Here is a 56,966-nt window from a genome sequence, read left to right on the forward strand (position 1 = left end):
ATAGGACACGGTGGTCTCTTCGCCCAGAAACAGCGAGCCATAGCAGGTCAGCCGGTCCAGCCACCAATCCAGATCCTCGGCCTGCACCGTCAGGTGCTCGGGCGCATAAGCATCAGAGGTGGCCGCCATCTCTTCGCGGTCCGCACACAGGATCACCTCGGCATAGTCGCGCCAGGCCGCTGTCGCGTTCTCGCGGTTGACCTCCGGCAGATCGTCGATCAGCCCCGGCACCCGCGCCATCACATCCTCGGCCAGCGCCCGGTCATCCGTGACCAGCCAGACGGGCGAGTTATAGCCGTGCTCGGCCTGGCTCACCAAATCCGTGGCCACGATATGCGCATCGGCCGTGCCGTCGGCCAGCACCAGGCTGTCGGTCGGCCCCGCAATCATGTCGATGCCCACGCGGCCAAAGAGGATCCGCTTGGCCTCGGCCACGAACTGGTTGCCGGGACCCACCAGGATGTTGGCCTTGGGCAGGCCAAACAGCCCAAAGGTCATCGCCGCGACCCCCTGCACCCCGCCCATGGCCAGGATCTTGTGTGCCCCGCAAATATGGGCCGCATAGATGATCGCGGGCGCCACACCCACACCAGGCCGGGGCGGCGAACAGGCCGTGATATGCTTGCACCCCGCCACAGACGCCGTCGTCACCGTCATGATGGCGCTGGCGATATGGCTATAGCGCCCGCCCGGCACATAGCAGCCCGCCGCATCGACCGGGATCGCCTTCTGCCCCACGATCATGCCCGGCACAACCTCGTATTCCACATCCTTGACCGTGGCCTTCTGGGCCTCGGCAAAGCGGCGCACATTGTCATGGGAAAACCGGATATCAGCCTTCAGCTTCTCCGGCACAAGCGCACAAGCCGCCTCAATCTCGGCATCCGTCAGTACAACATTGCCCTCATAACGATCAAACTTCGCCGCATACTCCAAAGCCGCAGAATCACCACCCAACTCAATCGAAGACAATATCTCTCGAACCGTCGCACTCACATCAGACGCACCAGACAGGGATGTCAGGTCTGCCTTCTTCAGATACTCAATCGTCATAGTCATTCAGTCCTATTTATAGATGTCAGGCAGGAACGTGGTCGAGATGGCCGGGATATAGGCGATCAACAGGACGACAACGAACATGCACAAAACGAAGGGAACGGCGCGTACGGCGATCTTGAGGATACTTTCCCCAGTGATCCCGGACACGACAAAGAGGTTGAGGCCAAGCGGCGGGGTGATAAAGCCCACCCCCAGGGCCGTGATCATCATGATGCAGAACTGAATCTCGTTCATGCCGATGTTTTCGGCCAAGGGCATGAGGATCGGTGCAAGGATCACGATGTTGGGCGTGGTTTCCATCACGCAACCCGCCGCGATCAGAATGCCGATCATCAAGAGGATCAAGATCCAAGGCTCGTTCGTCAGGCCGGTAACGGAGGTCACAAAGCCCTGCGGCACACCCATGATCGCCAAGGCTTCGGCCAGCGGGGCCGAAAAGGCGATGATGGGCAGGATCACACCGTTCACCTTGGCCGAACTGACCAGCATCGCAGGGAAGTCCGCAAAGCTGAGCGTGCGCAGGATGAACCCCATGGCAATGGTCACGACCACCGCCGTGGCGCCGGCCTCGGTTGGCGTCAGGCGGCCCGAGAATATGCCGTAAAAGATGATGCCCGGCACGATGAAGGCATACCAGCCAGATTTCAGCGCGCGGCCCAGATTGCCCAGCCATTCGCCCAGGGTCATTTGGCCGCCGCCCTCATAGGCATAGATGCGGTTCACGATCAGGTTAGTGATCAGGATTGCCAGCAGGATGGTCACGCCAGGGATTAGCGCGGCCAGAAACAGGGTCGAGGCGGATATGCCCAACACGAGGCCGATGATGATATAGGCAATGGAGGGGGGGATAAGGATTCCGGTACAGGCCCCGGCCGCCACCAAGGCGCAGGCATAGGGGCGGGGGTAGCCTGACTCGACCAGCCGCGCGATGGTCATCCGGCCCACGGCGGCAGCACCGGCCGCGTCAGAGCCCGAGATGGCCGCGAACATCCCGCAGACCAGAACCGTGGCCGACCCAAAGCCACCCTTGGTAAAACAAGTCAGCGCCTCGGCCACATCCAGGAATTTGCGACTGAGCCCTGTTCGGACCAGCACGTCGCCTGTCAGGATAAAGAGCGGCACAGCCGTCAGGGCAAAGGCGTCAATGCCGGTGAACAGCTTTTCGCCGACAAGGCTAAGCGGTAGATCGCCAGACATCACAAGCATGAGGATGGCTGAGGTGCCGATGGCCGCCCAGACGGGCACGGCCAGCGCAATCAACGCAACGAAGATGATGACGGGAACATAGAAATCCCATCCAAGTTCAACGGTTTGATTAAAGGTTTGCCAAAGCATTCTAAATCATCCCTCAATCAAAAAGCGTGTCGCCCTCATAAACGGGTTTGCCCGTTCTGAGGGAGTGAATGTCGCGCATCAGGGACTGGACGAGGCGCACGATAATCAGGGCAAAGCCCAGAGGCACCGCCATCAAAAACCAGACTTTGGAGATGCGCAGGCCGTCGGTCACTGACCCGAATTTGGCGGAAATGTGCACGGATTCGTAAGACCAATAGAGCGCGATCACCGCGACCCCGAACATGACCAGATCACCAAAGATATAAAGCAGCGCCTTGGGCCGTGGCCCGAGGTAGTGCATGATCACGTCGATGCGGATATGGGCGCGCTCTTTCACGGCGGCCGCTGCCCCAATCCAGGCGAGATAAATAAAGGAATATCGCACAATCTCTTCCCCCCAGATCGAGGAGTAGGAGAATATTTCGCGGCGAAGCACTTCGATCGCCATGGTGATGACCAGCATCACATAAAAGACGAGAAGCAACCACCGTTCGGCATCACGATCTAATCGGCGCACAAAACCCATGTTGGAACCTGCTGACTTGCCACGCAGAAGGCGCGCGCGGTTGCACGATGCTCAGTCTGCGGTGGGAATGGAGTGTCGGGCGCACCATGTGGCGCGCCCGATCTGACGATTAAGCGTCGTGGACGTAGTATTTGCCCTGGGTGCTTGCGGCCTCTTCCATCTGGGCGAAGTTGTCCATGGAACCGGCCAGTTCGACCTTGAACTCGTCCCATTCGGAACGTTGGTAGCCGCCAGCGGCTTTCCATTCGTCCAGTTGTGCTTCGCTCAGCGAGTGGAACTGCACACCGGCCTTGACCAGTTCGGCCATGGCATAGGCGCGTGCGGATGGCACTTTGGCCAGGTTCTGGTGCGCGGTCATCTCGGAGCCCCACATGATGCCTTCCTGCACGTCGGCAGGCATCGAGTTGAACCATTCCAGGTTACACGAATAGACTTGGCTGTCTGGCACGGCCTGGGTGAAGGTCACGTGGCTCAGGATATCTTTGAAGCCAAAAACTTCGAGCGCGCCGACAGAGGGGTCAAGCGCATCGGCTACACCCTGTTTGATCGCAGAAGGTGTTTCGCCCCATGCTACGGGCGTCGGGTTGGCACCGACCATCCGGTAGTATTGTTGCAGCATCTTGGAACCGGGCACGCGGAACTTCACGCCTTGCAGATCGCTTGGTGTCAGAACGGCACCAGCGCCGCCTTTGCGTACAGCCACGACACGGGGGTCGATATTGACATAGAACAGGGCCTTGAAGCCGTTTTCTTCGACCTTTGGCTCGACCGTGGATTTCCAGAACTCGGAATTCACCAGGTTGGTAAAACGCTGGTTGGAGCCACAGAGGTAGGGCATGTTGATCAGGTCAACGGTCGAAGCAAAGGGGGCAAAGTTGGACAGCGAGTGTTGCGCCGCCTGGATTGTGCCACCTTGAACGGCCTGCACGAGGGCACCGCCAGCACCAAGCTGACCGCCTGGGGCCAGTTTGACATATACTTTGCCATTTGTGGCGTTCTGGATGTTCTCTTTGAGGTCCAGTTGCATGATCGGATAGCCGCGGGACGCGCCTACAGGGTATGCCGTGGCCAGAACCATGATGTGCTCGGCGGCACGCTCGCGCTCACGCTCTTCGTTCGCACTTTGGGCCGCGGCCTCGGTCGACCACAACGTACCTGCGGCACCTGCGACCATAGCGGCGGTAAAGCCACCCGTGGCTGTCAGTTTGAGAAAATTCCGGCGCGCGGCCGACGCAAGTTCCTTGCGGTCTGTGGTCATAAGGTTTCCTCCCAGAAAGTCCTTAGCTGCCGTCTTTGTTTTTTCGGTCAGCTTCTTTTTGCAAAATAGCCACGACGAACAGGATCGACGCGGCAAACAGAACCAGCATTTCGCCCACATCGCCAAGAACAGCGCTGTTCGCGAGGGCACCCAGTGCGACATTGGCAAAATAGATGACAAAGACGATGGCTGAGGCTGCAAGAAACATGCGGGGCTCCTGAATGGGCTGGTTCCATTCGTACTGTAAGCGCTTACATTGATTCCATGCAAGCCCTTACATTTTTTCGTGATTTCCAAGAGTTCACAGTATGGTATCAGTAAAGCCACAACTGTTGATACGAAGGCAGACATGAACGAAGCGCGTTCCATTCCCACGTTGGATGACGTTGCCAAATCGGCCGGTGTGTCGACGGCGACAGTGTCGCGCTGTCTCAACTTTCCCGACCGCGTGGCGAAACGGACCCGCGACCGGGTGAACGGGGCCATCGACAAGCTTGGCTATGTGCCCAATTTTGGTGCGCGCGCCATGGCCGCCAAACGTACTTTTACCATCGGGGCCATCATCCCAACGATGGAAAACGCGATATTTGCCCGTGGTTTACAGGCATTTCAAGAAGAGTTGCACGAACGCGGCTACACGCTTCTCGTTTCCAGTTCCGCCTATCAGCCCCAGATCGAACAGGAACAAATCCGCGCCCTGGTGGCCCGCGGTGCCGACGGTCTTTTGCTGATCGGTTATGACCGCGACCCATCGGTTTACGCTTATCTTGAACGGCAGAATATTCCCGTTCTGGTGGCTTGGGCGTTTTCCAAACAAGACCCGCAAACGGCCATCGGTTTTGACAACTGTGCCTCCATGACACGGCTCGCCCAAAAGGTTCTGGATCTCGGACACCGCCGTATTGGCGTGATATCGGGGATGAACAAAGGTAATGACCGCGCCCAACAGCGTTTGCAGGGGATCAAGGACGCGATTGCCTCGAATGGGCTCCCCGCAGAATCGCTCAACATCATTGAGACCACTTACGAGATCGAAAGTGGCGCTGTCGCCTTTGACCAGGTGATGGACGTGGACGCAGTCCCAACGGCCGTGATGTGCGGAAACGACGTGTTGGCGGTGGGGGCGTTGCAACGTGCCCGCGAGCGTGGATTACGCGTGCCGGATGACGTATCAATCACCGGTTTCGACGACATCGAACTGGCCCGGATCGTGACGCCAACGCTGACGACGGTCCACGTACCGCATCGCGAAATGGGGCGCAAAGCGGCCGTCGCGCTGGTCGAAATGGTCGAGAATGGCGGGGCAGGGGCATCGCTGGAATTGCAAAGCTCTCTGCGCATCCGCGAGTCGCTGGGACCAGCAAAATAGCGGCCAATTGCTGCGATACGGGGCGGTCATAACTGACAAAGGCGTCTCAAACGACGACGGGTCGCCAGAATGGCGACCCTATCGAAAACCACCGGGGTAAGGTGGAAAGTTGGAGCGGGCGAGGCGATTCGAACGCCCGACCCTAACCTTGGCAAGGTTATGCTCTACCCCTGAGCTACGCCCGCTTCCTTGGGTGAGGCGGAGATACTTATCCCGGGCCTGAGCTGCAAGAGGAAAATCCGGGCTGGCGCAAAAAATATTGCCCGGATCGACGGAAAGGGGGCGCCTATGCGTATGATTGGCATGTCTGAACGCATCCTTATCGCGGCCAAGGCCTTTGTCGTTGTGGCTGCCGGTGTCATTGCGGGCCCCGGACAAGCCCATGATGGTCCGCATGGACCTCATATGCTGGCCGAGGTGCAATCAGCCATCGCGCAGGGCGCCGAGGTGGCTGTGGAGCTTACATTGACCAATCTGGGCGGTCCCCTTGTTCTGACCGGCCTGTCGGCCAATGGAGCAGGGGCCGTCGCTTTTGTGCCGATCTACCTCGACTTTGCGCAAGACGTTGTTGTGTCTAAGGTCCTGACCTTCGGCAAAACCCCGCCGGATCACTTCGTTTTGAACTTGCGCTTTGGTGTGGTGGGCGATGCTTCGATACCTGTTGTGACAACACGAGGGCAGGACAAATGACTGACCCATCAAAAAGGAATAGGCGCATGCGTGTCTGTCAACTTGAGTTGAAAACGGTAATCCTGGGCCTTGCGATCCTACTGGGTTGCGTTGCCAGTGGTGATGCCGGGCCGTCGGCTGGGAAGGCTGTTGCGCCACCAGCCCTCGACCGACCCTTCTGAAAGGGATTCAGGCCCGCTGGATCAAATCCCAGCGGTTGCCGAAAGGATCGCGAAACACGGCGACAGTGCCATAAGGCTCATGTCGCGGCGTTTCCTCAAAGGTGATGCCCTCGGATACGAGGCGCGCATGGTCGCGCTTGAAATCATCGGTTTCGAGAAACAGCCACACGCGTCCCGCGCCTTGCTTGCCGATCATGGCGTCCTGGTCCGGCCCATCAGCGCGCGCAATCACGATCCTTGTCTCGCCGCCCGGAGCACGCACCTCGACCCAGCGCTTGCGCCCCTGATCGATGTCGCAAAGCAGTTCAAAGCCAAGCGTGTCGCGGAAAAACCGGATGCCGCTCTCATAGTCAGGCACGATAAAGCTGAAAGCGGAAAAATTCATATCTGTCCCATGCCACGGAACAGCGAGAACAGGCAATCAAGTTGGGCGTCGCACGGCCCTGGCCAACACGATGATTAGGGTCGCAAGTACCGCGAGGACCGCAAACCCTGTGCGCAGATCGGTGGCGTCAGCGATGAACCCGATGACAGGGGGGCCCAAAAGCAATCCGCCATAGCCCAGCGTCGAAACGCTTGCGATGGCCGTGCCGGGGGGCAGGTCGGGGTCGTTGGCCGCGCGCGAAAAAGCCAGTGGCATGATCACGGCATAGCCCACACCCATTAATGCGAACCCCGCCAAGGTCCACGCATAAGTGCCCAGAAATACAGCACAGCATGTGCCAGCAGTGGCGATGATCCCGGCCAGGCGCGCCGTGATTGTGGGACCAAGACGGCGGGTGACCTGATCGCCCGTCAAGCGAGTGATCACCATCGCAATGGAAAACACGGTATAACCCAAGGCTGCGTCCGCCGGGCTGACCTGCGCCATCTCTACCAGAAACAATGCGCTCCAATCCACCATCGCCCCTTCGCCCATGGACGAACAAAAGGCGATGAACCCCACAGCAATCAAAGGCCCTTTGGGAATGGGGAAAAGTGGCGTGCTGTCGATCCCGCTTTGTCGCTGCGAGGTCCACGGGATGCGGGCAAAGGCAAGGGCGATGATGGCTGTGGCGATGCTTGCCAGCACGAAATGCGGCGTGATGCCGATGTCCCAGCGCTCTGACACATAGCCGGTGGCCGCACCCAAACCCGCGCCCAGGCTGAACATCGCGTGAAACGAGGACATCACAGGCCGCCCGATATGGCGCTCGGCCTCGCCCGCCCAGGTGTTCATGGCGACATCCATGGCCCCATGCGTGGCCCCAAAGGCAAAGAGGGCCAGTGCTAGCGTAGGCACGCCTGGGGCAAGGGCCGTCAGGATCAATGCCAGAGTATAGACCACCGCAATTGCCAGAGTGACCGGGGCCGCGCCCAGTTTGTCGGCGAAGCGACCCGCCAGCGGAAACGCGGCGATCGCCCCACCGGCAAGCAACAACAGCAACCAGCCCAAGTCACCCGCATCCAATCCGTGCCGGGCGGCCATGGCCGGAATGCGCGAAGCCCAGATGCCGTAAAGCGCGCCGTTCAAGATGAACATGGCTGCAACAGCGATCCAGGTGGCGCGGTTGGTGGGGGTTTGCATCGGCACAGTCCTTTGACGGGCAGGGCGTGGTGCCCTTTGACGTGCACCCTTTCGCAAGTATCGTGGCGCTGGCAAGCACTCACCAAACCGCTTTGGGCGCTTTGTTTCAGAATGAAAGCAGTTGTGCTTGTGGCTATTGGAAAAGGCCGCGCCACTTGCGTCCAAGGGTCGGGCTGACCCCTGCAAAACGGCCTTTAGCCCGCCATCTTATGGGCCAGCGCACGCGCGCGTTCGGGCTCGATCTCCCAACAGCAGGCGATTTCCCAGGCCAGGCGCGCGCGGGCTGTCGCGGTATCGGGCTCGATTGCGTCAAAGCCTTTGTGGTCGCGCCGCGCTTCGTCCCAATCCAGGACGGTGATCGTGCCGTCTGGCGCGGTCAGGATGTTTGCGGGGTTCAGATCCGCATGTACGATGCAGGCGGGCATAGACGGCATGGCCGCCCAAGCTTTGCGCATCTGCGCCACCAGGGGCTCTGGGATGCGCGTCAGGTCAATGTCACCGCCACGGGGGGCGGTCAGCAGGGTGTGCGCGTCGGCAAAACCGGGACGCTGTGGGATGTTACGGGTGGCCGCGTGAAAGGCGGCGATCTTTGCGCCGATCTGACCCGGCGGGGTCGGAACACCTGGGCAAAACGGCTCGCAAGTCCACCCGTCGCAGACCAGCCAGCCTCGATTATTGGGAACAAGACCCGGTGCGTTCAGGCCAACCGCCCGCGCGACATCGTGTACCGGCCCCAACCAGCGCAAGGCCGTCTCGGACCGCCGCGTTGTCTTCAATACATAGTCGCCAACACGCAACACGACATTGCGATGACCGCCAGGCAGGGGAACGGGCGTGCCCGTCAAACCCCATGCGCCCAGCGGTGGGGTCATTCCAGTTCGACCAGCAGATCCTTGGCGTCGATCTGGCCGCCCGGACCCACATGGACCGCTTTGACAACCGCGTCCCGTTCGGCGTGGATACCGGTTTCCATCTTCATCGCCTCAATGGTCAACAGCAGGTCGCCTTCGCAAACCTCCTGACCGACCTGTACCCCGACCGACGCAACAACACCCGGCATCGGCGCGCCCACGTGATTGGCATTGCCTTGCTCGGCCTTGGGCCGTTGGACCGTGGTGGACTTGACCAAACGGTTCGGCACTCGGATGACGCGGGGCTGACCGTTAAGCTCAAAGAATACTTTGGCCTCACCGTCTTCGTTGGTCTCGCCCACAGCCTGGAGCCGGATTTCAAGCGTTTTGCCGGGATCAATCTCGGCTGTAATCTCTTCGCCCGGCTCCATGCCATAGAAAAACGTCTTGGTGGGCAAGGTGCGGACGGGGCCGTAGGTCCGGTGGCGGCCCATGTAATCCAGGAACACTTTTGGATACATCAGGTAGCCGCTTAGGTCCTCGTCATCGACGAAACGACCCTCCAACTGGGCAGACAGATCGGCGCGCGTCGCCTCAAGATCGACGGCCGGAACATCCGCGCCGGGACGGTTCAGGTTCGGCGCTTCACCCTTGAGGGCCTTGATCTGAATGCCCGCTGGGAACCCGCCGGGAGGCTGGCCCAAATTGCCGCGCATCATGTCCACGACACTGTCGGGGAAGGCGACGTCCTTGTCGGGGTCTTCGACCTCGGTGCGGGTCAGGTTCTGGCTGACCATCATCAGGGCCATGTCACCGACGACCTTGGAACTTGGCGTCACCTTCACAATATCGCCAAACATCTGGTTCACGTCCGCATAGGTGCGGGCCACTTCGTGCCAGCGCTCTTCCAGACCCATGGAGCGGGCCTGCGCCTTGAGGTTGGTGAATTGACCGCCCGGCATTTCGTGCAGGTAAACCTCCGATGACGGGGCCTGCATCCCGCTCTCAAATGCGGCGTAGTGGCTGCGGACGGCTTCCCAATAATCCGAGATGTCGCTGATCGCATCAATGCTCAGTCCGGTGTCGCGATCGGTGTTCTGCAACGCCTCGACCACCGTCCCCAGGGTCGCCTGGCTGGTATTGCCCGACAGGGCATCCATCGCGCAATCGACCGCATCCACACCCGCCTCGGAGGCGGCCAGGATTGTCGCACTTGCGATACCGGCCGTGTCGTGGGTGTGGAAATGGATAGGCAGGCCCACCTCTTGCTTCAGCGCCTTGACCAGCACCCGCGCGGCGGCGGGTTTCAGCAACCCGGCCATATCCTTGAGGCCCAGTATGTGCGCACCCGCATCCTTCAGCTGGTTGCCCATATCCACATAGTATTTCAGGTCATATTTAGAGCGGTCGGGGTCCAGGATATCGCCAGTGTAGCAGACGGTCCCTTCGCAGATCTTGCCCTGTTCCTGCACCGCATCCATGGCCACGCGCATGTTTTCAACCCAGTTCAGGCTGTCAAACACGCGGAAGACGTCGACGCCGCTGGTGGCGGCCACACGTACAAACTCCTGCACAACGTTGTCAGGGTAATTGGTGTAACCCACCCCGTTTGCCCCGCGCAGGAGCATTTGCGTCATCAGGTTCGGCATCCGCTCGCGCAGGTCGCGCAGACGCTGCCAGGGGCATTCCTGCAAGAAACGGTAAGCGACGTCAAAGGTGGCGCCGCCCCAGCACTCCATCGAAAACAGCTGTGGCAGGTTGGCGGCATAGGCAGGGGCCACCTTGATCATGTCATGGCTGCGCATCCGGGTGGCAAGTAGGGACTGATGCCCGTCGCGCATGGTGGTGTCGGTGATCAGCAACTGTTGCTGCGCCTTCATCCAGTCGGCGACCGCCTGCGGGCCCTTCTGCTCCAACAGGTTACGGGTGCCCATCTGATGCGACGGGTCGGCCTGCAAGGCGGGGGGCTTGGGTTGTTTCAGGTCGGCGCGTGGGCGCGGGCGATCCTTGACCTCCGGGTGCCCGTTCACGGTGATATCTGCGATATAGGTCAGCACCTTCGTGCCCCGGTCGCGACGCCGCTTGAAGGCAAAGAGGTCGGGCGTCTCGTCAATGAACTTGGTGTGGTAAGTGTTGTCGAGGAAGGTCGGGTGCTTGAGCAGATTTTCCACAAAGGCGATGTTGGTGCTTACCCCCCGGATGCGGAACTCGCGCAGCGCGCGGTCCATCCGGGCGATGGCCATTTCAGGCGTGGGGGCCTTGGCAGTCACTTTGGTCAGAAGCGAGTCGTAATAGCGGGTGATCACGCCGCCTGCATAGGCAGTGCCGCCGTCCAGACGGATACCCATGCCGGTCGCCTCGCGATATGCGGTGATGCGACCGTAGTCGGGAATAAAGTTGTTCTGCGGATCCTCGGTCGTGATCCGGGTCTGGAGCGCGTGGCCGGTCAGTACCACATCGTCCTGAGTGGCTTTGCCCGTGGCCTCCTGAATCGTTTTGCCCTCGGCAATCAGGATCTGCGCCTGAACGATGTCGATGCCGGTGACTTCTTCGGTGACAGTGTGTTCAACCTGGACCCGCGGGTTCACTTCGATGAAGTAGAACTTGTTGGTGTCCATATCCATCAGGAACTCGACGGTGCCCGCGCACTCATAATTCACGTGTTTGCAGATTTTGTAGCCCAGGTCGCAAATCTCCGCCCGTTGGGCCTCGGTCAGGTAGGGGGCAGGGGCCCGCTCCACGACTTTTTGATTGCGGCGCTGGACGGAACAGTCCCGCTCGAAGAGGTGGTACATCCCGCCGTGCTTGTCGCCCAGGATTTGCACTTCGACGTGGCGGGCCTTCAGGATCATCTTTTCCAGATAACCTTCGCCATTGCCAAAAGCGGCCTCGGCCTCGCGGCGGCCTTCCAGCACTTTTTCCTCCACCTCGTCCTCGGACATGATGGGGCGCATCCCGCGCCCACCACCGCCCCAGGAGGCTTTGAGCATGAGGGGGTAGCCGACCTCTTTGGCCTCGGCCTTGATGGCCTTCATGTCGTCGCCCAGGACTTCGGTTGCCGGGATCACCGGCACGCCCGCCTCAACGGCCACACGTCGGGCCGAAGCCTTGTCACCCAAGGCACGCATCGTCTCGGATTTGGGGCCAATGAAGGTGATGCCGTTTTTTTCGCAAGCATCCACAAAATCGGGATTTTCCGACAGCAGGCCATAGCCGGGATGGATCGCGTCGGCCCCGCTGATGCGGGCTACGCGGATCATTTCGTCGATAGACAGGTATGCGGCCACGGGGCCCAGGTCTTCGCCGATGCGGTAAGCCTCGTCGGCCTTGAACCGGTGCAGGCCCAGTTTGTCCTCTTCGGCAAAGACGGCGACGGTCTTTTTGCCCATCTCGTTGGCGGCCCGCATGATGCGGATGGCAATCTCGCCCCGATTGGCGATCAGGATTTTCTTGAAGTCGGGCATGAATGCTCCCCCCGGGACAGGACTTGGCTGCCCCCTTGTGGAGCAGTATTGTGCAGTTGCAGCATTCTTTATGACGTTTACGTGACGCAAACAACACGTAGTTCTGGGTAGGTCGGCGCGCAGGCGCAGCAACAGATACGCCTTATCAGGAGATTTTGGGGAGGCGTTTGTAATCGAGTGTCGAGGGGGAGTGGGGCGCTGCCCCCGGCCTTTGGCCTCCCCCGGCAGTATTTATGGAACAATGAAGCGGGGCTCTAACGCGGAGGTGTCCGCCGCCCCGAGGGTTCAGTCCAGCGTAAATGGCTTGGGCAGTTCGGCGAAGGTGCGCGCACCCAATTGTCCCATATTCGCCTCGAGATCCGCCTTGAGAATATGGGCAAGGTGTTCCGGCCCTTTGGGACCCAAGGCCGCCAGCGCATAGTGCCACGCCCGTCCCAGCATCACGAAATCAGCCCCAGATGCCATGGCGCGCAGGATATCAAGCCCGCCTTGAACACCGCTGTCAAAGATGATCGGCAAGTTCGTGGCACGCCGTACAGCAGGCAGCACCTCAATTGTGCCGGGCCCTGCATCGAATTGGCGGCCTGCATGGTTGGAAATCCATATGGCATCGACCCCCATGCCTTCCAGCCTCTCGGCATCGGTTCCCCGCATCACGCCCTTGACGATGAATGGCCCGTCCCAGGCGTCGCGCAACCATTGCACATAGTCCCAGGTGGGCGAGGTGCGCAGCAGGTATCCGACATGGGCGTTGACGGGCAGGTTTTCCGACGCCTTGGGAATATAGGCGTCCAGCATCCGCATGTTTGGCATGCCCTTGCGCGCCATGCCCATGGCCCAAGCGGGTCGCATCGCCACCTGCGCCAGCAGGCGCGGCGTCAGACGGGGCGGATTGGTCAGGCCAGAGCGGGTCTGGCGCTCGCGCCGCGAGGCCACGGGCACATCGACGGTGAGGATCAAAGTCTTGAACCCGGCCGCCTTGGCGCGGCGCAGCATATCGCGGCGGATTTCCTCGTCGCGGGGCGGGTACATCTGAAACCAGGCATTTGGGCCAAGCTCGGCCTGCACATCCTCGGGCGAGGCGGCCGCCACCGTCGACAGAGTATAGGGGATGTTGAGTAACTTGGCCGCCCGCGCCAGATGCCGTTCCGCATCGGGCCACATCAGCCCGGACATGCCCACCGGTGCGATGCCGAATGGCAGGGGCAGGTCCGCACCCAGAAATGACGTGCTCAGATCAGGCGTGAACTCTCCATGCAGGATCGAGGGCATCATGCCGATCCGGTCCAGCGCCGACCGATTGCGTGCCTTTGTCGCCTCGTTGCCGGTGCCGCTGTCGAGGTATTCCCAAACGAATTTCGGAATGCGCCGCTCGGCGCGTGCAGCAAGGTCGGACAGGGCGGGGAAACGGGCTTCTAATGTCATGACAGCCTTATGGCGCGCCGAATTGAAAGCCGCAAGTAAGCGCTTACATTCCGTACCGCGCGAAACCCCGTCTTGTGGGTAAGACAGGTCTCAGACCCATTCCCGCAAGGCGTACCTGAGCTGCGCCATTGGCCCGATAGCAAGGCCCAAAATGACACTTGGAACATCTGGCGAACATGGCTTTTCCTTTGGGACGCGCCGCGTTAGATTACCCGCATGAGCAGCTTTGACGATATGGACGCCTTTGAGGGTGCCGCTTCCCTGTCCGCCCGTGCCATGGCCGCGCGGCCACAACCCTATCTGGATGGGTTGAACCCCGCCCAACGCGCCGCGGTGGAACAGATGGATGGACCGGTTCTGATGCTGGCGGGGGCCGGGACGGGCAAGACCCGGGCACTGACCGCCCGTGTGGTGCATTTGCTGAACACGGGCCGGGCGCGGCCAAATGAAATCCTTGCGGTGACCTTCACCAACAAAGCCGCCCGCGAGATGAAGAACCGTGTGGGTCAGATGCTGGGTCAGAGCATCGAGGGGATGCCGTGGCTGGGCACGTTCCACGCGATTTGCGTCAAACTGCTGCGCCGCCACGCCGAGCTTGCGGGCCTCAAGTCCAACTTCACCATTCTGGACACGGACGACCAGTTGCGCCTGCTCAAGCAGTTGATCCGGGCGGCAAATATCGACGACAAACGCTGGCCCGCGCGGCAGCTGAGCAGCATCATCGACGGTTGGAAAAACCGGGCGCTGACACCCGACAAGGTGCCTGCCGCCGATGGTGGAGCCTATAACCACAAGGGCGTCGAACTTTACACCCAATATCAGGCGCGCCTGAAAGAACTGAATGCCTGCGACTTTGGCGACCTGCTCTTGCACGTGGTCACTATCTTTCAGACCCACAATGACATTCTGGAACAGTACCAACGCTGGTTCCGCTATATTCTGGTGGACGAATACCAGGATACCAATGTCGCCCAATACCTCTGGCTGCGCCTGTTGGCGCAAGGACACAAGAACATCTGCTGTGTGGGCGACGATGATCAGTCGATCTATGGCTGGCGCGGGGCCGAGGTGGGCAACATTCTGCGATTCGAAACCGATTTTCCGGGCGCGCACGTGGTCCGGCTGGAACAAAACTACCGCTCCACCCCCCACATCCTTGCGGCCGCCTCTGGCGTGATCGAAGGCAATCAGGGGCGGCTGGACAAAACACTCTGGACGGATAAGGACGAGGGCGAAAAGGTCCGCCTGATCGGTCACTGGGATGGCGAGGAAGAGGCGCGTTGGATCGGCGAAGAAGTTGAGGCGGCACAATCTGGCACCCGTGGCATGGCGCCTGTGTCTCTGAACAACATGGCGATCCTCGTGCGCGCCTCGCACCAGATGCGCGCCTTTGAGGATCGTTTTCTGACCATCGGTCTGCCCTACCGCGTCATCGGCGGGCCGCGGTTCTACGAACGGATGGAGATTCGCGATGCCATGGCCTATTTCCGTGTCGTTGTGTCGCCAGACGATGATCTTGCGTTCGAGCGGATCGTAAACACGCCCAAGCGTGGGCTTGGCGACAAGGCTCAGCAAACCATCCAGATTGCCGCGCGTGCCAATGGTGTGTCACTGGTCGAGGGCGCGCGCATGGCTGTCGAACAGGGCCTGATCAAGGGCAAGGGCGGCAGCGAGTTGCGCGCGCTTGTCGAAGGGATTGACCGCTGGAACGCCGAGTTGCGCGGCCCCCGGATCGAGGTCACGCTGGACGACGATGCCGTGCTGGATGAGGGCGGCCCAACCACACGAATAGATTATGGCCCACCGCGCCTTAGCCATATGGAACTGGCAGAGATCATCCTGGACGAGTCCGGCTACACCACCCATTGGCAAAACGACAAAACGCCCGAGGCACCGGGGCGGCTGGAGAACCTCAAGGAACTGGTCAAAGCGCTCGAAGGGTTCGAAAACCTGCAAGGCTTCCTCGAACACGTGTCGCTGATCATGGATAATGCCAGCGAGGATGCAGAGGCGAAAGTGTCGATCATGACGCTCCATGCGGCCAAGGGGCTGGAATTCCCCATGGTCTTCCTACCGGGCTGGGAAGACGGGCTTTTCCCCTCGCAACGTTCCATGGACGAAAGCGGCGTGAAGGGCCTCGAAGAGGAGCGGCGGCTTGCCTATGTCGGCATCACGCGCGCCGAAGAGGTCTGCACGATTTCCTTTGCCGCCAACCGGCGGGTCTTTGGTCAGTGGCAATCGTCCATGCCCTCGCGGTTCATCGACGAGTTGCCGGATGACCATGTCGAAGTTTTAACGCCTCCGGGTCTTTATGGCGGAGGCTTTGGCGCGGCAGCCCCGGGCATGGGCGTGCAATCCAACCTGCATCAGGCGGCGGCCGAGGCCAACGTCTACAATTCACCCGGCTGGAAACGCTTGCAGGCCCGGTCCGGCAATCGGCCCATCAGCCAGCCCAAGGAAACACGCAATACCGTCATCGACATGAATGCTGTGTCCAGCTTCACCATGGGCGAGCGGGTGTTTCACCAGAAATTCGGCTATGGCGCGATTGTCGGGATCGAGGGCGACAAGCTCGAAATTGACTTCGAAAAGGCGGGCCAAAAGAAGGTCGTGGCCAAGTTCATCACAGGTGCGGACGACATCCCGTTCTGAGAGGGTGCCCAAAGGCGGCAATGTTGACTTGGCGCAAGGGCCGGTGCCAGTGTCGATGAACACGCGCAACAAAAGGCCCCTGCCATGCTCGACGACGCCTATGGAAATCCGGTTGGCACGCTTTCGGCGACCGCACGCGATGCGTATGATCTGGGCGTCCACCGCTTTCTGGGGGGCGAGGCGGGCGTGGCCGATGCGTTCGAGGCGGCCATCGCTGCGGATGATGGTTTTGCCTTGGCCCATATCGGGCTGGCGCGCCAAATGCAGCTGCGCAGCGATCCCGACAAGGTCAGGGCATGCTTGAGCCGCGCCCGTGCCTTAACCTCGGGGCTGAGCGATCGCGAGCAGGCGCACATAAATGCCTGCGCTCTCCTGCTGGAAGGCAAAGCGGCCCAAGCCCGTGCGGCGGTCTATGAACATGTCAAAGTTTGGCCCAAGGACGTCATGATTGCCCAGATGTGCACCAGCGTCTTTGGCCTGATCGGGTTTTCGGGCCTGCCCGGCCGCGAGGCGGAGCAATTGGCCTTCATCTCGGGCCTTGCCCCACATTACGGCGACAACTGGTGGTGGCGCGCACAACTGGCCTTTGCCCAGCTTGAGGTGGGGCAACTCGACGCTGCTGCCACCAATATCGAGGCAGCCCTGGCCATCAACCCGACCAGCGCCCATTCCGCCCATATCCGCGCGCACCTGTACTACGAGAACCTGCAAGACGCCGAGGGGCTGACCTATCTGGCACAATGGCGAAAGGGCTATGCGCCCACCGCCGTCCTTTACAACCATGTGTCTTGGCATGTGGGGCTGTGGTCGCTGGAAGTCGGTGATCTGGACCAGATGTGGCAGGTGCTGGACAGTGACATCGCCCCCGACATCAGCCAGGGGCCGCCGCTCAACGTGCTGACGGACAATGCAGCACTTCTCTTCCGGGCAGAACTGGCCGGTGTGGAGGTGCCTGTGGCGCGCTGGACCGAGCTTAGCGCCTATGCCAGCGCGCGCTTTCCCAAGCCGGGACTGGGCTTTGCCGACATCCACGCCGCCCTTGCCCACGCGCGGGGCGGGGACCGCGACGCACTTGACGTGATCATCGAGGGCGCAGCGGGGCCGGTGGCCGACCTGACCCGCACCCTCGCCATGGCTTATCGCGAGATGGAGGATCGGCAGTGGGCCAAGGCCGCCACGCAATTCGGGGCCGCAATGCGCGATCACGCCCGCATTGGCGGCTCAAAGGCGCAGCGGGACCTGATTGATTTTTCGCTGGCGGCCTGCCTGGTGCAGGACGGACGGCGGCAAGAGGCGCGGACCGTGCTGTCGATCACCCGGCCTGGTGCGTTGGGCAAGGATCTGATTACAGGCCTTTAGCATCGCGCCCCGGGCATGACGACACTTTTCCCAAAAAGAAAACGGCGACCCCAGGGAGGAGGGGCCGCCGCTCTTTCGACATCGTTTCCGGGTCAGGGAGGAGGAGGACCCGTTGGCGATGTATCTCGTGCACCTGATCAGATGCGGAATAAAAGGTGCGGCGACGCCTGGGAGGAGGTAGGCGCCGCCGCCAATTTCAGGTGCCCCAGGGAGGAGGAGAGGGACACCTGATCTCTTGCGCGCACGCGCGCGGTTGTTTGGTTACCGCGCGGATGCGCGGAGAGTTCCTATCAGCGCCTTAGCGCGCTTGTGTGCCGTAAGCCGCTTCCCACGCCAGACGCTTGATCTCGGAGGGGTGAATGCCCAGATCGGCAAGTTCACGGCCCGAAAGCTCGCTCAGTTCGTTGACGGTTGTGCGGTACACGCGGCGCATGGCGTGGCGCTCTTTCGCGGTGTTCAGCATCTCGGCGGTTGTGCCCAGGATACGTTCAACCAGGTCACTGTGTTTCGCTATGTCGTTGTAATAGGCCATTTTTCCGTGCCTCATATTGCGTTTCGTTGAGACAAAGATAGTCGAATGCTGCGCATGCACAATACCTCGACGGATCAATGCCGCTATGCAGCAATTGCATAGGCCTACGGTTGAAAAACCGGGCAGTCCGCCCAAGATGTTAGCGTTATCGCCCTATAATCTCCGCGCCTCTTGCTCTAGGCGAAAAGTGTGCCAGTTAATGCAGCACGCAGCGGAGAAAACCACCATGTCCATAACCAAAGACCACGTCCTTGACGCACTGCGTCGGATTGCAATGCCGGACGGTGGCGACCTTGTCAGTCGCGATTTGATTCGTGCGGTGCAGGTTCAGGGGGATGCGGTGCAATTCGTGATTGAGGCGCCCACGCCCGACCTTGCCGCACGGATGGAACCTGTGCGCGCAGCGGCCGAGGCCGCCGTTCAGGCGCTGGATGGCGTAAGCACGGCGCGCGTGGCTCTCACGGCCCACGGCCCTGCGGCAAAACCGGCCGCCCCGCCCAGCCTCAAGATCGGTGGCCATCCCAAGCCTCAGGAGGGGCCGACGAAACCGACTGGCGTGCAACGCATTCTTGCCATCGGTTCGGGCAAAGGTGGCGTTGGCAAATCGACAGTATCCTCGAACCTCGCCGTGGCGCTGGCCAAAGAGGGCCGCAAGGTGGGCCTGTTGGACGCCGATATTTATGGTCCCAGCCAACCGCGCATGATGGGCATCAACAAACGCCCCGCCTCGCCGGATGGAAAAACGATCATCCCGCTCAAGGCCCATGGCGTGACCCTCATGTCCATCGGTTTCATGATGGAAGAGGGCAAGGCCGTAGTCTGGCGTGGCCCCATGCTGATGGGCGCGCTGCAACAGATGCTGGGGCAGGTTGAATGGGGCGAACTGGACGTTCTGCTTGTTGATCTGCCGCCGGGCACGGGCGATGTGCAGCTTACCCTGTGTACGAAATCCGAACTGACCGGGGCCATCGTCGTCTCGACCCCGCAGGATGTAGCCCTGATTGATGCGCGCAAGGCGCTTGATATGTTTGCCACGCTGAAAACGCCCGTGTTGGGCCTGATCGAGAATATGTCGATGTTCGTCTGCCCCGATTGCGGGTCCGAGCATCAGATATTCGGCCAGGGCGGCGTGGCGGCGGAGGCCGAAAAGATGGGCGTGCCGCTTCTGGGCGCATTGCCCATTGACCTGGAAACGCGGCTCGCTGGAGACGGCGGTACGCCGATTGCGGCAGGCACCGGCCCCATGGCCGACGCCTACGCGCGCATTGCCCAAGGGTTGATCAAAGGCGGGATGGCCTGATCAGATCTCGCGACCTTCGACGGCGACACCGTACATCGTTGTCAGGATACTCGCACTGACCAGGGCATAAAGTACGGACACCACAACGCTGATCAGCCCGCCAATGATCGAGGTCAGGGGCAGGGCGCCCGTGACCAGCTCAAATCCGAAGTTGATCAGGACCAGCAGCACCACAATCCCAAGGATCGTGCGGGCATAGGGGGCGGTGGCCTGCCAACTTTCCTTGAGCGTCATCTTGTGCCCAATGGTGCACGCCGGCAGGATGAGGCTTAGCCGGAACAACACCCAGCCCAACAGGGCAAACAGCGGGACAGCCACAATGCTGCCTGCCAGAACGCTCCCCGTCGCCGTGCCGACAATACCCACCGGGATCAGCACAGGAATGGCGAGGATCCCGATCAGCAAACCCAGCAGGATGCTGCGCCCCAGATAGCCGATCACGATACCGGCGCTGGGGGTAAATCCGCCCTCACGCTGATCTGCGGCCAGCAGGACATAGCGGTGCCAGGCGGCAATCATGGTCAAATAGCCGATGGCAATCAGGAAGAAGCCCACAAACATCCCGGCAAGGTTCATATCGGCTGTGACTGTCATGTCCGCGCTTTGCGACATCAATCCGCCGAACTGATCCGGCAGAATGACCAAAAGCGCGACAACGCCCACGACGATCATCACGACACCGACATAAGTTGCACGCAAGGTCGCGCCGAGGTCACGAAACACCATTCCAAAGGAATGCATAAAGATACGGATGGCGTCAGACATCTACTTCTCCTCTTGGTTGCGGCGCTTGTGCCGCGACAGGCGGTCAGGCGCAAGAGTGCAGGGCGAGCGAAGGGTCGGCATGGGTCGATTTGGGAATGGGCATGGGAAACCATGGTCCAAATCAACAAGTAGACGCGTGATTCGAATCATTAATGCCCATTTCTCCGTGAGTTTAATGAGAACAAAAGAAAAACATTGCCTGTGGGTAATTCTGTGGGGGGAGTTTTTTGGGAAAACATGGGTCGATTTGAAGCATCTGTCTCTGTCACTACATATGGTGTCTGTGCCTCTGCTGACCGGCATATAGGCGGGTAAATCCGCCGATTGCAGCGTGCTCGGTAACGTAATCCATCCTGTGCACAACGGTTTTAGGCCAATTTTCCCATAAAAAACTATTGCCGCCCATGAATTCCCATGCCATCCATAGTGTATCAGATGAGAACGAGCCCGGGGCACCAAACGACCCCACGCAGAAAATAAACTCTAGCAGGTTTCATACAGGCACCTCGCTTTCATCAGACCAGAGATCCGGCGCGCGAGCGAGCAGACATCCCCCCAGGTGGCGCGCGCAGCTGGACATCCCGCAAGTCGGGACGAGGGCGGCGGGTTGATCAGTGGCAGCAGATCAACCCGCCGTTTCCATTTTGTCGCCGCGGCGGGGCGCATCAGAAACAAAGCCTGGGATGGGGTGGCGCAGAGGCGCCGACAGAATTTCAAGCGTGCAGAGGCGCGCAACACAGTAGGGACGGGCCAACAGTGGCACGCAGGTTCAGAGGCGAAAGCGACCACAAAGTGGACGCAAAGGGCAGGGTGTCTATCCCGGCCTCGTTTCGCCGTGTGATCGAAGCCTGCGATCCCGACTGGACCGACGGCCTGCCCCCCCGCATCATCATTGTATACGGTGGCAACACCCGGAACTACCTCGAAGGGTTTACCATCGAGGCGATGGATGAGGTTGACGAGAAAATCTCGCTGCATCCGCGTGGCTCGGCCAAGCGTAAGGCGATGGAGCGGCTGTACTCAGCCCAATCCATCGAGACGGTCGTAGATGATACCGGCCGCATCGTTCTTCCCGCCAAACTGCGCGACAAGATCGGGCTGAACGGCATGGCCCGCTTTGTCTCCTCTGGCGACACGTTCGAGATTTGGCAGCCTGAGGCCTATGACGCGAGTATCGCGGCCCTCGATGATGACGGGTTCGATCCGGACATTGACCCATCCGTCTATCTGGACGGGGACCTGGAATAAATGTCGACACAAAGGGGCGCTTAGACACATGACCGGGGGGCCGCACATACCAGTTCTGATCGATGCGATCCTGCGTGCCTGTGCCCCGATTTCGGGCACTTGGCTGGATGGGACGTTCGGGGCAGGTGGCTATACCCGCGCACTGCTGGAAGCAGGGGCAGACAAGGTCATCGCAGTTGATCGCGATCCGCTTGCCTTTGAAATGGCCGCCCCCTGGGCTGCGGACCATGGCGACCGCCTTGTGATGCAACACGGCGTTTTTTCCAAGATGGACACGTATGCCCAAGGTCTCGACGGCGTCGTCCTCGACCTTGGCGTCAGTTCGATGCAGCTTGATCTGGCCGAGCGCGGCTTTTCGTTCATGCGGGACGGACCGCTGGATATGCGGATGAGCCAGGATGGCCCGTCTGCTGCCGATCTGGTCAACACTGCCGAAGAGGGCGATTTGGCCGACATCCTCTATCACTATGGCGAGGAACGGGCGAGCCGTCGCATCGCCCGCGCCATCGTCGCCGCGCGCCCCATAACGACCACGCTGGGACTGGTCGGTATCATCGAAAAATGCCTGCCCCGCCCGAAACCTGGTCAAAGCCACCCCGCAACGCGCAGCTTTCAAGCGCTGCGTATCGCCGTGAACAACGAATATGGTGAGCTTTACGAGGGGCTGATGGCTGCTGAACGTGCACTTGCGACCGGTGGCAAGTTGGCGGTTGTGACCTTCCATTCGGTCGAGGACCGCATGGTCAAACGCTTTCTGACAGAACGGGGTGGCAAGGCCGCGAACGCCAACCGATACGCGCCCGAAACGACCACTGCACCTGCGCAGTTCACCATGAAATCCCGCAAAGCCATCGCCGCCGATGCCGCAGAACTCGCCGCCAACCCGCGCAGCCGTTCGGCCAAACTGCGCGTGGCCACGCGGACCGACGCGCCTGCGGGTACGATTGACGCCAAATCCATTGGAATGCCGCACCTCAGAGGAGCCATCTGATGCGCACCATTTTATACATCCTCACCACATGCGCCGTGATCGGTCTGGCCTTTTGGGCCTACCGCGAAAACTACGCGACACAGGAATCGCTGGCCACCACGGACGATTTGCACCGCGACATCCGCGAGGCCCATGCGCGCCTCGCTGTCTTGCGCGCCGAATGGGCTTATCAGAACCGGCCTGATCGGTTGCGCGATCTGGTGGACATCAACTTTGACCGGTTGGGCCTCTTGCCCTTCCGCGCCGACCAGTTTGGCCGGGTGGACGAGGTTGCGTACCCTGCGCCGCCCCGCTTGCCGATCACCAACGCCATCGAGCTATCGGGCACTTTGCCGACTCAGCAGGGGGACCAGCCATGATCCGCACGCCACTGCGCCCGCTTGCCCGTATCTTGCCTGCCCGCGACGCTGGCGAAAGCCCTGATGCGATCGAGCGCGAGAACCTGCGCGCACGCCACGAGGATATGCGCGACCGCATGCGCCAACGCGCCGAGGGGCGTCTGCTGGTGCTTGGCCTATTCTTCCTTTGCGCCTTTGTCGTCATCGGTGCGCGCATGGGCACGCTGGCCACCTCCGACCCGGTCGAGCCGCGCGCCAGCGCCCAAGGGGCCGCCATTTCCGCCGCCCGCGCTGACATCGTTGACCGCAAGGGCCGCCTTTTGGCCACGAACTTTGAAACCCACGCGCTTTATGCTCAGCCCAAGCAGATGGTCGACCCGGAGGCTGCGGCCAAGGGCCTTGCTGCCATCTTCCCCGATCTCAAGGCCGAAGATCTGATCAAGGACTTCACAGGCAAGCGCAAATTCCTCTGGATCAAGCGTAAGATCAGCCCCGAGCAAATGCAGGCAGTGCATGACATTGGCGATCCGGGTCTGCTCTTTGGTCCGCGCGACATGCGGCTCTATCCCAACGGCTCGCTGGCCGCCCATGTTCTGGGGGGCGCCTCCTTTGGCAAGGAGGGCGTGAGTGCCGCCGAGGTGATCGGCGTGGCCGGGGTCGAAAAATATTTTGACGACTACCTGCGTGATCCCGCCAACGGGCAAAAGCCCCTGCAACTCTCGCTCGACCTGACCGTGCAGGCCGCTGCCGAACGGGTGCTCTATGGCGGCATGAAAATCATGAACGCCAAGGGGGCCACATCCGTCCTGATGGATGTGCACACGGGCGAGATCGTGTCGGTCGTGTCGCTGCCCCATTTCGACCCCAACAACCGGCCGCGCCCCGCCACCAAGGGCGATCAATCCGACAGCCCGCTCTTCAACCGCTCGGTGCAGGGCGTGTACGAACTTGGCTCGACCTTCAAGATATTTGCCGCTGCACAGGCTGTTGATCTGGGCCTTGTCTCCCCCTCGACGGTCATCGACACCGCAGGGCCCATGCGTGTCGGCGGCTTTCCCATCGGCGAGTTTCGCAACAAGAACTATGGCGAGTTGAGCGTCTCCGACATCATCGTGAAATCCTCGAACCGGGGCACGGGCCGTATGGCGCTTCAAATAGGGGTAAAGCGGCAGCAGGAGTTCCTCAAAAGCCTCGGATTCTTCGAACCAACCAGCTTTGAGATTGTCGAGGCGGCCACCGGCAAACCGCTGCTGCCCAAACGCTGGACCGACCTCAGCGCGGTGACGATCAGCTATGGGCACGGGTTGTCGTCTTCGCCCATGCACCTCGCCGCAGGCTATGCCGCGATTGCCAACGGGGGCCGCGTGGTCAAACCCACGATCCTCAAGCAAAACGGCCCCCGCCTTGGCGCGCGGGTGATGAGCGAGGGGGCTGCACACGCCGCCCGCGATATGCTGCGCGCAGTGGTGACCGAAGGGACAGCGTCGATGGGTGAGGTGCCCGGCTATGCGGTTGGTGGCAAGACCGGCACGGCGGACAAGCCCAAGACGCGCGGCGGCGGCTATTACGAGGACAAGGTGATTGCCACCTTTGCCACTATTTTCCCCGCCCATGACCCCAAATATGTCCTGGTGGTCACATTGGACGAACCGGTCGAGACCAGCGGCGACAAACCCCGCCGCACCGCAGGCTGGACAGCCGTGCCCGTTGCCGCCGAGATGATCGGCCGCGTGGCCCCGCTCTTGGGTCTGCGGCCAACCGTTGAACCCGCCTCGCTGGCTGATATAACGCTGACCAGCAGCAACTGAGCCAAAAGGCCCCTCGATGGACGCGCAGGCACGACCCCTTTCCGCACTGGGCCTGACCGCCCGGGGCGGGACTAATCCGCAGATCACCGGCATTGCCGTCGACAGCCGCGAGGTCAAAGAGGGCTTCCTCTTTGCCGCCATGCCGGGCGCCCGCGTGCATGGGGCGGAATTCATCCAATATGCTGTGCGGATGGGTGCAGTTGCCGTCCTCACCGATGCGCAAGGGGCCGCCCTGGCTGCGGATCATCTGAACGGCATTGCCGTGATCATCGCCGACGCACCGCGCGAGGCGCTGTCGCGAACCGCAGCGCTGTGGTTTGGCGGCCAACCGGCTTATGTGGTCGCCGTTACCGGCACCAATGGCAAAACATCCGTCTCCACCTTCGTGCGGCAAATATGGATCGAAATGGGCCTTGCTGCGGTCAATCTCGGCACAACTGGCGTCGAAGGGGCCTGGACCGCACCGCTGGCCCATACTACGCCCGAGCCGATCACGCTGCACCGGACCCTGGCCGCCGCCAAAGCAAACGGGATCACCCACGCCGCGATGGAGGCTTCAAGCCACGGCCTTGACCAACGCCGCCTTGATGGCGTGACGCTCACGGCGGCAGGGTTCACAAACTTTACCCAGGATCATCTCGACTATCACCACACGTTCGAGGCTTATTTCGATGCCAAGGCGGGGCTTTTCGCGCGCGTCCTGCCCGACGACGGTATCGCGGTGATCAACATTGACGACCCGCGTGGGGTGGACATGGCCGCAATTGCCGCCGCCCGTGGCCAAGAGGTGATCACCGTGGGGCGCGACGGCGGCGACCTGCACCTGTCTGCGCAGCGTTTTGACAGTACCGGGCAGGACGTGCGCTTTGACTACAAAGGCAAAGCCTGTACTGCGCGTTTGCCGCTTATTGGCGGATTTCAGGCCGACAATGTGATGCTGGCGTGTGGTCTGGTCATCGCCTGCGGGGCTGATCCCGCGCGGGTGTTCGAGACGTTGCCGCATCTGGGCACCGTCCGGGGCCGTATGCAGCTGGCCGCCACCCGCGACAACGGGGCCGCCGTCTTTGTCGATTACGCCCATACGCCTGACGCCGTGGCCACGGCCCTTGCGGCCATGCGCCCCCATGTGATGGGCAAGCTGGTGGCCATCGTGGGCGCAGGCGGCGACCGTGACGCGGGCAAGCGACCCTTGATGGGGCAGGCGGCAGCGGAACAAGCCGACGTGGTCTTTGTCACCGACGACAACCCCCGCAGCGAAGATCCCGCCACCATCCGTGCCGCCGTCATGGCTGGTTGCCCCGAAGCCACGGAAGTCGGCGACCGGGCCGAGGCAATCCTGCGCGCGGTTGATGCGCTGGAACCGGGCGATGCGCTCTTGATCGCAGGCAAGGGGCACGAGACCGGCCAGATCGTGGGCGATGACATCCTGCCATTTGACGATGCCGAACAGGCCAGCGTTGCCGTGGCCGCATTGGAAGGACGTTTGACATGACGCTTTGGACCGCAGCCGAGGCCGCAGCCGCGACAGGCGGCACCAGCACTGGCGACTGGAGTGCCACGGGCGTGTCCATCGACACCCGCACCCTGCAAGCCGGCGACCTCTTTGTCGCGCTGCAAGCGGTGCGGGATGGCCATGATTTTGTGGCGCAGGCGCTGGAAAACGGCGCGGCCGCTGCATTGGTCACCCACGTGCCCAAAGGCGTGGCCCAAGACGCCCCACTTTTGATTGTGCCCGACGTCTTGCAAGGGCTTGAGGCGCTGGGCACCGCCGCCCGTGCCCGCACAGAGGCCCGGGTCGTGGCGATCACCGGCTCGGTTGGCAAGACTTCGACCAAGGAAATGTTGCGCGCGATGCTGGGCGATCAGGGCCGAACACATGCCTCTGTCGCCAGCTACAACAACCACTGGGGTGTGCCGCTAACGCTGGCGCGTATGCCCGCCGACACCGAATATGCCGTGATCGAGATCGGTATGAATCACCCTGGCGAAATTGCACCATTGGCCCGCATGGTACGCCCCCATGTCGCGATGATCACCACCGTGGCCGCTGCACACCTTGAGGCCTTTGAGGACATTACCGGCATCGCCGTTGAAAAGGCGTCGATCATCGATGGGCTGGAATACGGCGGCACCGCGATCCTCAACAACGACTGCTCTACGGCGGCGATCCTTCAGGCCAAGGCGCATGACGCCAAACGCCGTGATGTGGGCTTTGGCGAACACGGCTTTGATTTTGTTCTGAAATCCGTGGATCTCGGGCGTGACAGCACCGTGGTTCAAGCCGAGGCGCACGAACAGCCCCTGCTGTTCAAGATCGGGGCGGTCGGCAAACACTATGCCATGAACGGCCTCGGGGCGCTGGCGGCGTGCGAGGCGCTTGGGGCCGATCTGGCGCTGGCCGCGCAATCGCTGGGCCGCTGGTCACCCTATCAAGGGCGCGGCGCGCGCGAAGTGATCTTTCTCGACCCGGTCGAGACCGACATGACGCTGGAATTGATCGACGACAGCTATAACGCCAACCCGACCTCGATGGCCGCAGCCCTCGACGTGCTGGCCGCCGCCCAGGTCACAAACGACATTGGGCGCGTCAGCAAGGGGCGGCGGATCGCTTTTGTGGGCGACATGAAGGAATTGGGCGACCAAGGCCCCGGCATGCACGCCGATCTGGCCGCCCTGTCGGCGATGGGCCAGATTGACAAAGTCCACTGCATCGGCCCGCTGATGCAGCACCTGCACGCAGCATTGCCCGCCGAAAAACAAGGCGACTGGGGCGAGACCGCAACCGAGATGGTGGCCAACATACCCCGCCGTCTGGACAGCGGCGATGTGGTGTTGGTCAAAGGGTCGCTGTCGATGAAACTGGCCCTTGTCGTTGACGCCATCCGCAAAATGGGCCATCCGGTGGATATGGGCGCAGACCCACAAGATAATGAGTAGGGACGCTTAGAATGCTCTATTGGTTGACAGCGCTTTCGGATGGCGGAGATTTTTTCAACCTCTTCCGCTACATCACCTTCCGCGCAGGCGGGGCGTTCATGACGGCGCTGTTCTTTGGCTTTGTCTTTGGCAAACCGCTGATTGCGGTGCTGCGGCGCAAGCAGGGCAAGGGACAGCCGATCCGCGATGATGGTCCCGAAGGGCACTTTGCCAAGGCAGGCACGCCGACCATGGGGGGGCTGCTGATCGTGGGGGCGTTGACGACGTCCACGCTGCTCTGGGCGCGGCTCGACAACCCTTTCGTCTGGATCGTGCTGGGGGTGACACTGGCCTTTGCGCTGATCGGTTTTGCCGATGACTATGCCAAAGTGTCCAAACAAACCACGGCGGGCGTTTCCGGCAAGGTGCGGCTGCTGCTGGGCTTTCTCATCGCCGCAATCGCCGCCTATTTCGCCACGATCAACCACCCCGAAGCATTGCAAAACCAACTGGCCGTGCCGGTGTTCAAGGACGTGCTGATCAGCCTCGGTATCCTCTTTGTTCCCTTTGCGATCATCGTGATCGTGGGCGCGGCCAACGCGGTGAACCTGACGGACGGGCTTGATGGTCTGGCCATCATGCCGGTGATGATCGCGGCCGGCACGCTGGGCGTGATTGCATATGTTGTGGGGCGGGTCGATTTTACAGAAGACCTCGGGCTGCACTATGTGCCCGGCACCGGCGAGTTACTGGTGATCACAATGGGAATCATCGGCGGGGGCCTTGGCTTTTTGTGGTACAATGCACCGCCCGCCGCAGTGTTCATGGGCGACACCGGCTCGCTCGCCCTTGGGGGCGCATTGGGCGCCATCGCAGTCGCGGCCAAGCACGAGATCGTCTTTGCCATCGTTGGTGGCATCTTTGTCGCCGAAGCGCTCAGCGTGATGATCCAGGTGCTTTACTACAAACGCACGGGCAAACGGGTTTTCCTGATGGCCCCGATCCATCACCACTATGAGAAAAAAGGCTGGGCCGAGCCGCAGATCGTGATCCGCTTCTGGATCATTGCGCTGATCCTCGCGATGATCGGGCTGGCCACGCTCAAGGTGCGCTAGTCCGTGCGGGCGTTGGTCACAGGGGGCAACCGGGGCATAGGCTTTGCCATTGCCGCGGGACTGGTGGCACGGGGCACAGATGTTGTGATTGGGGCGCGGGACGCGGACAAAGGGCAGGCGGCGGCGACCGAGCTGGGCTGTCAATCGGTGCACCTTGATTTGGAACGCCCAAATACCTTCGCTCCGGCCATCCAGGCTGCCGGGCCAATCGACATCCTGATCAATAATGCGGGCATCCTGATCGAGGACAGCATGATCGCTGCGCCTGACGGCCTGCGCTGCTCCATGCAGGTTATGTTTCACGCACCGTTCGAGTTGATCTGTCTGTGCCTGCCGCATATGAGGGAAAAAGGCGCGGGCAAGATCATAAACCTCAGCTCGGGCTGGGGCAGTTTTGCAGAAGATATGGAAGGACCGGGCGGCTACGGCGTCGCCAAAGCGGCGCTGAACGCACTCACATTCGCCTTGCCACGCGACCTGCCTGCGGGCGTGACGATCAACGCGATGTGCCCCGGCTGGGTGCACACCGACATGGGCGGGCCCAGTGCGCCGCGCACGCCAGAGCAGGGGGCTGACACAGCCCTCTGGCTGGCGCTGGACGCGGGCGACGTGACAGGAAAGTTCTTCCGCGACCGTCAGGAAATCCAATGGTAATGCTCACGCTTTTGTTTCCCAAGAATGTCCCGGGGGTCTGGGGGCTGGCCCCCGGGAATAGGTTTGTCTGGGGGCTGGCCCAATGATCCCGGTCCGTGGTCTCAAGGGCGCAAAAATCGCCGTTCTGGGCCTTGGTCGCTCGGGCCTCTCTGCCGCCCGGGCCCTGGACGCAGGTGGGGCCACCCCGATCTGCTGGGATGACAATGACGCGGCGCGCGCCAAAGCCGAAGCCGAAGGGTTCGCTTGCGCCGATCTCAAACGGGCAGGGGCGTTTGACGACATCGCAAGGCTGATCGTATCGCCGGGCATTCCGCACCTTTACCCAACACCCAACCCCGTTGTGGCTGCCGCCCTGGCCGCAGGCGTGCCGGTGGACAACGATATCGGTCTGTTCTTTCAATCCTTTGCGACACCGGAGTGGAGCAGCTTTGACAGCCCCCCGCGTGTCATCGCCGTCACCGGCTCCAACGGCAAGTCCACCACATCGGCGCTGATCCATCACATCATGGACGCGGCGGACAGGCCCGCACAGCTTGCGGGCAATATCGGGCGCGGGGTGCTCGACATCGATCCGCCGCATAATGGCGAAGTCGTGGTGCTGGAACTGTCCAGCTACCAGACCGATCTGGCGCGCAGCCTGACACCAGATGTGGCCGTCTTCACCAATTTGTCGCCCGACCATCTGGACCGGCACGCAGGTATGGGCGGCTATTTTGCGGCCAAACGCAGGCTTTTTGCCGAGGGCGGGCCCGACCGGGCGGTCATTGGTGTGGACGAGGACGAAGGGCGGTTTCTGGCGGGCCAGCTTGTTGAGGGGCCCACCGATGACCGGGTGATCCGGGTGTCAGTGGCGCAAAAGCTGACAGGGCCGGGCTGGCAGGTTTTTGCTCGCAAGGGATTTTTGTCGGAATACCGCAAGGGGCGGCAAGTGGCCTCGATCGACCTGCGCAGCATTGACGGGTTGCCCGGGGCGCACAACCACCAAAACGCTTGCGCCGCCTATGCGGCCGCACGGGCACTGGGGATTGCGCCCAAGGTGATTGAGGCGGCGTTCAAGACCTTTGCGGGCCTGCCGCATCGCAGCCAGTTGATCGCCGACGCGAATGGCGTCCGCTTTGTCAATGACAGCAAGGCCACCAATGTCGACAGCGCCGCCAAGGCATTGGCCGCTTTTGACAATATCCGCTGGATCTGTGGCGGGTTGCAGAAAGAGGGCGGGTTGGACGACGTGAACGCGGCTTCTGGCGCGGTGAAAAAGGCCTACGTGATCGGGCGCGAGGCGGCGACTTTTGCCATGCAACTGGACGTGCCGACGCAGGTGTGCGGCACGATGGAGGTGGCCGTGGCTGCCGCCATGGCCGAGGCAGAGCCAGGCGATGTCGTTCTGTTGGCACCTGCCGCGGCCAGCTTTGATCAATATGACAGCTTTGAACGGCGCGGCGAGGATTTCATCGCCCAGGTCCAAGCCCGGCTGTGATCCAAAGGAGCGCGCATGCGCGCGCACGACATGTTTTGTTTGGCGCGCATTGCAACCTTTGGCGATAAGCGGATCAGGTGGGAATGGCGCGGGCGGCGGCCATGGCCGAGGACCAGGCCCATTGAAAATTGTAACCGCCCAGCCATCCCGTCACATCCACAGCTTCGCCAATGAAATAAAGGCCCGGTACGCGGCCTGACATCATCGTCTTTGAACTGATCTCGTCCGTGGCGATCCCGCCCCGTGTGACCTCGGCCGTGCGGTAGCCTTCGGTACCGCCGGGCGTCAGACGCCATTCCGTCAGGTCGGAACAAATCGCGTCGATCCGTGCATCGGATAAATCACCCAAGCGGCCTTTGAGATCAATTTGTGTGCCCAGGTGGTCCACCAACCGCGCAGGCAAATGGTGTGCCAGTTCCGTTGTGAGGGCCTTTTTGCCATCCTCGGTCCGCTTGTGTCGCAGGACAGTGGCGAAATCCGTCTCTGGCGCCAGATGCACGGTGATGGCCGCGCCCGCTTCCCAATAGCTGGAGGCTTGCAGGATTGCAGGTCCCGACAGGCCGCGATGGGTGAAAAGCAGCGCCTCGTCAAAGCCGGGGCCGTTGGCGGTCACGCGGGCCGGACAGGCCACGCCCGAGATGTCGGCAAAGCGGCGATCGGGGAAGGTGAAGGGCACCAGGGCCGGTTCGGTGGCCGTGATCCGGTGCCCGAACCCGCGCGCCACATCATAAGCAAAGCCGGTCGCGCCCATCTTGGGGATCGACTTGCCCCCCGTGGCGATGACGGCGTTGCGCGCAGTGACGGGCGTGCCTTTGCCGTCCTTGACCAGCGTCGCGGTGAACCCATCCGGCGCCTTTGCAAAGTCGCGCACGTCTGTTTGCAAATGCAGCGCCACGCCCGCGCCTTGCATAAGGTCGCGCAGCATCGCGATGATCTCCTTGGCCGACCCGTCGCAAAACAGTTGGCCTAGCGTTTTCTCGTGCCAGGCGATCCCGTGCCGGTCTACAAGTTCGATGAAATCCCACTGGGTATAGCGGGCCAGCGCCGATTTGGCGAAATGGGGGTTTTCGCTCAGGAATGCATGGGCATCGCAATACATGTTGGTGAAATTGCAGCGCCCGCCACCGGAGATGCGGATTTTTTCGCCCGGCGCCTTGGCGTGATCAACGACCAGAACGCGGCCACCCGCATGGGCGGCACACATCATGCCGGCCGCACCGGCCCCTATGATCAGCGTATCGAAATCCATAGAGCCCCCCGTGCAGGATTGCACAGAAAGGGTCAAGGCCAAGGGGTTGCGGTGGCCCTGGGCGAGGTTACGTCCCTCATAGACATGCAAAACGGAGACCTCCCATGACAGCGCTTACAGCCGGTTCCCCCTTTCCCCTCACCGAAATTCCCAAACTGGGCGGCGGCACCGTCGCGCTGGGCGCGCCGCAGGGTGGGCGCGACTGGCAACTCGTGGTCATCTATCGGGGCCTGCACTGCCCCTTGTGCAAGAAATACCTGACGCAACTCAACGAGATGCAAGGCCAGTTTCACGAGATCGGTGTCGATGTGGTCGTGGCCTCGGGCGACCCTCAGGAAAAGGCCCAGACCATGGCCGCCGAACACGCCCCGCAACTGCCCATGGGCTACGGGTTGAGCGTGGCACAGATGCAGGGCCTGGGCCTTTACATTTCTGACCCGCGCAGCCCGCAGGAAACCGACCGTCCGTTTTCCGAACCTGGGCTGTTCGTGGTCAACGCGGACGGGGCCATTCAGATGGTGGACGTGTCAAACGCGCCCTTCCTGCGCCCCGATCTTGCGGGCGTGCTGGGCGGGATCACCTTTATCCGCAACAACGACTATCCCATTCGCGGCACGCATAAAGCCGCCTAAAGCGCCCTAAACCCTTGCGCGGGCTGGCCAACAAAGGCTGGCCCGCACGGCAATTTACCGCTATGCTGCACGCCAAGCACTTCGGAGAAACCGGAGGCATGAGGCAGTTTAGGCAGCAAGGCGGCAGATCATGACTGAAATGGTCTATGGCGCGGTCCCCGTGCGGGACGGCGAACCCATTCTCCCAAAATGGTGGCGGACAATCGACAAATGGTCGTTGTCCTGCGTTCTGATCTTGTGTGCCGTGGGGCTCCTGTTGGGCTTTGCCGCCTCTGTGCCGCTTGCGGAAAAGAACGGCTTTGCCCCGTTTCACTATGTGACCAAACAGGCGATTTTCGGGGGCGCGGCACTGGTTGCAATGATCCTGACCTCTATGATGTCGCCTGTGGTCGTGCGCCGCCTGGCCGTGCTGGGGTTCCTTGTGGCCTTTGTGGCCCTGGCGCTCTTGCCCTTCTTCGGCACGGATTTCGGCAAAGGGGCGGTGCGCTGGTATTCGCTTGGCTTTGGGTCGATCCAGCCCTCTGAGTTTCTCAAACCCGGCTTTGTGGTGGCGGCGGCCTGGATGATGGCGGCCAGCCAGGACCTCAACGGGCCACCGGGCAAGGCGTGGTCCTTTGCGCTTTGCATTTCCATCGTGCTGATGCTGGCGTTGCAGCCCGACTTTGGCCAGGCCTGCCTTGTCCTTTTCGGTTGGGCGGTGATGTATTTCGTGGCCGGAGCCCCGATGATCCTGCTGGTCGGCATGGCCGGGCTGGTGATCTTTGGTGGCACCATCGCCTATTCCAATTCCGAACACTTCGCCCGGCGCATTGACGGTTTCCTCAGCCCGGATGTCGATCCGCGCACGCAACTGGGCTATGCCACCAACGCAATCCAGGAAGGCGGCCTTTTTGGTGTCGGCGTGGGCGAAGGGCAGGTGAAATGGTCGCTCCCCGATGCGCACACGGATTTCATCATTGCGGTGGCGGCCGAGGAATACGGCCTGATCCTCGTGCTCTGCATCATCCTGCTCTATGCGAGCATTGTCGTGCGCTCCTTGCTGCGCCTTGTACGCGAACGCGACCCCTTTATTCGTCTGGCGGGCACGGGTCTGGCCTGCATGTTCGGGGTGCAGGCGATGATCAACATGGGCGTGGCCGTGCGCCTTCTACCAGCCAAGGGGATGACGTTGCCTTTTGTGTCTTATGGCGGCAGTTCGGTGATTGCCTCGGGCATTGCCATCGGGATGCTGCTGGCCTTCACCCGGACCCGGGCACAGGGCGAGATTTCGGACCTGCTGGGACGAGGCCGTCGATGATCGTCTGTTGCGCTGGTGGGATAAACCCCGCCCTACGGAGAAATGAATGACCCAGCCCCTGTTGCTCATCGCCGCTGGCGGCACCGGCGGCCATATGTTCCCGGCTCAGGCCCTGGCCGAGGCGATGCTGGCGCGCGGCTGGCGGGTCAAGCTAAGCACGGATGCCCGCGGCGCGCGCTATACGGGCGGCTTTCCGCACACGACAGAGATTGAGCAGATATCGTCGGCCACCTTTGCGCGCGGCGGCATCCTTGCCAAAGCCGCTGTGCCCTTTCGGATCGGTGCGGGTGTCCTTGGCGCTTTGTTCAAGCTGATGCGGGACCGGCCCACGGTCGTTGTGGGGTTTGGCGGCTATCCGACCATCCCGGCCATGACTGCCGCCACAATCCTGCGCCTACCACGCATGATCCACGAACAGAATGGCGTGCTGGGCCGCGTCAACCAGCTTCTGGCAAAACGTGTGAACACCGTCGCCTGCGGCACGTGGCCCACGGACCTGCCCGAAGGGATCGCAGGCGTGCATGTCGGCAACCCCGTGCGCAGCGCGGTGCTGGACCGGGCCGGTGCAGGCTACATCACCCCCGGCGACTACCCGATGGAGGTGCTGGTGATCGGCGGCAGCCAGGGCGCCCGCATCCTCAGCGACGTGATCCCGCCCGCAATCGCCAGCCTGTCCATGGAGCGGCTCAGGAACCTGCGCGTCAGCCATCAGGCACGCGGCGAGGACGAAGAGCGGGTGCGCAGCTTCTATGCCGAATACGGCATCAATGCAGATGTCCAACCTTTCTTCCACGATGTGCCCCGCCGCATGGCGCAGGCACAACTGATCATCTCGCGCTCGGGCGCGTCGTCGGTTGCGGATATTTCGGTCATCGGTCGCCCTTCGATCCTGATCCCCTTTGCTGCCGCCACCGGCGACCACCAAACCGCCAATGCGCGCGGGCTGACCGGGGCAGGGGCCGCCATCCTGATCCCCGAAAGCCAGCTGACATCCGAAACAATGGCCGCCCAGATCACAACCGTCCTCGACAATCCCGACGGTGCGATGCAAATGGCCCAGGCCGCGCTGAGCGTGGGCAAGCCCGAGGCCACCGAAAGCCTTGTGGCCCTCGTTGAAACCCTCGCTGAGAAAGGGACATCATGAACGCCGCCACCAAACTGCCCGGAGACGTGGGCCCCATTCATTTCGTCGGCATCGGCGGCATCGGCATGTCCGGCATCGCCGAAGTGCTGCTCAATCACGGCTATGTGGTGCAAGGCTCCGACCTCAAACGCTCCAAGATCACCGACCGGCTGGCTGATCTGGGCGCGCTGATCTTTGAGGGGCAGGCGGCCGCCAATGTTCAGGACGCCGAGGTCGTCGTGATCTCCTCCGCCATCAAACCCGGCAATGCCGAACTCGATGCGGCACGCGCGCGCGGCCTGCCCATCGTGCGCCGGGCCGAGATGCTGGCGGAACTCATGCGCCTGAAATCCAACATCGCCGTGGCAGGCACGCATGGCAAAACCACGACGACAACCATGGTCGCGGCGCTTCTGGACGAGGGTAAATTTGACCCGACTGTGGTGAATGGCGGCATCATCCATGCCTACGGGTCAAACGCCCGCAAAGGCGAGGGCGAGTGGATGGTCGTCGAGGCCGACGAGAGCGACGGCACCTTCAACCGCCTGCCCGCCACCATCGCCATCGTCACCAATATCGACCCCGAGCATATGGAGCATTGGGGGACCGAAGAGGCGCTGCACCAGGGCTTCCTCGATTTCGTCTCCAACATCCCGTTCTACGGCGTGGCCGTGTGCTGCACCGACGACCCGGACGTGCAGGCGCTGGTGGGCAAGATCACCGACCGCCGCGTGATCACCTATGGGTTCAACGCGCAAGCGGACGTGCGGGCGCTGAACCTGACCTATGAAAACGGGGTCGCCCATTTCGACGTGGCCCTCCAGGCCGAAGACAGGGTGATCGAAGGATGCAGCCTGCCCATGCCCGGCGATCACAACGTCTCCAACGCGTTGTCCGGGATCGCCGTAGCCCGCCATCTGGGGATGAAGGCGGATGAAATTCGCAGCGCTCTGGCCGCGTTCGGCGGCGTTAACCGCCGCTTTACCCGCGTGGGCGAAATTGACGGGGTTACGATCATTGACGACTATGGTCACCACCCCGTCGAGATTGCCGCCGTGCTCAAAGCCGCCCGCCAAGCCACCAATGGCCGCGTGATCGCGGTCCACCAACCGCACCGCTACACACGGCTGCACCACCATTTCGACGAGTTCTGTGCGTGCTTTAACGACGCGGATGTGGTGGGGATCACGGATATCTTTGCGGCGGGAGAAGACCCCATCGAAGGCGCGTCCCGCGATGATCTGGTCGCAGGGCTGATCCGCCACGGCCACCGGCACGCCCGCGCCGTGATGGGCGAGGACGACCTGGAACGACTGGTCCGCGAACAAGCGCGCGCCGGCGATATGGTTGTATGCCTGGGCGCAGGCACAATCAGCGCATGGGCCAATGCACTTCCCGCCAGGTTGCAAAAAGGGGCGGCATGAGCGTTCTGATCTATTTCTTTTTGGCTGGTGTCGCATTGGCCTTGATGCTCGGGGGGAGGGCGCTCTGGGTCCTCGCGGCCTGCGTCGCGGCCATCATTTTGGGCGCAGTCTCCATGGATGCAGAAGCGCTGGGCTATCTGCTCTACATCGGCTTTTTCATGATGGGGGCGACCGTGGTCGGGTTTTCCTTCGGGCTGATCGGCAAGCTCGGTTACTGGTCCTTCAGCCGATGACCCTCGCTCTTGCCGCCATCGCCTGGGTCTTTGCCGCCACTGCTGTGGCCATGCTGCCCATGCGCCACCAATACCTACCCGGCGTCGCCCTGCTGATCGCCGCCCCGCTCCTGATCCTCTGGATCAGCATCGCTCTCACCTGGTGGGCAGGCCTTCTGGCCCTGGCCGCCTTCCTCTCGATGTTCCGCAACCCGCTCAGGTACTTTTGGGCCAAGGCGCGGGGCCAGAACCCTCAACTTCCACCGGAGCTGCGCTGATGAGCACATCTTTGATCCTTGCCTGTATCTGGGGCCTCATGGCCAACCTGATCGCCATGTTGCCCAGCCGCGACAACCACTGGACCTATGCCTATGTGCTCATCGCCATCGGCATCCCGATCGTGGGGTTCGTCACCTATCAACACGGGCCGGGGGCGGGTATCTTTGTCATGGGCGCGGGGATGAGCGTGCTGCGCTGGCCGGTCATCTACCTGTCGAAACGGATCAAATACTGGGTCGAGTCGCGCAAATGATCTGGGCCATTCCCCTCACCGCACTGGGTATCGCGGCTACCGTCGGCTTTGTGCTGGGGCGGGGCAGGCGGGGTGTGGCGATCATCGCCTGCGTGGGGATCCTGACGCTCATGCTCGCCTTCACCCTCTGGACGCCGTTGCCATCCGATCACCTTGATGCGGTCGCGCTGGTCGCGGCGGGTGCGCTGGTCGCCATGCCTGGGATTGCGGGCGTGCTGGGCGGGGCGCTCTTTGGCTGGCTGGTCCAGCGGCATTCCAAGACGGCTTGACCCCAGCGGCGACAACGGCCATTGCACCGGCCATGACATACGACCTTCCCCAAACACGTGGCAGACTCACCGCACAAAAAGCTCTTTCGGGCCTCACCTGGCTGCGCGTAGGCGGCCCTGCGGATTGGCTGTTTCAACCGGCGGACAGCGATGACCTCAGCGCGTTCCTCAAGGCACTCGACCCCAGCGTTCCCGTCTTTCCCATGGGCGTCGGTTCAAACCTGATCGTGCGCGACGGGGGCATGCGGGCGGTGGTCATTCGGCTCTCCCCCCGCACCTTTGGGCAGATTGAGGTGAACGGGCTGGAGGTCACCGCAGGGGCGGCGGCACTGGACGCACGGGTCGCCAACACGGCAGCGGCGGCAGGGATCGACCTGACCTTCCTGCGGACCATCCCCGGCTCGATCGGCGGGGCGGTGCGGATGAACGCGGGCTGCTATGGCAGCTACACGGCGGATGTCTTTGTCTCGGCCCAGGCAGTGCTGCGGGACGGCACCCAGGTCACGCTGACGCCCGATGATATGCACTTCGCCTACCGCCAATCCAAATTGCCCGAAGGGGCCGTGATCACTTGCGTTACGCTCAAGGGCAAGGCGGGCGACCCCGAAACGCTGGCAAGTCGTATGGCGGATCAACTGGCCAAACGGGACGCAACCCAACCCACCAAGGATCGCAGCGCCGGGTCCACGTTCCGCAACCCGGCGGGGTTTTCCTCCACCGGGCAAGCCGACGACGTGCACGACCTCAAGGCTTGGAAAGTGATTGACGACGCAGGGATGCGGGGGGCGCGCAAGGGCGGCGCACAGATGAGCGAGAAGCATTCCAACTTTTTGATCAACACCGGCACCGCAACCGCCGCCGACCTCGAAGGTTTGGGCGAGGAGGTGCGAAAAAAGGTTTACGATTCCAGTGGGATCACGCTAGAATGGGAAATTATGCGCATTGGTGAGCCGACATAAGGTCACAGGCGCAAGGCAGGCCGAAAAAACAACAACTTACAATCGGCAAACAACGATGAGGGTCCGCAAACGGGCCCCGGAATCAGAGGCACATGGCGGGTCAGTCGAGCAGGACGACCTCAAAAGTGGCGGTATTATTGGGTGGCCCCTCGGCAGAGCGCGAGGTGTCCCTGGCAAGCGGGCAAGCTTGTGCGGCCGCACTGAGAGGTCAAGGATATGAGGTGGTCGAGGTCGATGCAGGCCCCGACCTCGTGTCCGTTTTGCACTCAATCAACCCTTACGCCGTCCTGAACTGCCTGCATGGCCGTTGGGGCGAGGATGGGTGTGTGCAGGGCCTCTTGGAATGGATCGGCATGCCCTATTCGCATTCCGGCGTGCTGGCCTCGGCTCTGGCCATGGACAAAGAGCGGACCAAAGAAGTTTACCGCGCCGCCGGTCTGCCCGTCGCGCGCAGCATGATCGTGCCCGCCAGTGACGTGCGCACGGCCCATGTGATGCAGCCGCCCTATGTGGTCAAACCCAATAACGAAGGGTCCAGTGTCGGCATCTATCTGGTGCACGAGGAGGCCAACGGCCCCCCGCAACTGGACGATGATATGCCGGATATGGTGATGGTCGAGGCCTATGCGCCCGGCCGCGAGTTGACAACCACCGTGATGGGCGACCGCGCGCTTGGGGTCACCGACATCATTACAGATGGCTGGTACGACTATGACGCCAAATACAAACCCGGCGGCTCGCGCCACGTGATCCCCGCCGATGTGCCTGTGGAAATTACCGCGCTATGCCAGGATTACGCCCTGCGCGCGCACAACGCCCTGGGGTGCCGGGGGGTCAGCCGCACTGATTTCCGCTGGGATGAAAGCAAAGGGGCCGACGGGCTGATCCTGCTGGAAACCAATACCCAACCGGGCATGACGGCCACGTCGCTGACGCCTGAACAGGCGCAGCATGCCGGTTTCTCCTTTGGCGAGCTGTGCGCCTGGATGGTGGAGGATGCCTCATGCCATCGCTGAAACGCAGCACCAAGGCCGATCCGGCCCCCTCACGCTGGGCTTGGCGCTTGCAGCGTTTGATGCTGACGCCCGCCTTTCGGCTGGGGCTGCGGGCAGGGGTGCCATTTGTGCTGACGCTCTCGCTGGGCACCTGGTACCTCTCTGATCCCGCCACGCGCACCGCGATCCAGGACACCGTGGCCGAGGCGCGCGCCAGCATCGCGCAACGCCCTGAATTCATGGTGAACCTGATGGCCATTGACGGGGCTGACACCGCGCTTGCTGCGTCTATCCGCGAGGCGGTCCCGCTCGATTTTCCCACCTCGTCCTTTGATCTGGACCCGGCCAGCATTCGGACCCGTATCCTCGAAATGCCGCCCGTGCGCGAGGCGTCGGTGCGCATCCGCCCCGGCGGTGTTTTGCAAATCGACATTGTGCCGCGCATCCCCGTTGCCATCTGGCGCACCGCCGAAGGGCTGATGCTCGTCGACCGCGAGGGTGCGCATGTGGCCCCCATCGCGCAGCGCGGCCTGCAACCGGACCTGCCTGTGATCGCTGGCGACGGCGCACCCGTTCATGTGCACGAGGCGCTGCAACTCGTGAATGCGGCGGCACCCCTTGGTGACCGCCTGCGCGGACTGGTGCGTATGGGCGACCGGCGCTGGGATGTGGTGCTGGATCGTAACCAAAGGATCATGCTGCCCAAGGACGGTGCCGTACGGGCGCTTGAACGGGTGATCGTGCTGGAAAGCACGCGCGAAGTGCTTAGCCGCGATGTGGCGCGCGTCGATCTGCGCTTGGGCGACCGGCCCACCGTGCGCATGAATGCAACCGCAACCGAAGAATGGTGGCGGATTAAACAGTTGAACTCCGGGAAAAGTTTGCAGTGATGACCGACCTTTATTCAAGCCAGCGCAGCATGCGCAATATGCGCAAAATCGCGATGCAACGCGGTGTGGTGGCGATCCTGGATGTGGGCAGCTCGAAAATCGCCTGCCTCGTTCTGCGCTTTGACGGCACGGCCAAGTTGGGCGACGAGGGCGAGATTGGCTCGCTGGCCGGTCAATCGGGGTTCCGGGTCATCGGGGCCGCCACGACCCGCTCGCGCGGGGTGCGGTTCGGCGAGATTTGCGCCATTCAGGAAACCGAACGCGCCATCCGCACTGCCCTTCAGGCTGCCCAGAAAATGGCCGGCATCCGCGTCGATCACGTCATCGCCTGCTTTGCCGGGGCCGAACCGCGCAGCTATGGCCTCGACGCCCAGGTTGATGTCGAGGGCCAGGTGGTGACCGAGGCCGACGTGGCCCGCGTACTGTCGCGCTGCGATGTGCCCGACTATGGCCAGGGGCGCGAAGTGCTGCACGCCCAGCCGGTCAACTTTGCGCTTGATCACCGCTCGGGGCTTTCTGATCCGCGCGGACAGCTGGGCACCGAACTGGCGGTCGATCTGCACATGCTCACCGTCGACGCCGCGGCCGTCCAGCACCTGGCGCATTGCATCAAACGCTGCGACCTGGAACTGGCAGGCATCGCCTCCTCCTCCTACGCCTCGGGGATCGCGGCGCTGGTCGAGGATGAACAGGAACTGGGGGCGGCCTGTATCGACCTCGGCGGTGGCTCCACCGGCGTGTCGATCTTTATCAAGAAACACATGATCTTTGCCGACACCGTGCGCATGGGCGGCGACCATGTGACCAGCGACATTTCCATGGGGCTGCAAGTGCCCACCGCCAATGCCGAACGGATCAAGACGTTCTATGGCGGGGTGCAGGCCACCGGCATGGACGACCGCGAGATGATCGAGATCGGCGGCGAGACGGGCGACTACGAACACGACCGGCGCACCGCCAGCCGCGCCGAACTGATCGGGATCATGCGACCCCGGGTCGAGGAAATCCTCGAAGAGGTGCGCGCGCGCCTCGATGCGGCAGGGTTCGACCATCTGCCCAGCCAACAGATCGTTCTGACAGGCGGGGGCAGCCAGATCCCCGGCCTTGACGGGCTTGCCTCGAAAATTCTTGGCCAACAGGTCCGGCTGGGTCGCCCCTTGCGGGTGCACGGCCTGCCACAAGCCGCCACCGGGCCCAGTTTTGCCAGCGCCGTGGGCCTCGCCCTCTTTGCGGCGCACCCTCAGGACGAATGGTGGGATTTTGACATCCCCCATGACCGCTATCCCGCCCGCAGCCTGCGACGCGCGGTCAAATGGTTCCGCGACAACTGGTGAACGCTATATCTGGCGTAACACCCGGACATAGAGTGAACAGAGGCGAGATTTCGCCCATATTTTGCGTCCAATACGTGTTTTTTGGGTGACGTTAATGTCACAAACCGTTAAGATTATGGGAATTCGGCACAAAAACACCCGCGAACGCGGCAAACCAAACAGGCGGACTTTGCGATGACCTTGAACCTTTCACTGCCCGGGCAGGACGAGTTGAAACCCCGTATCACCGTCTTTGGTGTCGGTGGCGCAGGTGGCAACGCCGTCAACAACATGATTGAAAAACAACTGGATGGCGTCGATTTTGTGGTCGCCAATACCGACGCGCAGGCGCTGCAACAGTCCTCCGCCACAAACCGGGTCCAGTTGGGCATCAAAGTGACCGAAGGTTTGGGGGCAGGGGCCCGCGCCTCTGTCGGGGCCGCCGCCGCCGAAGAATCAATTGAACAAATCGTCGATCACCTGGCCGGTGCGCACATGTGCTTTATCACCGCTGGTATGGGCGGCGGCACCGGAACCGGGGCCGCACCAATCATCGCACAGGCCGCGCGCGAACTGGGCGTGCTGACCGTCGGTGTTGTGACCAAACCGTTCCAGTTCGAGGGCGCAAAACGCATGCGCCAGGCCGAAGACGGTGTCGAAGCCCTGCAAAAGATGGTCGACACGCTGATCATCATTCCCAACCAGAACCTCTTCCGTCTGGCCAACGAAAAAACGACGTTCACCGAAGCGTTCTCGATGGCTGATGATGTCCTCTATCAGGGTGTCAAAGGGGTCACCGACCTGATGGTGCGTCCCGGCCTGATCAACCTCGACTTTGCCGATGTGCGCGCCGTGATGGACGAGATGGGCAAGGCGATGATGGGCACCGGCGAGGCCGATGGCGAAGATCGCGCAATCCAGGCCGCCGAAAAGGCAATTGCCAACCCGCTGCTCGACGAAATCTCGCTGCGCGGGGCCAAAGGCGTGCTGATCAACATCACGGGCGCCCACGACCTGACCCTGTTCGAACTGGACGAGGCGGCCAACCGCATCCGCGAGGAAGTCGACCCAGACGCCAACATCATCGTGGGCTCGACCCTGGATACGGCGATGGAAGGCATGATGCGCGTCAGCGTTGTAGCCACCGGCATTGACGCCAGCGACGTGCATAGCGAACTGCCCGTGCCACGCCGCTCCATGGCTGCCCCGCTGACCCAACAGGTCGCCGCCGAAGAGCCCGCACCTGCGCCCATCCCGGAACCGGCACCCGCCCCTGTGGCAGCCGCCGCAGAAGAGCCCTCGCTCTTCCAGCAGATGGATGTGCAACAAGCGGCAGCCCAGGACATGGCCGAAGACATCTTTGCCGATGAGGCCCCTGTCGATGACCTGCCACCCCCGGCCTATCAGCCTCAGGTGGCCGCGTTTGAACCGACGCCAGAGCCCGAAGCACCAAGCGCCGAAGAATTCGTGGCCCCCCGTGCTCCCGCACCCGGCACTCCTTCGCCAGAGGCGCTGGCCCGTCTGCGCGCCGCCACGCAAAAGGCAGCACCGCAGCAACGCCAGCCAGAACCCGCCCCTGCACCCGCAGCGGCCGCAGGTGAACGCCCGCGTTTCGGCATCAACTCACTGATCAACCGCATGACCGGCACCAACGAAGGCGCACCAGCCGAACGGCCCACCCGCCAACAACCGCCCGTGCAAACGCGCGCTGCGGCCCCTGCGCCCGCTCCGGCCCCGCAGCCGACCGAAGCGGTGGACCCCGATCAGGAACGGATCGAAATTCCGGCCTTCCTGCGCCGTCAAGCGAACTAAAAAACGCGCATAGACACCAACAAGGGCTGCCTCAGGGCGGCCTTTTTTGCGTTTAAAAACATAGAGTTCTGGTGGGATGCGCGCATAACCGCCCATGCAGAATTTCCATGTTTCAGACCGTTACAAAGATTGAGTTGAGTGTTCCCCCCCGGCCCAATACCTCTAACGCTAACAGAAAACGCAATCGGGTGGGCCGCATGCAAACGACTGTCAAATCGCCAATTACCTTTACCGGATGCGGATTGCATTCCGGTAAACCTGCGCGTTTGACGATCCGGCCTGCCATGGCAGAACACGGCATCTGGTTCCGCCGCACCGATATCGAAGTGGGCGACACGATGGTGCCGGCCCGCTATGACGTGGTGCGCCAATCGCCGCTGTGCACAACACTGGTGAACGATGCGGGCGTCACCGTCAGCACGGTGGAACATGTGATGGCGGCCCTCGCGGGCTGCGGCGTGCACAACGCGCTGGTCGAGATTGACGGGCCCGAAGTACCGATCCTGGATGGCTCCGCCGCGCCCTTCGTGCGCGGGATCATGCAGCGCGGTTTGCGGGCACTGAACGCCCCTGTGCGGGCGTTCGAAGTGCTCAAGCCGGTGACCGTGACAATGGGCGAGGCCAAGGCCACAATCGCGCCCTCCGACATTATGCGCATCGACTTTCACATCGACTTTGAGGACGCGGCCATTGGTCGTCAGTACAAGTCGCTGAACATGGCCAATGGCAGCTTTGCGCGCGAACTCTGCGACAGCCGCACCTTCTGCCGCATGGGCGATGTCGAGAAAATGCAAGCCAATGGGCTGGCTCTGGGCGGTGCGCCCGGGATCAACGCCGTGGTCTTTGACGGCGACAAGGTGACCAGCCCCGGTGGGCTGCGCCACGCGGACGAACCTGTGCGCCACAAGATGCTGGACGCGCTGGGGGATCTGGCCTTGGCCGGTGCGCCGCTGATCGGCCACTATACCGGCGAGCGGGCGGGGCACACCGTCACCAACCAGCTGTTGCGCGAACTTTTCGCCACGCCCGGTGCCGTGCGGATGATCACCTGCGACGCGCAAATGGCTTCGCGGTTGCCCGGCCACGGCCTCGTCTGGGACGAGATTCCCGCCGTCGCGTGATACACGCCATCGCGTGGGCGAATTCGTCATTTTCTCCCCGGGAACTATTGTGCTAGAGACGTCTCAACAGCCCTCAAAATGGGCGGTGTACGGCATCTTTGGGGGTGGCAAGGCATGATCCGCGGTAAATCCACAACACGTCTGGTGTTCGTGCTGGCCACTTCGGCCATGCTCGCGGCCTGTGGCGGCAATGGGCGTCCGACGACAGGCGGCATTTTCAACCAGCAGGAAGTTCCGCTGGAGAACTTTACCGCCGAACAGATCTTTGGCCGGGGCGAGTTCGAGCTTGAGCGCGGCGAAGAGGCCGAGGCCGCTTTCTACTTCTCTGAAATCGAACGGCTTTATCCCTATTCCGATTGGGCACGCCGAGCCCTGATCATGCAGGCGTTTTCCCATCACCGGGACAAGGACTACCCCAACAGCCGGTCGGCGGCGCAACGGTTCATCGACTTTTACCCCGATGATGACGACGCCGCTTACGCGCAATACCTTCTGGCGCTCAGCTATTATGACCAGATTGACGAGGTGGGCCGCGATCAGGGGCTGACGTTCCAGGCCTTGCAAAGCCTGCGCGAAGTGATCGAACGCTATCCCGATAGCGAATATGCCAAATCCGCGATCCTGAAATTTGACCTGGCCTTTGACCACCTCGCGGGCAAAGAGATGGAGATCGGGCGCTATTACCTGCGCCGGGGGCACTATACGGCAGCGATCAACCGTTTCCGTGTCGTGGTCGAGGATTTCCAGACCACCAGCCACACGCCCGAGGCGCTGCACCGTCTGGTCGAGGGTTACCTGTCGCTTGGCCTCACGGATGAGGCCCAGACCGCCGGGGCGATCCTGGGGTACAACTACCAATCGACCGAGTGGTATCAGGACAGCTTCAAGCTGCTGACCGGCAAGGGGCTCGAGCCGCGCGCGCGGGGCGACGGCTGGCTGCGCCAGATCTACCGCCAGATGATCAAGGGCCGGTGGCTGTAAAACGGATGGTGGGGTGAACCCCGCCCTACAGGATTTCACTGATGCTGCGCGGGCTTGATATCTCGGACATGCTGATCATTGACCGGTTGGAACTCAGCTTTCAGCCGGGCCTGAACGTGTTGACCGGTGAAACCGGGGCGGGCAAATCCATCCTGCTCGACAGTCTGGGCTTTGTGCTGGGCTGGCGGGGGCGGGCCGATCTGGTGCGGCAGGGCGCGGCCCAGGGCGAGGTGACCGCCTGGTTCGACCTTCCCGAGGATCACCCGGCCCAGGCCGTGCTGGACGGGGCGGGCCTGCCGCGCGGGGACGAGCTGATCCTGCGCCGTGTGAACACGGCGGACGGGCGCAAGACGGCCTGGGTCAATGACCGGCGCTGTTCAGGCGAGGTGCTGCGCGCGCTCTCGGACACTCTGGTGGAACTGCATGGCCAGCACGACGACCGGGGCCTGTTGAACCCGCGCGGGCACCGCGACATCCTCGACGAATTTGCAGGGCTCGCGCCCGCACGCGCCAAAACCCGCGCCGCCTGGCGTGATGTGGCCACGGCCCGCAAGGCATTGGCCGAGGCCGAGGCCGCGATGGAAGCGATCCGCGCCGAAGAGGAATTCCTGCGCCATGCCGTGGGTGAGTTGGACACGCTTGACCCGCAACCGGGCGAGGATGCGAGCCTCGATGCTCAACGACGCCTGATGCAGGGGGCCGAACGCATCCGCGACGACGTTGCGCGCGCCCATCAAATTCTAGGCTATGACGGGGCCGAGGGCGCGATGAACGATGCGATCAAATGGCTCGACGGGGTGGCCGAACAGGCTGATGGCGCACTCGATGCGCCGCTTGCCGCCCTAGCGCGCGCCATGGTGGAACTGGACGAGGCCGCAGACGGCATTGCCGCCGCCATGGACCGGCTGGAGTTCAACCCGTCCGAGCTGGAAGAGACCGAAGAGCGGCTTTTTGCCATTCGCGGACTGGCCCGCAAACATTCTGTCGCCCCTGATGATCTGTCGGCTTTTGCCGATGATCTGCGGACCAAACTGGCGGCGCTGGATGCAGGCGACGCTGATTTGGCACAGTTGCGCGGGGCTTTGTCCGCCGCCCAAGGCGCCTATGACGCGGCCGCCGCAGCCCTGTCGGACAAGCGCAAGGCGGCGGCCAAACGGCTCGACAAGGCGGTCATGGCCGAACTGGCCCCGCTCAAGATGGAGCGGGCGGTCTTCGCCACCGAAATCACCCCCGACACAGCCGGACCTGACGGGACAGACATGGTGGCCTTTACCGTGGCCACGAACCCCGGCGCGCCGTCCGGGCCTTTGAACAAGATCGCCTCGGGTGGTGAACTCAGCCGGTTCTTGCTGGCGCTCAAGGTGTGCCTGACCAAGGGGCAATCGGGCCTCACGATGATCTTTGACGAAATTGACAGGGGCGTCGGCGGGGCCACCGCCGATGCGGTGGGGCGGCGTCTGGCCTCCATCGCTGCGGGCGGTCAGGTTCTCGTTGTCACGCACTCCCCACAAGTGGCGGCGCTCGGTGCGCATCACTGGCGGGTGGAAAAACGTGTGACCAAGGGCATGACCACCTCGACAGTGGTACCGCTGTCCAGCCCCGACCGGGTGGACGAGATCGCGCGCATGTTGGCCGGTGACACGATCACCGATCAGGCACGCGGTGCCGCGCGCGCCCTTTTGGGGCACTGATTTCGTACGCGCAGCCCCGGGCGGGCTTTTCACGCGCCCGGCGATAGCCTAAGACAAAAGAACAAAAGCACTTTTTGGGCCCGCGTCTGTCATGTCCGCACCCCAGCGCCGCATCTTTTCCGACCAGCTTGACCAGGCCGTGACCGCCTGCAAGGACGGCTGGAAAGTGCTGCGCCATCAAGGCCCCGGGCAAGTGCAGTTCTGGTTTATCGCCCTTTTGGTCGGCATCGCCGCCGGCTATGCGGCTCTCTATTTCCGCAAGGGGATCGAGGCACTGCAAGCCTGGCTTTATGGCACCGACGACGTGCAATATCTGCACAGTTTCGCCTCTGGCCTGCCATGGTATCTGATCCTGATCATCCCGATCATCGGCGGGCTGGTAACGGGCCTGATCCTGCACAATTTCACCAAGGATGGTGTCGTGCGTAGCGTGTCGGACGTGATCGAAGGGGCCGCGCTGCGCGACGGGCAGGTGGGTACACGGGCCGGGCTGGCGTCGGCCTTTGCCAGCTTCATCACGCTCTCCTCAGGTGGCTCCACGGGCCGCGAGGGGCCGGTGGTGCACATTGCCGCCGTGATCTCGACCAAGGTGTCGCGGTTCATCAAGGCCGACGGGATCACGGGGCGCGACCTTTTGGGCTGTGCTGTGGCGGCAGCGGTCTCGGCCAGTTTCAACGCGCCGATTGCGGGCGCGCTCTTTGCGCTTGAGGTGGTGCTGCGCCATTTTGCAGTGCATGCCTTTGCGCCAATCGTGATTGCCAGCGTGGCGGGCACCGTCATCAACCGGCTGCAATATGACGACGTGACCGAATTTGCTTTGCCTGAACCCAACACGCTTGATTTCTATCAGGAATTGCCGGCCTTCCTGTTGCTTGGGCTGGTGTCGGGGCTCGTGGCTGTGGTGCTGATGCGCGCGATTTTCTGGACCGATGACGTGGGCAGCGCCTTGCAAGCGCGGACCGGGCTGCCGCGCTGGCTGCGTCCGGCGATTGCGGGCGCGGTGCTGGGCGGGATGGCGATTTTCTATCCCCACATCATCGGTGTCGGATACGAGACAACGTCGCTGGCGCTGACGGGTCAATTACCACTGAACGATGTTGTTGTCTTTACCGTGCTCAAGGTGGCGGCGGTGGCCGTGACGATGGCGGGGCGCATGGGGGGCGGGGTATTTTCGCCCTCGCTGATGATCGGCGCGCTGACGGGCTTGGGCTTTGGGTTGGTTGCCACAGGTCTTTTCCCGGATGTGTCAGGCTCTGCCACGCTTTATGCTCTGGCGGGCATGGGGGCGGTGGCGGCGGCGGTGCTGGGCGCGCCCATTTCCACCACTTTGATCGTGTTCGAGCTGACGGGGGACTGGCAGACGGGGCTGGCCGTGATGGTGGCGGTGTCGATGTCGACCGCGCTGGCCTCAAAGCTGGTGCATCGCAGCTTTTTCCTCACCCAGCTTGAGCGCAAGGGCGTGCATCTGGCCGCAGGGCCCCAAGCCTATCTTTTGGCGATGTTCCGGATCAACACGGTGATGCGCAGGCCCGACCATCCGCAAGCGGCGGATGAGGCGCGCTGTTGGGAGATGATTGGCGATGCGATCTATGTGGATGCCGGGGCCACGCTGGAAGTGGCACTGCCGATCTTTGATCGGGCGATGGTGCCGTTTATCCCGGTGGTGACACTGACGGGCGAGGGAAACGCGCCCGAGTTGCAGGGCGCGCTCTTTCATGTGGATGCGCTCAAGGCCTATAACCGGGCCTTGGCGGCGACGGCGGCCGAAGAACACAGCTGAGGCCGCCGGGCTGGTCTGTTTGCATACGCAAAGACGCCCACCCGCCGACCCGCACGCGCGTTGCTCAGATCTTTTCGACCGTGATCTCATCACCCGCGTAGAAAGCCAGATGATCCTTGATCCGCGCCACGTCTTCCAGCGGTGCCTCATAGCTCCAGACCGCGTTTTCCAGCGTCTTTGACTTTGTCACCACCGAGAAATAGCTGGCATCGCCCTTGTGCGGGCAATGGGTGCTTTTGTCGGTCCGGTCCAGAAAGGCCATCGCAATATCATCGCGCGGGAAATAGATGACGAACGGGTAATCGCCCTCTGTCAGTTCCAGCGCGTTTTGGCTTTCGCCCAGCACAGCGCCACCTGCGCGCACCGTCCAAGTCCCCGGTGCTTTGCGGATCGTGATGTGATCAGCCATATGCGTGCCTCCTGCGAATGTCATGATATCTGTCGTGAAGGTAGGGTGTAACAGACCCGTGACAACAGCGCCAGCGTCAGAGCGGTTCGGTCGCCTGTTGCAGCCATGCAAGAGCGGTTTCCGACACCCGTGGCCCGATCTTGGCCAGTGTTTCCGCGTGATAGGCATTGAGCCATGCGCGCCCCGGCCCATCCAGCATCTCGGCAACGATCAGGCGGCGGTCAATCGGCGCAAAGGTCAGCGTTTGCCAGGACAGCATGTCGCGGTGGGCGTCCCCCCCTTCGGGCACCTCTGCCACCTCTGCCACAATCAGGTTCTCGATGCGGATGCCAAAGGCCCCCTCGCGGTAATACCCTGGCTCGTTCGACAGGATCATGCCCGCCACGATCGGCACATGGCTCACCCGGCTCAGGCGTTGGGGCCCCTCATGCACCGACAGGTATGCACCCACGCCATGGCCCAAGCCGTGATCGAAATCCTGGTGCGCATACCACAAGGGGGCGCGGCCGATGGCCTCGATATCGCGGCCCGCGAGCCCTTTGGGCCAGATCAGACGGGACATGTTGATCATGCCCATCAGCACGCGGGTGAAGGCGGCACGCGCCTCAACGCGCGGGTCCCCGATGGCGATGGTGCGGGTGATGTCGGTGGTTCCATCCAGATACTGCCCGCCGCTGTCGAGCACGATCAGGTGACCGTCTTCGAGCCTGCTGTCGGTCTCTTCGGTCACGCGGTAATGCATGATGGCCCCATTGGGTCCCGCACCCGCGATGGTTTCGAAACTGATGTCCTGCAGGGCGTTGTCGCGGCGGCGCATCGCCTCCAGCCGGGACACCACCTGCGTCTCGGTCAGGGTGCCGGGGGCCTGGGCATCAAGCCAGGCCAACAGTTCTACCACTGCTGCTCCGTCACGCAAATGCGCCTCGGCGCTGCCCTTGATCTCGGCCGCGTTCTTGCAGGCCTTGGGCAAGGAACAGGGGTCATCGCCCCATTGCACCCGGTCCCCGATGGCATCGGCCACGCGGACGGGGACAGAGCCCTTGTCGAGGCAAACAGGACCCGCAAGCGTCTCTAAAAACGGCAGGAAATCTTCTGGCGCATGACAAGTCACATCCGAGCCTAAATGATCGCGCACCTCTCCCAGCTTGGCCGCGGCCATGAACAGATCCACCGCCCCGCTTGCGTGCAACACGGCAAAGCCCTGCGCAATCGGATTGCGCGGAATGTCCGCCCCGCGAATGTTCAGCAACCAGCACAGGCTGTCGGGCAAGGTGATCACGGCCGAGGTACAGCCTGCCTCCGCCAAATCCGCTCCCAGGCGGGCACGCTTGTCCTCATGGCTTTCGCCTGCAAATTCAAGGGGGTGTACCTTAGCAGGCTCGGCGGCAGGCGCTGGCTGATCGGGCCAGATACGGTCGACCAGATTGCCCACCTGAACCAGCTCAACCGATGTCCCGGCCAAGGCATCACGCGTCTGCGCAATCTGACCGGGCGTGTGCAGCCAGGGATCAAACCCAACCCGACCCCCCTCAGGCAATTGCTCTTTCAACCAAGCGGCCAAGGACACCTCGGGCCAGGGCACCGGCGTATAGACATCCGCCACCTGCGCCTTCACTTGCGTCCGGTAGCGGCCATCAATGAACACGCCCGCCACATGCCCCAAAACGGCACAAAACCCCGCCGATCCGGTAAAACCGGTGAGCCATGCCAGCCGCTCATCCCGGGCCGAGACATATTCCCCTTGATGGGCATCCGCACGGGGCACCAGAAATCCGTCCAAGCCCTCCGACTGGATTGCAGCGCGCAAGGCCTCTAGGCGGGGCGGCCCCTGCTCGGGTCGGGCGGTGACCTCAAATGATTGAAACATGCCCAGTCCCTCTTCTCTGTTGTAAAAAATCTTCCCCGGAGGCTCGGCTTCAGCCCGCGCGCTTCATGCCCATGATGCGGGCCCGTGCCCTTGGGTCGCTGTCAAAGAGCGCGGCCAATTGCTCGGTCATGGCGCCGGCCAACTGCTCTACATCCGTGATGGTCACCGCGCGGTCGTAATAGCGGGTCACGTCATGGCCGATGCCGATGGCCAGCAACTCGACCTGCCGCTTGCGCTCGACCAATGCAATCACATCGCGCAGGTGCTTTTCCAGATAGTTGGCCGGGTTCACCGACAGCGTGCTGTCATCCACGGGCGCGCCGTCCGAAATCACCATCAGAATCTTGCGAGCCTCGGGGCGGCTCACCATCCGGCGATGGGCCCATTCCAGCGCCTCACCGTCGATATTTTCCTTCAGCAGGCCCTCTTTCATCATCAGACCCAGATTCGGGCGCGCCCGGCGCCAGGGCGCATCGGCGGATTTGTAGATGATGTGGCGCAGGTCGTTCAAACGGCCGGGTTGGGCCGGGCGGCTGTCATTCAACCACGCCTCACGGGCAAGCCCGCCTTTCCACGCGCGGGTGGTAAAGCCCAGGATTTCCACCTTCACATTGCACCGTTCCAGCGTGCGGGCCAGAACATCGGCACAAATGGCGGCAATTGATATGGGGCGACCCCGCATGGAGCCTGAATTGTCGAGCAGCAACGTCACGCAAGTGTCGCGGAACTCGGTGTCTTTCTCGACCTTGAAGGACAGGGGCGTCGTCGGGTTGGCCACGATGCGCGCCAGACGACCCGCATCCAGTGTGCCTTCCTCCAGATCAAACTCCCAAGACCGGTTCTGTTGTGCCTGCAAGCGGCGCTGCAACTTGTTGGCCAGACGGGAAACGGCGCCCTTCAGGGGCTCCAACTGCTGGTCGAGATAGGCGCGCAACCGTTCCAGCTCGACCGGTTCGGCCAACTCCTCTGCCATGACCTCTTCGTCATGGGTGTCGAGGTAGACGCGGTAATCGGGATCGGCCTCGGAAACAGGTTGCGGGGCAGGGGGCTCCAGCGGGGCCTCGCCCTCGGGCATCTCGGCTTCCTCGCCCATCTCCTGATCGGCCATGTCGTCCATGGTGACCTGGGCCTGCGAGGCATCCTGCTGCTCCTCTTGCGAGGATTCAGGCGTGCCTTCGGCATTCTCGTCGTCCTGATCATCCTGACCGGTGCTGTCGGGATCCTGCTCTTCTTCTTCGCCTTCTTCGGCCTGGTCTTCCTGGTCTTCGTCCAGCTGATCGGGGTCATCGCCCAACTGATCGCCATAACCCAGATCGCTGATGATCTGGCGGGCAAAGCGGGCAAAAGCGCCCTGATCCTCAAGGATGTCTTCCAGGTTTTCCAGCGTGCCGCCCGCCTGATCTTCGATGAACCCGCGCCACAGCTCCATCGCGTTCTCGGCCCCGGGGGGCAGATCGCGGCCCGTGGCCAGATGGCGGATCAGGTAGCCAGCGGCGACAGACAAAGGCACGTCACTGGCCTGTTTGCACTGGTCATAGCCGCGGCGCATGGCGTCATGCTTGATCTTGACGTCGATATTGCCGGCCGTCCCGGGCATGTCGCGCGCGCCCACAGCCTCACAACGGGCGGTCTCCATCGCCTCATAGAGGTCACGCGCCATCTCGCCCTGCGGGGAATAGCGGGCATGGGTCTGCCCATTGTGATAGCGGCGGTGCAGGGCCAGCGCATCAGCGGTGCCGCGCGCCAGCAAAACCTCGTCGCGGGTCATCCGGCGGGAGACCTGCGGCAAACGCATCGCATCGCCGGACACGCCCGACGGATCAACGGAGTATGAGACGTTCAACTCAGGATCATTCGCCATGACCTTGGTCGCCTCAGCGAGGGCCTTTTTGAACGGATCTGCGGGATTGTCGTTGTTGGTGCTCATTCGGAACCGCCTACGGAATGGTCAGACAAGGTTTGGCGCCCGGTCGCCAAAGCAACCAACACATCCACATGAATATCAAGAGCGTCGATGACTTCATAGCCCACCGCGCGCCCGTCAAAGGCCAGGTTCAGATCGGTGCCTGCCAAAACAACGGCCTGGGCCCCCTTTTGCTCAACCAATATGCGACCCTGCTCGATGAAATAGGCGCGTTGGGCATCATTGCACTGACCGGCCACGGCCATATCGGTATAGGCATCGCCCGAACCCTCCAGATCATCGGGCGCAACCGCGCGGGTCTGCGCCAATTGGCCAAACAGCCGCGTGCGCATGACAACGGCAGTGCCCAGCAATCCCACAGTCTCAACCCCCCGAGACGCAAAAAACGCATCCAGTGGTGCCACCGCACTGACCAATGGCAAGGCCGACAACGGCACGGTTTCGTCAAAACAGAAATGCCCGCCCAGCGACGTGATCGCGGCACAGTCCGCGCCGGCCGCTTTCAACCGGTCGATCAGACCCGCATAGACCCGGGCCTGCGCATTGCGATCGCCCGCCCTGTTATTTGCCAACAAGGTGTCGACATCCGCATTCACGATGGTCAGTTCCAATGGATGACCAAGGCCTCGCATCGCAGCGGTCAGGCGCGTGTAATACGAAACGGTCGCTGCGGGACCGATACCGCCAATCAGGCCGATATGCATCGTGCCTCCTTCGCGTTGCCTTACCCCAAGCTCACGCTCGCAGCACTCTCCGGCAGTTCCTCGTCAAACAGACGCTGATAGAACTCGGCCACCGTCTGACGCTCCAGCTCATCGCATTTGTTGAGGAAGGACAGGCGGAACGCATAGCCCACATTGCGGAAAATCTCGGCGTTCTGGGCCCAGGCGATCACCGTCCGGGGGGACATCACGGTGGACAGGTCGCCATTCATGAACGCGGTCCGGGTCAGGTCGGCCACGGTCACCATCTGCTTGACGGTCTTGCGGCCTTCGGCGGTGTTGTAATGGGGGTTCTTGGACAGAACGATGGCGGTCTCGGCGTCGATGGACAGATAGTTCAGAGTGGCCACCAGCGACCAACGGTCCATCTGGCCCTGGTTGATCTGTTGGGTGCCGTGATACAGACCCGTGGTGTCGCCCAGACCAACGGTGTTGGCGGTCGCAAAGATGCGGAAATAGGGGTGGGGCGTGATCACCTTGTTCTGGTCCAGCAGGGTCAGCTTGCCATCAACTTCCAGAACACGCTGGATCACGAACATCACGTCGGCCCGGCCCGCATCATATTCATCAAAGACGATGGCGGTCGGCGTACGCAAGGCCCAGGGCAGGATTCCCTCTTGGAAATCAGTGACCTGCTTGCCATCCTTTAACTTGATGGCATCCTTGCCGATCAGGTCGATCCGGCTGATATGACTGTCAAGGTTCACACGGACGGTGGGCCAGTTCAGGCGGCTCGCCACCTGCTCGATGTGGGTCGATTTGCCCGTCCCGTGATAACCCTGGATCATCACACGGCGGTTGTGGCTGAAACCTGCAAGGATGGCGAGGGTGGTGTCAGGATCAAACTTATAGGTGCTGTCCAGTTCCGGCACGCGTTCGGTGCGGTCGGCAAAGCCCTTGACCACCATATCGGTGTCGATGCCAAAGACTTCACGGACGGAAATCTCTTCGCTGGGTTTCGCATTGATATCGATCGCGCCGTCCGCCATTTTGCCGTTCCTTCAAAAGCATAAAACGCGCCCCGAATGGGCGCGCCGTTCGTGGTGCAACATAACGCGGCAAAGGGCAAGGGGAAGGGGCAGCGGGTCGCATCAAAAAAGCGTCGCGGCGCGCCGCAAACAAAGCCTGCCGCCTCCCATCAGACCAGTTTCATCGCAACCTGCGTCGCACTGGACCTAAACACGCGTTTACTTGAAATTCCGGCTCGCTTTGATCTGATCCCAGGCCCACACGACCTCTTGCAACTGCTCTTCCTGGCTGCGGTCGCCACCGTTCATGTCGGGGTGGAGCACCTTGATCAGCGCCTTATAGGCCTTGCGAACCTCGGCCTTGGTCTCGGCGGTGGCGGCATCCAGAATTTCAATGGCGCGCTTTTCGGTGGGGGGCAGTTTGCGGCCGCCACCGGGCTTGTTGCGGCCGGGGTTCTGGGTGCTGTTCTTGCCCAAGACCTGATGTGGGTCCTCGATGCCCAGCCGCGCCCAGGCGCGTGCCTCAGGGTCAGTCATGGGCTTGGTGGCGCGTTCCCACACCTTGTCCTTGGATTGTTGGGCGTTGATCTCGGCCTCGGTCGTGCCGTCAAAGAAATTCCATTTCAGGTTATATTCGCGCACGTGCTGCTGGCAGAACCAGAAATAATCATCCAGCACATCGGGGGCCTTGGGGGCGCGAAACTTGCCCGCTTCTTCACAACCCTCGTGATCACACACCCGGGTCGATGTCTCGGACGCACCGGACATGCCCCGCCGCCCGCGGGGATTTTTCTTTTTCGCCGACGAGACGGACATGTCAAAACCGAAGGGATCTGATTTGGTCATAGCAACGGTCCTTTCCGACTCAGGCGCTCAAGTTTAGACTTTGGGGATCAGGATTGAAGGGGGTAGGACAAAAAAATGTCCCAGACACAAAAAACAGTGCGGCAGGAAATCGAAGACAAGCTGCGCGCAGCCTTCGCGCTGCGAGAGATAGTGGTTGTGGACGACAGTGCAAGCCATGCAGGCCATGCCGGCGCCCCTGCGGCGGGTGAAAGCCACTTTAACGTCATGATGCGTAGCGGTGATTTTGAAGGGAAAAACCGTCTTGCACGACATCGGGCCGTGCACGGTGCGCTTGGTCCCGACCTCATCGGGCGCATTCACGCGCTGGCTCTTGATCTCGACGTTTAAGAACGTCGATCAAGCATCTGTTTCTTTGGGTTTTCTTGTCGCAACAAGGCTTCTTAAGGACGCCGTCATGCCCGACACCTCACTGGTTTCTTCCACCCCGTTGTCGGGCAACATCTGCGTGGCTCCGGGCCCGGGCTTGAAGACCGCTTTTTGAGGCGTGTGGGGCGTCTCTTCCTCAGAGGCGTCTGTGGTCTCCTCTGCTGCCGCGTCGGAAACGGTGTCGGCCTCGGGCGCGTCCTCCTTGATCACCGCCGATGCGACTGCGGCAGACGGCGCAACTTCGGCCACAGGGGCGGGCGTGCTATCCGCTACGGCTGTTGTCACAGGGGCAACCGGGGTTACTTCGGGCACGGGTGCGGGCAGCAATTCAGGCTCAAACGCATCCATTGGCGCAGCCACCATGCGGCGAAACACCATCACATTGCGCCATTCGGTTGTTGATCCGGTCAGGCCGGATCGTTCAATCGAGGGCAGGGTTTCGCTGCGCTGAAATTCCCAGCCGTCGGCCCCCATCTGGTTCATCAGCGTCTCGATCGCGTTGGCGAACCGTTCTTCTGGCCCCTTGATCCCGCGCGCCTTCAACCCCTTCGAGGGGGCGGGCACGACTTTATATTCCCAACCGGCCATGACTCGCCTCATTGATGTCTTTGTTCGGCGCATATAGCGCCGGTGCGCGACCGAGGAAAGCCCGCAGATCGGTCAATGCGGCGTGCGCCGTGGCGTCAACGCCGCTTGATGCCGA

General features: G+C 62.1%; 54 protein-coding genes and 1 tRNA gene (1 of these 55 running past the window's edge). 33 read left to right on the plus strand and 22 right to left on the minus strand.

Annotated elements, in window-relative coordinates; translation table 11 throughout:
* The 5 genes from hisD to Q1A44_RS12380 form a co-directional block, all read right to left on the minus strand.
* The coding region (gene hisD, locus Q1A44_RS12360) for a histidinol dehydrogenase (protein ID WP_299626147.1) at positions 1-1,053 on the minus strand (1,053 nt) is incomplete at its 3' end.
* A 12-nt stretch (positions 1,054-1,065) separates the two neighbouring features.
* Positions 1,066-2,394, minus strand: coding sequence for a TRAP transporter large permease (locus Q1A44_RS12365; RefSeq protein WP_299625249.1), 1,329 nt, complete (start codon positions 2,392-2,394; stop codon positions 1,066-1,068).
* Positions 2,395-2,407: 13 nt separating this feature from the next.
* Positions 2,408-2,920, minus strand: a complete 513-nt coding sequence (locus Q1A44_RS12370; RefSeq protein WP_299625252.1) for a TRAP transporter small permease — start codon at positions 2,918-2,920, stop codon at positions 2,408-2,410.
* 109 nt (positions 2,921-3,029) lie between these two features.
* Complete coding sequence (locus tag Q1A44_RS12375) at positions 3,030-4,178, minus strand: TRAP transporter substrate-binding protein (RefSeq protein WP_299625255.1); 1,149 nt, start codon at positions 4,176-4,178, stop codon at positions 3,030-3,032.
* A gap of 22 nt (positions 4,179-4,200) precedes the next feature.
* Complete coding sequence (locus Q1A44_RS12380; protein WP_299625258.1) at positions 4,201-4,386, minus strand: hypothetical protein; 186 nt, start codon at positions 4,384-4,386, stop codon at positions 4,201-4,203.
* 141 nt (positions 4,387-4,527) lie between these two features.
* Between Q1A44_RS12380 and Q1A44_RS12385 the strand changes: the two genes are divergently transcribed.
* On the plus strand, positions 4,528-5,547 hold the full coding sequence (locus tag Q1A44_RS12385) for a LacI family DNA-binding transcriptional regulator (RefSeq protein ID WP_299625261.1): 1,020 nt from the start codon (positions 4,528-4,530) through the stop codon (positions 5,545-5,547).
* A 110-nt stretch (positions 5,548-5,657) separates the two neighbouring features.
* Here Q1A44_RS12385 and Q1A44_RS12390 read toward each other — a convergent pair.
* Positions 5,658-5,732 (minus strand) — tRNA-Gly (locus tag Q1A44_RS12390).
* 118 nt (positions 5,733-5,850) lie between these two features.
* Between Q1A44_RS12390 and Q1A44_RS12395 the strand changes: the two genes are divergently transcribed.
* Positions 5,851-6,237 (plus strand): hypothetical protein, encoded by a 387-nt coding sequence (locus Q1A44_RS12395; RefSeq protein WP_299625264.1) that lies wholly within the window; start codon positions 5,851-5,853, stop codon positions 6,235-6,237.
* Positions 6,238-6,263: 26 nt separating this feature from the next.
* Entirely contained in the window at positions 6,264-6,398 is a 135-nt protein-coding gene (locus Q1A44_RS12400; protein WP_299625267.1) for a hypothetical protein, read from the plus strand.
* 7 nt (positions 6,399-6,405) lie between these two features.
* Here Q1A44_RS12400 and Q1A44_RS12405 read toward each other — a convergent pair whose 3' ends face one another.
* The 5 genes from Q1A44_RS12405 to Q1A44_RS12425 all read right to left on the minus strand — a co-directional run bounded on the left by Q1A44_RS12405 (position 6,406) and on the right by Q1A44_RS12425 (position 13,705).
* Positions 6,406-6,783, minus strand: a complete 378-nt coding sequence (locus Q1A44_RS12405; protein WP_299625270.1) for a VOC family protein — start codon at positions 6,781-6,783, stop codon at positions 6,406-6,408.
* 36 nt (positions 6,784-6,819) lie between these two features.
* Positions 6,820-7,965, minus strand: a complete 1,146-nt coding sequence (locus Q1A44_RS12410; RefSeq protein ID WP_299625273.1) for an MFS transporter — start codon at positions 7,963-7,965, stop codon at positions 6,820-6,822.
* Between the two features lie 194 nt (positions 7,966-8,159).
* Positions 8,160-8,837, minus strand: coding sequence for a phosphotransferase (locus tag Q1A44_RS12415; protein ID WP_299625276.1), 678 nt, complete (start codon positions 8,835-8,837; stop codon positions 8,160-8,162).
* Entirely contained in the window at positions 8,834-12,280 is a 3,447-nt protein-coding gene (locus Q1A44_RS12420) for a pyruvate carboxylase (protein ID WP_299625279.1), read from the minus strand. Before Q1A44_RS12420 ends, Q1A44_RS12415 begins: the two co-directional genes overlap by 4 nt.
* A gap of 285 nt (positions 12,281-12,565) precedes the next feature.
* Positions 12,566-13,705 carry an alpha-hydroxy acid oxidase gene (locus Q1A44_RS12425; protein WP_299625282.1) on the minus strand — a complete coding sequence of 380 codons (1,140 nt, stop codon included), beginning with the start codon at positions 13,703-13,705 and terminating at the stop codon, positions 12,566-12,568.
* A gap of 216 nt (positions 13,706-13,921) precedes the next feature.
* Here Q1A44_RS12425 and Q1A44_RS12430 point away from each other — a divergent pair, with 216 nt between their 5' ends.
* Together Q1A44_RS12430 and Q1A44_RS12435 are read left to right on the plus strand one after the other, a co-directional pair.
* On the plus strand, positions 13,922-16,357 hold the full coding sequence (locus tag Q1A44_RS12430; RefSeq protein WP_299625285.1) for an ATP-dependent helicase: 2,436 nt from the start codon (positions 13,922-13,924) through the stop codon (positions 16,355-16,357).
* Positions 16,358-16,441: 84 nt separating this feature from the next.
* Positions 16,442-17,716: a tetratricopeptide repeat protein gene (locus Q1A44_RS12435; RefSeq protein WP_299625288.1), complete on the plus strand. Its 1,275-nt coding sequence runs from the start codon at positions 16,442-16,444 to the stop codon at positions 17,714-17,716.
* 298 nt (positions 17,717-18,014) lie between these two features.
* Here the strand turns inward: Q1A44_RS12435 and Q1A44_RS12440 are convergent, their stop codons facing one another.
* Positions 18,015-18,263, minus strand: a complete 249-nt coding sequence (locus tag Q1A44_RS12440) for a DUF1127 domain-containing protein (RefSeq protein WP_299625291.1) — start codon at positions 18,261-18,263, stop codon at positions 18,015-18,017.
* 211 nt (positions 18,264-18,474) lie between these two features.
* Between Q1A44_RS12440 and Q1A44_RS12445 the strand changes: the two genes are divergently transcribed.
* Complete coding sequence (locus Q1A44_RS12445; protein ID WP_299625294.1) at positions 18,475-19,548, plus strand: Mrp/NBP35 family ATP-binding protein; 1,074 nt, start codon at positions 18,475-18,477, stop codon at positions 19,546-19,548.
* Here Q1A44_RS12445 and Q1A44_RS12450 read toward each other — a convergent pair whose 3' ends face one another.
* The gene (locus Q1A44_RS12450; RefSeq protein WP_299625297.1) at positions 19,549-20,313 is read right to left on the minus strand and encodes a hypothetical protein; all 765 of its coding nucleotides are present in this window, start codon (positions 20,311-20,313) and stop codon (positions 19,549-19,551) included.
* Between the two features lie 756 nt (positions 20,314-21,069).
* On the opposite strand from Q1A44_RS12450, the gene mraZ reads away from it, so the two are divergent.
* The 9 genes from mraZ (at position 21,070) to murD (ending at position 30,860) form a co-directional block, all read left to right on the plus strand.
* Positions 21,070-21,561, plus strand: coding sequence for a division/cell wall cluster transcriptional repressor MraZ (gene mraZ, locus Q1A44_RS12455; RefSeq protein WP_299625301.1), 492 nt, complete (start codon positions 21,070-21,072; stop codon positions 21,559-21,561).
* A gap of 28 nt (positions 21,562-21,589) precedes the next feature.
* Positions 21,590-22,552 carry a 16S rRNA (cytosine(1402)-N(4))-methyltransferase RsmH gene (gene rsmH, locus Q1A44_RS12460; protein WP_299625304.1) on the plus strand — a complete coding sequence of 321 codons (963 nt, stop codon included), beginning with the start codon at positions 21,590-21,592 and terminating at the stop codon, positions 22,550-22,552.
* A complete protein-coding gene (locus tag Q1A44_RS12465; RefSeq protein WP_299625307.1) occupies positions 22,552-22,911 on the plus strand; it encodes a cell division protein FtsL in 360 nt (119 codons plus the stop codon). Before rsmH ends, Q1A44_RS12465 begins: the two co-directional genes overlap by 1 nt.
* A complete protein-coding gene (locus Q1A44_RS12470; protein ID WP_299625310.1) occupies positions 22,908-24,698 on the plus strand; it encodes a penicillin-binding protein 2 in 1,791 nt (596 codons plus the stop codon). The genes Q1A44_RS12465 and Q1A44_RS12470 overlap by 4 nt, the downstream gene beginning before the upstream one ends.
* A 16-nt stretch (positions 24,699-24,714) precedes the next feature.
* Entirely contained in the window at positions 24,715-26,190 is a 1,476-nt protein-coding gene (locus tag Q1A44_RS12475; protein WP_299625313.1) for a UDP-N-acetylmuramoyl-L-alanyl-D-glutamate--2,6-diaminopimelate ligase, read from the plus strand.
* Entirely contained in the window at positions 26,187-27,635 is a 1,449-nt protein-coding gene (murF, locus tag Q1A44_RS12480) for a UDP-N-acetylmuramoyl-tripeptide--D-alanyl-D-alanine ligase (RefSeq protein WP_299625316.1), read from the plus strand. The genes Q1A44_RS12475 and murF overlap by 4 nt, the downstream gene beginning before the upstream one ends.
* An 11-nt stretch (positions 27,636-27,646) precedes the next feature.
* Complete coding sequence (gene mraY, locus Q1A44_RS12485) at positions 27,647-28,729, plus strand: phospho-N-acetylmuramoyl-pentapeptide-transferase (RefSeq protein ID WP_299625319.1); 1,083 nt, start codon at positions 27,647-27,649, stop codon at positions 28,727-28,729.
* Positions 28,730-28,732: 3 nt separating this feature from the next.
* Positions 28,733-29,383: an SDR family NAD(P)-dependent oxidoreductase gene (locus Q1A44_RS12490; RefSeq protein WP_299625322.1), complete on the plus strand. Its 651-nt coding sequence runs from the start codon at positions 28,733-28,735 to the stop codon at positions 29,381-29,383.
* 82 nt (positions 29,384-29,465) lie between these two features.
* Positions 29,466-30,860, plus strand: coding sequence for a UDP-N-acetylmuramoyl-L-alanine--D-glutamate ligase (gene murD, locus Q1A44_RS12495; protein ID WP_299625325.1), 1,395 nt, complete (start codon positions 29,466-29,468; stop codon positions 30,858-30,860).
* A gap of 73 nt (positions 30,861-30,933) precedes the next feature.
* On the opposite strand, the gene Q1A44_RS12500 is transcribed toward murD, so the two are convergent.
* Positions 30,934-32,109 carry an aminoacetone oxidase family FAD-binding enzyme gene (locus tag Q1A44_RS12500; RefSeq protein WP_299625328.1) on the minus strand — a complete coding sequence of 392 codons (1,176 nt, stop codon included), beginning with the start codon at positions 32,107-32,109 and terminating at the stop codon, positions 30,934-30,936.
* 104 nt (positions 32,110-32,213) lie between these two features.
* On the opposite strand from Q1A44_RS12500, the gene Q1A44_RS12505 reads away from it, so the two are divergent.
* The 17 genes from Q1A44_RS12505 to Q1A44_RS12585 all read left to right on the plus strand — a co-directional run bounded on the left by Q1A44_RS12505 (position 32,214) and on the right by Q1A44_RS12585 (position 49,140).
* Entirely contained in the window at positions 32,214-32,741 is a 528-nt protein-coding gene (locus Q1A44_RS12505; protein WP_299625331.1) for a redoxin domain-containing protein, read from the plus strand.
* A 130-nt stretch (positions 32,742-32,871) separates the two neighbouring features.
* Positions 32,872-34,038, plus strand: a complete 1,167-nt coding sequence (gene ftsW / locus Q1A44_RS12510; RefSeq protein WP_299625334.1) for a putative lipid II flippase FtsW — start codon at positions 32,872-32,874, stop codon at positions 34,036-34,038.
* A gap of 46 nt (positions 34,039-34,084) precedes the next feature.
* Positions 34,085-35,182 carry a UDP-N-acetylglucosamine--N-acetylmuramyl-(pentapeptide) pyrophosphoryl-undecaprenol N-acetylglucosamine transferase gene (locus Q1A44_RS12515; protein WP_299625337.1) on the plus strand — a complete coding sequence of 366 codons (1,098 nt, stop codon included), beginning with the start codon at positions 34,085-34,087 and terminating at the stop codon, positions 35,180-35,182.
* The gene (murC, locus tag Q1A44_RS12520; RefSeq protein WP_299625340.1) at positions 35,179-36,585 is read left to right on the plus strand and encodes a UDP-N-acetylmuramate--L-alanine ligase; all 1,407 of its coding nucleotides are present in this window, start codon (positions 35,179-35,181) and stop codon (positions 36,583-36,585) included. The genes Q1A44_RS12515 and murC overlap by 4 nt, the downstream gene beginning before the upstream one ends.
* Positions 36,582-36,818 (plus strand): hypothetical protein, encoded by a 237-nt coding sequence (locus Q1A44_RS12525; protein ID WP_299625343.1) that lies wholly within the window; start codon positions 36,582-36,584, stop codon positions 36,816-36,818. The genes murC and Q1A44_RS12525 overlap by 4 nt, the downstream gene beginning before the upstream one ends.
* Positions 36,815-37,075, plus strand: coding sequence for a DUF2484 family protein (locus tag Q1A44_RS12530; protein WP_299625346.1), 261 nt, complete (start codon positions 36,815-36,817; stop codon positions 37,073-37,075). The genes Q1A44_RS12525 and Q1A44_RS12530 overlap by 4 nt, the downstream gene beginning before the upstream one ends.
* Positions 37,075-37,329 carry a DUF2484 family protein gene (locus tag Q1A44_RS12535; protein WP_299625349.1) on the plus strand — a complete coding sequence of 85 codons (255 nt, stop codon included), beginning with the start codon at positions 37,075-37,077 and terminating at the stop codon, positions 37,327-37,329. Before Q1A44_RS12530 ends, Q1A44_RS12535 begins: the two co-directional genes overlap by 1 nt.
* Positions 37,326-37,598, plus strand: a complete 273-nt coding sequence (locus tag Q1A44_RS12540; protein WP_299625352.1) for a hypothetical protein — start codon at positions 37,326-37,328, stop codon at positions 37,596-37,598. Before Q1A44_RS12535 ends, Q1A44_RS12540 begins: the two co-directional genes overlap by 4 nt.
* A 32-nt stretch (positions 37,599-37,630) precedes the next feature.
* Positions 37,631-38,557 carry a UDP-N-acetylmuramate dehydrogenase gene (gene murB / locus Q1A44_RS12545; RefSeq protein WP_299625354.1) on the plus strand — a complete coding sequence of 309 codons (927 nt, stop codon included), beginning with the start codon at positions 37,631-37,633 and terminating at the stop codon, positions 38,555-38,557.
* Between the two features lie 92 nt (positions 38,558-38,649).
* Positions 38,650-39,573: a D-alanine--D-alanine ligase gene (locus Q1A44_RS12550; protein ID WP_299625356.1), complete on the plus strand. Its 924-nt coding sequence runs from the start codon at positions 38,650-38,652 to the stop codon at positions 39,571-39,573.
* A complete protein-coding gene (locus Q1A44_RS12555; RefSeq protein ID WP_299625358.1) occupies positions 39,561-40,442 on the plus strand; it encodes a cell division protein FtsQ/DivIB in 882 nt (293 codons plus the stop codon). The genes Q1A44_RS12550 and Q1A44_RS12555 overlap by 13 nt, the downstream gene beginning before the upstream one ends.
* Positions 40,442-41,776, plus strand: coding sequence for a cell division protein FtsA (gene ftsA, locus Q1A44_RS12560; protein WP_299625361.1), 1,335 nt, complete (start codon positions 40,442-40,444; stop codon positions 41,774-41,776). The genes Q1A44_RS12555 and ftsA overlap by 1 nt, the downstream gene beginning before the upstream one ends.
* 174 nt (positions 41,777-41,950) lie before the next feature.
* Positions 41,951-43,567, plus strand: coding sequence for a cell division protein FtsZ (gene ftsZ / locus Q1A44_RS12565; protein WP_299625364.1), 1,617 nt, complete (start codon positions 41,951-41,953; stop codon positions 43,565-43,567).
* Between the two features lie 197 nt (positions 43,568-43,764).
* On the plus strand, positions 43,765-44,688 hold the full coding sequence (lpxC, locus tag Q1A44_RS12570; protein ID WP_299625367.1) for a UDP-3-O-acyl-N-acetylglucosamine deacetylase: 924 nt from the start codon (positions 43,765-43,767) through the stop codon (positions 44,686-44,688).
* Between the two features lie 114 nt (positions 44,689-44,802).
* A complete protein-coding gene (locus Q1A44_RS12575; RefSeq protein WP_299625370.1) occupies positions 44,803-45,669 on the plus strand; it encodes an outer membrane protein assembly factor BamD in 867 nt (288 codons plus the stop codon).
* Between the two features lie 41 nt (positions 45,670-45,710).
* Positions 45,711-47,360, plus strand: coding sequence for a DNA repair protein RecN (gene recN / locus Q1A44_RS12580; protein WP_299625373.1), 1,650 nt, complete (start codon positions 45,711-45,713; stop codon positions 47,358-47,360).
* 91 nt (positions 47,361-47,451) lie between these two features.
* Positions 47,452-49,140 carry a chloride channel protein gene (locus Q1A44_RS12585; RefSeq protein WP_299625376.1) on the plus strand — a complete coding sequence of 563 codons (1,689 nt, stop codon included), beginning with the start codon at positions 47,452-47,454 and terminating at the stop codon, positions 49,138-49,140.
* A gap of 64 nt (positions 49,141-49,204) precedes the next feature.
* Here Q1A44_RS12585 and Q1A44_RS12590 read toward each other — a convergent pair whose 3' ends face one another.
* The 6 genes from Q1A44_RS12590 to Q1A44_RS12615 form a co-directional block, all read right to left on the minus strand.
* Positions 49,205-49,549, minus strand: coding sequence for a DUF427 domain-containing protein (locus Q1A44_RS12590; protein WP_299626152.1), 345 nt, complete (start codon positions 49,547-49,549; stop codon positions 49,205-49,207).
* 76 nt (positions 49,550-49,625) lie between these two features.
* A complete protein-coding gene (locus tag Q1A44_RS12595; RefSeq protein ID WP_299625379.1) occupies positions 49,626-51,416 on the minus strand; it encodes an aminopeptidase P family protein in 1,791 nt (596 codons plus the stop codon).
* A 49-nt stretch (positions 51,417-51,465) separates the two neighbouring features.
* A complete protein-coding gene (gene cobT, locus Q1A44_RS12600; protein WP_299625382.1) occupies positions 51,466-53,343 on the minus strand; it encodes a cobaltochelatase subunit CobT in 1,878 nt (625 codons plus the stop codon).
* Positions 53,340-54,044 (minus strand): aspartate/glutamate racemase family protein, encoded by a 705-nt coding sequence (locus tag Q1A44_RS12605; RefSeq protein WP_299625385.1) that lies wholly within the window; start codon positions 54,042-54,044, stop codon positions 53,340-53,342. Before Q1A44_RS12605 ends, cobT begins: the two co-directional genes overlap by 4 nt.
* 20 nt (positions 54,045-54,064) lie before the next feature.
* On the minus strand, positions 54,065-55,051 hold the full coding sequence (cobS, locus tag Q1A44_RS12610) for a cobaltochelatase subunit CobS (RefSeq protein ID WP_299625388.1): 987 nt from the start codon (positions 55,049-55,051) through the stop codon (positions 54,065-54,067).
* Positions 55,052-55,249: 198 nt separating this feature from the next.
* Complete coding sequence (locus Q1A44_RS12615; RefSeq protein WP_299625391.1) at positions 55,250-55,876, minus strand: DnaJ domain-containing protein; 627 nt, start codon at positions 55,874-55,876, stop codon at positions 55,250-55,252.
* Positions 55,877-55,951: 75 nt separating this feature from the next.
* On the opposite strand from Q1A44_RS12615, the gene Q1A44_RS12620 reads away from it, so the two are divergent.
* Entirely contained in the window at positions 55,952-56,224 is a 273-nt protein-coding gene (locus Q1A44_RS12620; RefSeq protein WP_299625394.1) for a BolA/IbaG family iron-sulfur metabolism protein, read from the plus strand.
* 9 nt (positions 56,225-56,233) lie between these two features.
* On the opposite strand, the gene Q1A44_RS12625 is transcribed toward Q1A44_RS12620, so the two are convergent.
* Positions 56,234-56,851 (minus strand): DUF4177 domain-containing protein, encoded by a 618-nt coding sequence (locus Q1A44_RS12625; protein WP_299625397.1) that lies wholly within the window; start codon positions 56,849-56,851, stop codon positions 56,234-56,236.
* A 95-nt stretch (positions 56,852-56,946) separates the two neighbouring features.
* Positions 56,947-56,966, minus strand: partial view of a thioesterase family protein gene (locus Q1A44_RS12630; RefSeq protein WP_299625399.1) — the 3' portion only. Its footprint extends 454 nt past the window's final position; 20 of the gene's 474 nt are visible here — the last part of the coding sequence; its start codon lies off the right edge, out of view; its stop codon occupies positions 56,947-56,949.

The organism is uncultured Tateyamaria sp. (assembly GCF_947503705.1).
Taxonomy (GTDB): domain Bacteria; phylum Pseudomonadota; class Alphaproteobacteria; order Rhodobacterales; family Rhodobacteraceae; genus Tateyamaria.

Excerpts from the sequence above, each read along its gene's own strand:
- Q1A44_RS12365 (WP_299625249.1), bottom strand. The coding sequence starts at position 2,394 with ATGCTTTGGCAAACCTTTAATCAAACCGTTGAACTTGGATGGGATTTC.
- Q1A44_RS12370 (WP_299625252.1), bottom strand. The coding sequence starts at position 2,920 with ATGGGTTTTGTGCGCCGATTAGATCGTGATGCCGAACGGTGGTTGCTT.
- Q1A44_RS12375 (WP_299625255.1), bottom strand. The coding sequence starts at position 4,178 with ATGACCACAGACCGCAAGGAACTTGCGTCGGCCGCGCGCCGGAATTTT.
- Q1A44_RS12380 (WP_299625258.1), bottom strand. The coding sequence starts at position 4,386 with ATGTTTCTTGCAGCCTCAGCCATCGTCTTTGTCATCTATTTTGCCAAT.
- Q1A44_RS12385 (WP_299625261.1), top strand. The coding sequence starts at position 4,528 with ATGAACGAAGCGCGTTCCATTCCCACGTTGGATGACGTTGCCAAATCG.
- Q1A44_RS12395 (WP_299625264.1), top strand. The coding sequence starts at position 5,851 with ATGTCTGAACGCATCCTTATCGCGGCCAAGGCCTTTGTCGTTGTGGCT.
- Q1A44_RS12400 (WP_299625267.1), top strand. The coding sequence starts at position 6,264 with ATGCGTGTCTGTCAACTTGAGTTGAAAACGGTAATCCTGGGCCTTGCG.
- Q1A44_RS12405 (WP_299625270.1), bottom strand. The coding sequence starts at position 6,783 with ATGAATTTTTCCGCTTTCAGCTTTATCGTGCCTGACTATGAGAGCGGC.
- Q1A44_RS12410 (WP_299625273.1), bottom strand. The coding sequence starts at position 7,965 with ATGCAAACCCCCACCAACCGCGCCACCTGGATCGCTGTTGCAGCCATG.
- Q1A44_RS12415 (WP_299625276.1), bottom strand. The coding sequence starts at position 8,837 with ATGACCCCACCGCTGGGCGCATGGGGTTTGACGGGCACGCCCGTTCCC.
- Q1A44_RS12420 (WP_299625279.1), bottom strand. The coding sequence starts at position 12,280 with ATGCCCGACTTCAAGAAAATCCTGATCGCCAATCGGGGCGAGATTGCC.
- Q1A44_RS12425 (WP_299625282.1), bottom strand. The coding sequence starts at position 13,705 with ATGACATTAGAAGCCCGTTTCCCCGCCCTGTCCGACCTTGCTGCACGC.
- Q1A44_RS12430 (WP_299625285.1), top strand. The coding sequence starts at position 13,922 with ATGAGCAGCTTTGACGATATGGACGCCTTTGAGGGTGCCGCTTCCCTG.
- Q1A44_RS12435 (WP_299625288.1), top strand. The coding sequence starts at position 16,442 with ATGCTCGACGACGCCTATGGAAATCCGGTTGGCACGCTTTCGGCGACC.
- Q1A44_RS12440 (WP_299625291.1), bottom strand. The coding sequence starts at position 18,263 with ATGAGGCACGGAAAAATGGCCTATTACAACGACATAGCGAAACACAGT.
- Q1A44_RS12445 (WP_299625294.1), top strand. The coding sequence starts at position 18,475 with ATGTCCATAACCAAAGACCACGTCCTTGACGCACTGCGTCGGATTGCA.
- Q1A44_RS12450 (WP_299625297.1), bottom strand. The coding sequence starts at position 20,313 with ATGTCTGACGCCATCCGTATCTTTATGCATTCCTTTGGAATGGTGTTT.
- rsmH (WP_299625304.1), top strand. The coding sequence starts at position 21,590 with ATGACCGGGGGGCCGCACATACCAGTTCTGATCGATGCGATCCTGCGT.
- Q1A44_RS12465 (WP_299625307.1), top strand. The coding sequence starts at position 22,552 with ATGCGCACCATTTTATACATCCTCACCACATGCGCCGTGATCGGTCTG.
- Q1A44_RS12470 (WP_299625310.1), top strand. The coding sequence starts at position 22,908 with ATGATCCGCACGCCACTGCGCCCGCTTGCCCGTATCTTGCCTGCCCGC.
- Q1A44_RS12475 (WP_299625313.1), top strand. The coding sequence starts at position 24,715 with ATGGACGCGCAGGCACGACCCCTTTCCGCACTGGGCCTGACCGCCCGG.
- murF (WP_299625316.1), top strand. The coding sequence starts at position 26,187 with ATGACGCTTTGGACCGCAGCCGAGGCCGCAGCCGCGACAGGCGGCACC.
- mraY (WP_299625319.1), top strand. The coding sequence starts at position 27,647 with ATGCTCTATTGGTTGACAGCGCTTTCGGATGGCGGAGATTTTTTCAAC.
- murD (WP_299625325.1), top strand. The coding sequence starts at position 29,466 with ATGATCCCGGTCCGTGGTCTCAAGGGCGCAAAAATCGCCGTTCTGGGC.
- Q1A44_RS12500 (WP_299625328.1), bottom strand. The coding sequence starts at position 32,109 with ATGGATTTCGATACGCTGATCATAGGGGCCGGTGCGGCCGGCATGATG.
- Q1A44_RS12505 (WP_299625331.1), top strand. The coding sequence starts at position 32,214 with ATGACAGCGCTTACAGCCGGTTCCCCCTTTCCCCTCACCGAAATTCCC.
- ftsW (WP_299625334.1), top strand. The coding sequence starts at position 32,872 with ATGACTGAAATGGTCTATGGCGCGGTCCCCGTGCGGGACGGCGAACCC.
- Q1A44_RS12515 (WP_299625337.1), top strand. The coding sequence starts at position 34,085 with ATGACCCAGCCCCTGTTGCTCATCGCCGCTGGCGGCACCGGCGGCCAT.
- murC (WP_299625340.1), top strand. The coding sequence starts at position 35,179 with ATGAACGCCGCCACCAAACTGCCCGGAGACGTGGGCCCCATTCATTTC.
- Q1A44_RS12525 (WP_299625343.1), top strand. The coding sequence starts at position 36,582 with ATGAGCGTTCTGATCTATTTCTTTTTGGCTGGTGTCGCATTGGCCTTG.
- Q1A44_RS12530 (WP_299625346.1), top strand. The coding sequence starts at position 36,815 with ATGACCCTCGCTCTTGCCGCCATCGCCTGGGTCTTTGCCGCCACTGCT.
- Q1A44_RS12535 (WP_299625349.1), top strand. The coding sequence starts at position 37,075 with ATGAGCACATCTTTGATCCTTGCCTGTATCTGGGGCCTCATGGCCAAC.
- Q1A44_RS12540 (WP_299625352.1), top strand. The coding sequence starts at position 37,326 with ATGATCTGGGCCATTCCCCTCACCGCACTGGGTATCGCGGCTACCGTC.
- murB (WP_299625354.1), top strand. The coding sequence starts at position 37,631 with ATGACATACGACCTTCCCCAAACACGTGGCAGACTCACCGCACAAAAA.
- Q1A44_RS12550 (WP_299625356.1), top strand. The coding sequence starts at position 38,650 with ATGGCGGGTCAGTCGAGCAGGACGACCTCAAAAGTGGCGGTATTATTG.
- Q1A44_RS12555 (WP_299625358.1), top strand. The coding sequence starts at position 39,561 with ATGCCATCGCTGAAACGCAGCACCAAGGCCGATCCGGCCCCCTCACGC.
- ftsA (WP_299625361.1), top strand. The coding sequence starts at position 40,442 with ATGACCGACCTTTATTCAAGCCAGCGCAGCATGCGCAATATGCGCAAA.
- ftsZ (WP_299625364.1), top strand. The coding sequence starts at position 41,951 with ATGACCTTGAACCTTTCACTGCCCGGGCAGGACGAGTTGAAACCCCGT.
- lpxC (WP_299625367.1), top strand. The coding sequence starts at position 43,765 with ATGCAAACGACTGTCAAATCGCCAATTACCTTTACCGGATGCGGATTG.
- Q1A44_RS12575 (WP_299625370.1), top strand. The coding sequence starts at position 44,803 with ATGATCCGCGGTAAATCCACAACACGTCTGGTGTTCGTGCTGGCCACT.
- recN (WP_299625373.1), top strand. The coding sequence starts at position 45,711 with ATGCTGCGCGGGCTTGATATCTCGGACATGCTGATCATTGACCGGTTG.
- Q1A44_RS12585 (WP_299625376.1), top strand. The coding sequence starts at position 47,452 with ATGTCCGCACCCCAGCGCCGCATCTTTTCCGACCAGCTTGACCAGGCC.
- Q1A44_RS12590 (WP_299626152.1), bottom strand. The coding sequence starts at position 49,549 with ATGGCTGATCACATCACGATCCGCAAAGCACCGGGGACTTGGACGGTG.
- Q1A44_RS12595 (WP_299625379.1), bottom strand. The coding sequence starts at position 51,416 with ATGTTTCAATCATTTGAGGTCACCGCCCGACCCGAGCAGGGGCCGCCC.
- cobT (WP_299625382.1), bottom strand. The coding sequence starts at position 53,343 with ATGAGCACCAACAACGACAATCCCGCAGATCCGTTCAAAAAGGCCCTC.
- Q1A44_RS12605 (WP_299625385.1), bottom strand. The coding sequence starts at position 54,044 with ATGCATATCGGCCTGATTGGCGGTATCGGTCCCGCAGCGACCGTTTCG.
- cobS (WP_299625388.1), bottom strand. The coding sequence starts at position 55,051 with ATGGCGGACGGCGCGATCGATATCAATGCGAAACCCAGCGAAGAGATT.
- Q1A44_RS12615 (WP_299625391.1), bottom strand. The coding sequence starts at position 55,876 with ATGACCAAATCAGATCCCTTCGGTTTTGACATGTCCGTCTCGTCGGCG.
- Q1A44_RS12620 (WP_299625394.1), top strand. The coding sequence starts at position 55,952 with ATGTCCCAGACACAAAAAACAGTGCGGCAGGAAATCGAAGACAAGCTG.
- Q1A44_RS12625 (WP_299625397.1), bottom strand. The coding sequence starts at position 56,851 with ATGGCCGGTTGGGAATATAAAGTCGTGCCCGCCCCCTCGAAGGGGTTG.